The sequence below is a fragment of the uncultured Microbacterium sp. genome (assembly GCF_945952435.1).
GTDB lineage: Bacteria > Actinomycetota > Actinomycetes > Actinomycetales > Microbacteriaceae > Microbacterium.
Genome location: NZ_CAMFHZ010000017.1, coordinates 1 through 57671, shown reverse-complemented (window position 1 = coordinate 57671; position 57671 = coordinate 1). Strand labels below are relative to the sequence as shown.

At 71.1% G+C, this 57671-nt stretch carries 49 protein-coding genes and 1 tRNA gene (1 of these 50 running past the window's edge); 34 read left to right on the top strand and 16 right to left on the bottom strand.

Annotation, left to right across the window (positions count from 1 at the left end; genetic code table 11):
- A protein-coding gene (locus tag Q0P88_RS10335; RefSeq protein ID WP_295013800.1) for a glycine C-acetyltransferase crosses the window boundary here: on the top strand, positions 1–162 show its end. It extends 1017 nt beyond the left edge of the window; the window shows 162 of its 1179 coding nt (coding positions 1018–1179); its start codon lies off the left edge, out of view; its stop codon occupies positions 160–162.
- Between the two features lie 38 nt (positions 163–200).
- Here the strand turns inward: Q0P88_RS10335 and Q0P88_RS10330 are convergent, their stop codons facing one another.
- Together Q0P88_RS10330 and valS are read right to left on the bottom strand one after the other, a co-directional pair.
- Complete coding sequence (locus Q0P88_RS10330; RefSeq protein ID WP_295013798.1) at positions 201–461, bottom strand: hypothetical protein; 261 nt, start codon at positions 459–461, stop codon at positions 201–203.
- Positions 461–3094, bottom strand: a complete 2634-nt coding sequence (valS, locus tag Q0P88_RS10325; RefSeq protein ID WP_295013796.1) for a valine--tRNA ligase — start codon at positions 3092–3094, stop codon at positions 461–463. Before valS ends, Q0P88_RS10330 begins: the two co-directional genes overlap by 1 nt.
- A gap of 175 nt (positions 3095–3269) precedes the next feature.
- Here valS and Q0P88_RS10320 point away from each other — a divergent pair, with 175 nt between their 5' ends.
- Genes Q0P88_RS10320 through Q0P88_RS10300 form a run of 5 tightly spaced genes read left to right on the top strand, consistent with a single transcriptional unit; the run spans position 3270 to position 8778 of the window.
- Complete coding sequence (locus Q0P88_RS10320) at positions 3270–4892, top strand: ABC transporter substrate-binding protein (protein WP_295013794.1); 1623 nt, start codon at positions 3270–3272, stop codon at positions 4890–4892.
- Positions 4889–5836 (top strand): ABC transporter permease, encoded by a 948-nt coding sequence (locus tag Q0P88_RS10315; RefSeq protein ID WP_295013792.1) that lies wholly within the window; start codon positions 4889–4891, stop codon positions 5834–5836. The genes Q0P88_RS10320 and Q0P88_RS10315 overlap by 4 nt, the downstream gene beginning before the upstream one ends.
- Complete coding sequence (locus Q0P88_RS10310; RefSeq protein ID WP_295013790.1) at positions 5833–6642, top strand: ABC transporter permease; 810 nt, start codon at positions 5833–5835, stop codon at positions 6640–6642. Before Q0P88_RS10315 ends, Q0P88_RS10310 begins: the two co-directional genes overlap by 4 nt.
- Positions 6639–8147, top strand: a complete 1509-nt coding sequence (locus Q0P88_RS10305) for an ABC transporter ATP-binding protein (RefSeq protein WP_295013788.1) — start codon at positions 6639–6641, stop codon at positions 8145–8147. Before Q0P88_RS10310 ends, Q0P88_RS10305 begins: the two co-directional genes overlap by 4 nt.
- Positions 8148–8202: 55 nt before the next feature.
- On the top strand, positions 8203–8778 hold the full coding sequence (locus Q0P88_RS10300; protein ID WP_295013786.1) for an LppP/LprE family lipoprotein: 576 nt from the start codon (positions 8203–8205) through the stop codon (positions 8776–8778).
- Positions 8779–8806: 28 nt separating this feature from the next.
- On the opposite strand, the gene Q0P88_RS10295 is transcribed toward Q0P88_RS10300, so the two are convergent.
- Positions 8807–9451 carry a pentapeptide repeat-containing protein gene (locus Q0P88_RS10295; RefSeq protein ID WP_295013784.1) on the bottom strand — a complete coding sequence of 215 codons (645 nt, stop codon included), beginning with the start codon at positions 9449–9451 and terminating at the stop codon, positions 8807–8809.
- Between the two features lie 274 nt (positions 9452–9725).
- On the opposite strand from Q0P88_RS10295, the gene ileS reads away from it, so the two are divergent.
- From ileS to Q0P88_RS10265, 6 genes are all read left to right on the top strand, one after another.
- Positions 9726–13079, top strand: coding sequence for an isoleucine--tRNA ligase (gene ileS, locus Q0P88_RS10290; RefSeq protein WP_295013782.1), 3354 nt, complete (start codon positions 9726–9728; stop codon positions 13077–13079).
- Positions 13076–14431, top strand: a complete 1356-nt coding sequence (locus Q0P88_RS10285; RefSeq protein WP_295013780.1) for a folylpolyglutamate synthase/dihydrofolate synthase family protein — start codon at positions 13076–13078, stop codon at positions 14429–14431. The genes ileS and Q0P88_RS10285 overlap by 4 nt, the downstream gene beginning before the upstream one ends.
- A complete protein-coding gene (locus Q0P88_RS10280; RefSeq protein WP_295013778.1) occupies positions 14419–14865 on the top strand; it encodes a DUF4233 domain-containing protein in 447 nt (148 codons plus the stop codon). Before Q0P88_RS10285 ends, Q0P88_RS10280 begins: the two co-directional genes overlap by 13 nt.
- Before the next feature lies 1 nt (position 14866).
- A complete protein-coding gene (gene ndk / locus Q0P88_RS10275; protein WP_295013776.1) occupies positions 14867–15283 on the top strand; it encodes a nucleoside-diphosphate kinase in 417 nt (138 codons plus the stop codon).
- Between the two features lie 105 nt (positions 15284–15388).
- Positions 15389–16927: an APC family permease gene (locus Q0P88_RS10270; protein ID WP_295013774.1), complete on the top strand. Its 1539-nt coding sequence runs from the start codon at positions 15389–15391 to the stop codon at positions 16925–16927.
- An 85-nt stretch (positions 16928–17012) separates the two neighbouring features.
- Positions 17013–18338, top strand: coding sequence for an NAD(P)/FAD-dependent oxidoreductase (locus Q0P88_RS10265; RefSeq protein ID WP_295013772.1), 1326 nt, complete (start codon positions 17013–17015; stop codon positions 18336–18338).
- 10 nt (positions 18339–18348) lie between these two features.
- On the opposite strand, the gene Q0P88_RS10260 is transcribed toward Q0P88_RS10265, so the two are convergent.
- Complete coding sequence (locus Q0P88_RS10260; RefSeq protein WP_295013770.1) at positions 18349–18963, bottom strand: vitamin K epoxide reductase family protein; 615 nt, start codon at positions 18961–18963, stop codon at positions 18349–18351.
- 274 nt (positions 18964–19237) lie between these two features.
- On the opposite strand from Q0P88_RS10260, the gene Q0P88_RS10255 reads away from it, so the two are divergent.
- Positions 19238–21652 (top strand): Rne/Rng family ribonuclease, encoded by a 2415-nt coding sequence (locus tag Q0P88_RS10255; RefSeq protein ID WP_295013768.1) that lies wholly within the window; start codon positions 19238–19240, stop codon positions 21650–21652.
- 39 nt (positions 21653–21691) lie between these two features.
- Here the strand turns inward: Q0P88_RS10255 and Q0P88_RS10250 are convergent, their stop codons facing one another.
- Complete coding sequence (locus tag Q0P88_RS10250) at positions 21692–21955, bottom strand: DUF4031 domain-containing protein (RefSeq protein WP_295013766.1); 264 nt, start codon at positions 21953–21955, stop codon at positions 21692–21694.
- 247 nt (positions 21956–22202) lie between these two features.
- Between Q0P88_RS10250 and rplU the strand changes: the two genes are divergently transcribed.
- From rplU to Q0P88_RS10195, 11 genes are all read left to right on the top strand, one after another.
- A complete protein-coding gene (gene rplU, locus Q0P88_RS10245; RefSeq protein ID WP_295013764.1) occupies positions 22203–22511 on the top strand; it encodes a 50S ribosomal protein L21 in 309 nt (102 codons plus the stop codon).
- A 20-nt stretch (positions 22512–22531) separates the two neighbouring features.
- Positions 22532–22789: a 50S ribosomal protein L27 gene (gene rpmA / locus Q0P88_RS10240; RefSeq protein WP_295013762.1), complete on the top strand. Its 258-nt coding sequence runs from the start codon at positions 22532–22534 to the stop codon at positions 22787–22789.
- 118 nt (positions 22790–22907) lie between these two features.
- Positions 22908–24428: a GTPase ObgE gene (gene obgE / locus Q0P88_RS10235; RefSeq protein ID WP_295013760.1), complete on the top strand. Its 1521-nt coding sequence runs from the start codon at positions 22908–22910 to the stop codon at positions 24426–24428.
- On the top strand, positions 24425–25207 hold the full coding sequence (gene proB, locus Q0P88_RS10230) for a glutamate 5-kinase (RefSeq protein WP_295013758.1): 783 nt from the start codon (positions 24425–24427) through the stop codon (positions 25205–25207). The genes obgE and proB overlap by 4 nt, the downstream gene beginning before the upstream one ends.
- A gap of 68 nt (positions 25208–25275) precedes the next feature.
- On the top strand, positions 25276–26565 hold the full coding sequence (locus Q0P88_RS10225) for a glutamate-5-semialdehyde dehydrogenase (RefSeq protein WP_295013756.1): 1290 nt from the start codon (positions 25276–25278) through the stop codon (positions 26563–26565).
- Between the two features lie 55 nt (positions 26566–26620).
- Entirely contained in the window at positions 26621–26851 is a 231-nt protein-coding gene (locus Q0P88_RS10220) for a hypothetical protein (protein ID WP_295013754.1), read from the top strand.
- A gap of 9 nt (positions 26852–26860) precedes the next feature.
- Positions 26861–27457 (top strand): nicotinate-nucleotide adenylyltransferase, encoded by a 597-nt coding sequence (gene nadD / locus Q0P88_RS10215; protein WP_295013752.1) that lies wholly within the window; start codon positions 26861–26863, stop codon positions 27455–27457.
- Entirely contained in the window at positions 27454–28704 is a 1251-nt protein-coding gene (locus Q0P88_RS10210; protein WP_295013750.1) for a hypothetical protein, read from the top strand. Before nadD ends, Q0P88_RS10210 begins: the two co-directional genes overlap by 4 nt.
- Positions 28704–29090 (top strand): ribosome silencing factor, encoded by a 387-nt coding sequence (gene rsfS, locus Q0P88_RS10205; RefSeq protein ID WP_295013749.1) that lies wholly within the window; start codon positions 28704–28706, stop codon positions 29088–29090. Before Q0P88_RS10210 ends, rsfS begins: the two co-directional genes overlap by 1 nt.
- Positions 29091–29149: 59 nt before the next feature.
- Positions 29150–30037 (top strand): formate dehydrogenase accessory sulfurtransferase FdhD, encoded by an 888-nt coding sequence (fdhD, locus tag Q0P88_RS10200; RefSeq protein WP_295013747.1) that lies wholly within the window; start codon positions 29150–29152, stop codon positions 30035–30037.
- Complete coding sequence (locus tag Q0P88_RS10195; protein ID WP_295013745.1) at positions 30034–32376, top strand: FdhF/YdeP family oxidoreductase; 2343 nt, start codon at positions 30034–30036, stop codon at positions 32374–32376. The genes fdhD and Q0P88_RS10195 overlap by 4 nt, the downstream gene beginning before the upstream one ends.
- A 30-nt stretch (positions 32377–32406) precedes the next feature.
- Here Q0P88_RS10195 and Q0P88_RS10190 read toward each other — a convergent pair whose 3' ends face one another.
- The 5 genes from Q0P88_RS10190 to Q0P88_RS10170 form a co-directional block, all read right to left on the bottom strand.
- Positions 32407–32937, bottom strand: coding sequence for an NUDIX domain-containing protein (locus tag Q0P88_RS10190; protein ID WP_295013743.1), 531 nt, complete (start codon positions 32935–32937; stop codon positions 32407–32409).
- A 59-nt stretch (positions 32938–32996) separates the two neighbouring features.
- A complete protein-coding gene (gene lysA / locus Q0P88_RS10185; protein WP_295013741.1) occupies positions 32997–34256 on the bottom strand; it encodes a diaminopimelate decarboxylase in 1260 nt (419 codons plus the stop codon).
- Between the two features lie 70 nt (positions 34257–34326).
- The gene (locus tag Q0P88_RS10180; RefSeq protein ID WP_295013739.1) at positions 34327–35232 is read right to left on the bottom strand and encodes a universal stress protein; all 906 of its coding nucleotides are present in this window, start codon (positions 35230–35232) and stop codon (positions 34327–34329) included.
- Positions 35229–36737 carry an amino acid permease gene (locus tag Q0P88_RS10175; RefSeq protein ID WP_295013737.1) on the bottom strand — a complete coding sequence of 503 codons (1509 nt, stop codon included), beginning with the start codon at positions 36735–36737 and terminating at the stop codon, positions 35229–35231. Before Q0P88_RS10175 ends, Q0P88_RS10180 begins: the two co-directional genes overlap by 4 nt.
- 58 nt (positions 36738–36795) lie before the next feature.
- Entirely contained in the window at positions 36796–38349 is a 1554-nt protein-coding gene (locus Q0P88_RS10170) for an aminotransferase class I/II-fold pyridoxal phosphate-dependent enzyme (RefSeq protein WP_295013735.1), read from the bottom strand.
- A 119-nt stretch (positions 38350–38468) separates the two neighbouring features.
- On the opposite strand from Q0P88_RS10170, the gene Q0P88_RS10165 reads away from it, so the two are divergent.
- The 6 genes from Q0P88_RS10165 to Q0P88_RS10140 all read left to right on the top strand — a co-directional run bounded on the left by Q0P88_RS10165 (position 38469) and on the right by Q0P88_RS10140 (position 46395).
- Positions 38469–39407, top strand: coding sequence for a LysR family transcriptional regulator (locus tag Q0P88_RS10165; RefSeq protein ID WP_295013733.1), 939 nt, complete (start codon positions 38469–38471; stop codon positions 39405–39407).
- 114 nt (positions 39408–39521) lie between these two features.
- Positions 39522–39597, top strand: a tRNA-Ala gene (locus Q0P88_RS10160).
- A 98-nt stretch (positions 39598–39695) separates the two neighbouring features.
- A complete protein-coding gene (locus tag Q0P88_RS10155; protein WP_295013731.1) occupies positions 39696–41162 on the top strand; it encodes a DUF3375 domain-containing protein in 1467 nt (488 codons plus the stop codon).
- A complete protein-coding gene (locus tag Q0P88_RS10150; protein WP_295013729.1) occupies positions 41159–41875 on the top strand; it encodes a DUF4194 domain-containing protein in 717 nt (238 codons plus the stop codon). Before Q0P88_RS10155 ends, Q0P88_RS10150 begins: the two co-directional genes overlap by 4 nt.
- On the top strand, positions 41872–45228 hold the full coding sequence (locus Q0P88_RS10145) for an ATP-binding protein (protein ID WP_295013727.1): 3357 nt from the start codon (positions 41872–41874) through the stop codon (positions 45226–45228). The genes Q0P88_RS10150 and Q0P88_RS10145 overlap by 4 nt, the downstream gene beginning before the upstream one ends.
- Positions 45229–45321: 93 nt before the next feature.
- A complete protein-coding gene (locus Q0P88_RS10140) occupies positions 45322–46395 on the top strand; it encodes an NAD(P)/FAD-dependent oxidoreductase (RefSeq protein WP_295013725.1) in 1074 nt (357 codons plus the stop codon).
- Between the two features lie 22 nt (positions 46396–46417).
- On the opposite strand, the gene Q0P88_RS10135 is transcribed toward Q0P88_RS10140, so the two are convergent.
- From Q0P88_RS10135 to Q0P88_RS10110, 6 genes are all read right to left on the bottom strand, one after another.
- Positions 46418–46996, bottom strand: coding sequence for a hypothetical protein (locus tag Q0P88_RS10135; protein ID WP_295013724.1), 579 nt, complete (start codon positions 46994–46996; stop codon positions 46418–46420).
- Positions 46993–47361 (bottom strand): hypothetical protein, encoded by a 369-nt coding sequence (locus tag Q0P88_RS10130; protein WP_295013722.1) that lies wholly within the window; start codon positions 47359–47361, stop codon positions 46993–46995. Before Q0P88_RS10130 ends, Q0P88_RS10135 begins: the two co-directional genes overlap by 4 nt.
- On the bottom strand, positions 47358–49208 hold the full coding sequence (locus Q0P88_RS10125; protein ID WP_295013720.1) for a TIGR03767 family metallophosphoesterase: 1851 nt from the start codon (positions 49206–49208) through the stop codon (positions 47358–47360). The genes Q0P88_RS10130 and Q0P88_RS10125 overlap by 4 nt, the downstream gene beginning before the upstream one ends.
- 51 nt (positions 49209–49259) lie before the next feature.
- Entirely contained in the window at positions 49260–50543 is a 1284-nt protein-coding gene (locus Q0P88_RS10120) for a threonine/serine exporter family protein (protein ID WP_295013718.1), read from the bottom strand.
- Positions 50544–50589: 46 nt separating this feature from the next.
- A complete protein-coding gene (locus Q0P88_RS10115) occupies positions 50590–51417 on the bottom strand; it encodes a 3-methyladenine DNA glycosylase (RefSeq protein WP_295013846.1) in 828 nt (275 codons plus the stop codon).
- A 91-nt stretch (positions 51418–51508) separates the two neighbouring features.
- Complete coding sequence (locus Q0P88_RS10110; RefSeq protein ID WP_295013716.1) at positions 51509–52543, bottom strand: App1 family protein; 1035 nt, start codon at positions 52541–52543, stop codon at positions 51509–51511.
- Positions 52544–52671: 128 nt separating this feature from the next.
- Here Q0P88_RS10110 and leuS point away from each other — a divergent pair, with 128 nt between their 5' ends.
- The 4 genes from leuS to Q0P88_RS10090 all read left to right on the top strand — a co-directional run bounded on the left by leuS (position 52672) and on the right by Q0P88_RS10090 (position 57593).
- A complete protein-coding gene (gene leuS / locus Q0P88_RS10105) occupies positions 52672–55305 on the top strand; it encodes a leucine--tRNA ligase (protein WP_295013714.1) in 2634 nt (877 codons plus the stop codon).
- Positions 55306–55431: 126 nt separating this feature from the next.
- Entirely contained in the window at positions 55432–56112 is a 681-nt protein-coding gene (locus tag Q0P88_RS10100) for a ComEA family DNA-binding protein (RefSeq protein WP_363316505.1), read from the top strand.
- 65 nt (positions 56113–56177) lie between these two features.
- Positions 56178–56909 (top strand): hypothetical protein, encoded by a 732-nt coding sequence (locus Q0P88_RS10095; RefSeq protein ID WP_295013713.1) that lies wholly within the window; start codon positions 56178–56180, stop codon positions 56907–56909.
- 420 nt (positions 56910–57329) lie between these two features.
- A complete protein-coding gene (locus Q0P88_RS10090; RefSeq protein ID WP_295013711.1) occupies positions 57330–57593 on the top strand; it encodes a hypothetical protein in 264 nt (87 codons plus the stop codon).
- Positions 57594–57671: the final 78 nt, after the last annotated feature.

The window sequence follows — 57671 nt, the reverse complement described above, 5'->3', positions numbered from 1 at the left end:
GCGGAAATGCAGCGGCAGGGCGTCTACGTGACGGCGTTCAGCTTCCCCGTCGTCCCGCGGGGGCTCGCACGGATCCGGGTCCAGCTGTCGGCCGCGCACACGCCCGAGCAGGTCGAGCGCTGCGTGACGGCGTTCGTGGCGGCGCGGGCCGCGGCCTCCTGACGTCGGGTCGACCGTCGGACGCCGGGGCGCCGGGCGGCTCAGTCCTCGAACGGGCGGACGACCACCTCGCCGGACGCGGTGCGCGAGACCTCCCACCCGGTGTCGAGCTCCGCGATCGGGCGGCCCTCGAGCCAGGTGAGGGTCCAGGTGCCGCGGAGCACGTTCAGCGCGCCGGTCTGCAGACTCAGCGTCCCTCCGGCGACGCTGCGGGCCTCCGCCTCGGCGATCCCGGGTCGCAGGGCTGCGGGAACCGACGCCGGCGGCTCCGATCCCGCGGCCCAGCGCGTCCCGAGCTGCATCAGCGCGCCTCCTCGTCGGGGGCCAGCTCGATGCCGGTGACCTGCAGTTCATCGGCCTCGACGAAGGAGATCCGCGCGATCCGGCCGACGGCGCGCAGGTCGTCCGCAGCAGCCTGCAGCGCGGCGATCTCGGCGACCGGGGCGGCGACGGTGGCCGACGAGATCGGCGTCTTCTGGGAGACCTTCGCCTCGGTCTTCGCGCGACGGATCCCGATGAGCGCCTTGCTCGCGGTCGCGAGGACGGCCGGGTCCCCGACGCCCTCGTCGCCATCGCTGAGGGAGCGTGCCTCGGGCCAGGGCGCCGTGTGGACGGATCCGTCCTCGAACCAGCTCCACGCCTCCTCGGTGGCGAACGCGACGACCGGGGCGAGCAGACGGAGCAGGGTGGACAGCGCGGTGCGCAGCGCGAGCGCGGCTGAGGCCTGACCGACGTTCGTGCGATCGTAGGCGCGCTCCTTGACGAGTTCGAGGTAGTCGTCGCAGAACGTCCAGAAGAACGCCTCCGTGATCTCCAACGCGCGAGCCTGATCGTAGTTCTCGAACGCCGTCGTCGCGTCCCGCACGACCTGGTCGAGCGTCGCGAGCATCGAGGCGTCGATCGCGTGCGTGATCTGCGCCCCCTCCGTCACCGGGAACGACAGCACGAACTTCGCGGCGTTCAGGATCTTGATCGCCAGTCGGCGGCCGATCTTCACCTGCGTCGGGTTCTGCGGGTCGAACGCCGCGTCGGCACCGAGACGGCTGGAGGCCGACCAGTAGCGCACCGCGTCGGATCCGTGCGCGTCGAGGATGTCGGCGGGGGTGACGACATTGCCCTTGGACTTCGACATCTTCTTGCGGTCGGGGTCGACGATGAAGCCGCTGATCGCCGCGTTGCGCCACGGGGAACGGTGGTCCTCGAGGGTCGAACGCAGCATGGTCGAGAACAACCAGGTGCGGATGATGTCCTGGCCCTGGGGGCGCAGATCCATCGGCGAGACGAGGTCCCACAGCTCGGTGTCGCGCTCCCAGCCGCCCGCGAGCTGCGGGGTGAGCGAAGAGGTGGCCCAGGTGTCGAGGATGTCGGCCTCCGCCGCGAAGCCTCCCGCCGTGCCCCGCTGCGCCTCGGTGTACCCGGCCGGCACGTCGGTGGTCGGGTCGATCGGTAGCTGCGCCGCGTCCGGCACGAGCACACGGTCGTAGTCCCGCTCGCCGTTCTCGTCGAGCGCGTACCAGAGCGGGATCGGCACGCCGAAGAACCGCTGCCGGGACACGAGCCAGTCGCCGGTGAGACCGCCGACCCAGTTCTCGTAGCGCACGCGCATGAACTCGGGGTGCCAGTCCAGCTCCGCGCCGTTGCGCAGGAGCTGTTCGCGCAGCTCCGCGTCCCTGGCGCCGTTGCGGATGTACCACTGACGCGTCGACACGATCTCGAGGGGGCGGTCACCCTTCTCGAAGAACTTCACGGCGTGGTGGAACGGCTTGCCGACGGCGGTCATCGCGCCCGTCTCCTGCAGCTTCTCCACGAGCGCCTTGCGGGCCGAGAAGACCGTCTTGCCCGCCATGTTCTCGACGTACCAGGACGCGGCGCCCGCATCGCCGACCGATGCCGGAGCGTCCGGCAGGAACCGGCCGTCCAAGCCGATCGTGGTCATGTTCGGCAGATCGCGTCCGTCCGCCGTGCGCAGCTCGCGCCACCACACGATGTCTGTCACGTCGCCGAAGGTGCAGACCATCGCCGCTCCCGTGCCCTTGTCGGGCTGGGCGAGGTGGTGGCCGTGGATCTCGATGTCGGCGTCGAAGAACGGCGTGCGCACCTTCGTGCCGATGAGGTGCTTGTGCGGACCCTCCGGGTGGGTCACGATCGCCACGCACGCGGGCAGCAGCTCGGGGCGCGTGGTCTCGATCGTGATGTGGCCCGATCCGTCCGCGAACGGGAAGTCGATCGTGTGGTACGACGCCTGCTGGTCGCGGTCCTCGAGCTCGGCCTGGGCGATCGCGGAGCGGAAGTCGACGTCCCAGAGCGTCGGGGCGAGCGACTGGTAGGCCTCTCCGCGTTCGAGGTTGCGCAGGAACGCGAGCTGGCTCTGACGGATCGACTCGTTCGAGATCGTCCGGTAGGTCTGCGTCCAGTCGACGCTGAGCCCGAGCTGGCGGAACAGCGCCTCGAACTGCTTCTCGTCCTCCTCGGTGAGTCTCTCGCAGAGCTCGATGAAGTTGCGCCGGCTGATCGGGAGTTGATCCGCGGCGCGGGACGACTTGTTGTCGCCGCCCTCGAACGGCGGGGTGAAGTCGGGATCGTAGGGGAGCGACGGGTCGCAGCGCACGCCGTAGTAGTTCTGCACGCGGCGCTCGGTGGGCAGACCGTTGTCGTCCCAGCCCATCGGGTAGAACACGTTCTTGCCGCGCATCCGCTCGAAGCGCGCCTTGACGTCGGTGTGCGTGTAGCTGAACACGTGACCGATGTGCAGGCTCCCGCTCGCGGTCGGCGGGGGAGTGTCGATCGAGAAGACGCCGTCGCGCCCTGCCTGCGAGGCCCGCGCGCGGTCGAACAGATAGGTGCCGTCGGCCGCCCAGCGCTCACCCCACTTCGCTTCGAGGCCTTCCAGGGCGGGCTTGTCGGGAATCTCGTTGCGGGACGCTGACGACGACATGGATCTCCTCGTGCGATGTATGCGGCACCGTGTGAGCGTGCCTGAGTGTGTGGGGTGCGGCCAGTCTACCCGGGTGCCTCCTCGGCGCGGGCGTCCGATAGATCCACTCCGTCCACAAACCGATAGCCTGGAGCGTCCCCCCTCATCGCTCCGTTCTGCCCCCCGAGGATCCCGCATGCCTTCTCCGCTTCGGCGCCGACTCCTGCCCTTCGCCGCGCTCGCCGCGGCCGCCGCGCTCGCCCTCACCGCCTGCGCCCCTGGATCCTCCGGCACGTCCGCCGATCCGGACGGCGAACTGGTCTGGGGCGTGGACGGAAGCCTCCTCGCCTCGGGGAAGATGGACCCGCAGACGAGTCAGCTCGACGTCACCGCGATGGTCCAGCGGCAGGTCCTCGACTCCCTCGTCTTCCAGAAGGACGACGGCTCCTTCGTGCCGTGGTTGGCGAAGAGCTGGGACGTTTCGGCCGACGCGACCGCCTACACGTTCCATCTCCGCGACGACGTGACCTTCACGGACGGCGAGGCGTTCGACGCCGCGGCGGTCAAGGCCAACTTCGATCGGATCGCCGACCCCGCGACGAAGTCGGCGCAGGCCGCGAGCATGCTCGGCGGCGAGCTCTACCAGGCGACGGAGGTCGTCGATCCGCACACGGTCACCGTCCGTTTCTCGAAGCCGTACGCGCCGTTCCTGCAGGCGGCGAGCACGGCGCAGCTCGGCTTCTACGCACCCCAGGTGCTTGCGAAGCACTCCGCAGATCTCGCGGCCGGCGGCAAGGGGATCACGGTCGGCACCGGGCCGTTCGAGCTGACCTCGTACACGCCGAATCAGGAGATCGTCTACACGCGCAACGCCGACTACCGGTGGGCGCCGCAGGGCATGAAGGCGCCGGCGTTCCGGACGCTGCGCGTGCAGATCCTGCCGGAAGCGTCCACCCGCAGCGGATCCGTCGCCTCGGGCGAGATCGACCTGGCCTCCCAGCTGCCGCCGAACCTCGTGGCCGGTCTCGACGGCAAGGCCACCGTCAAGAGCGTCGAGGTGCCGGGGCTGCCGTACTCGCTCTTCCTGAACGAGAAGCACGGCGTGTTCGCCGACCAGAGGGTCCGGGAGGCGTTCACCCGCGCGGTCGACGTCGACGCGGCCGTGAAGAAGATCTTCTTCGGTCAGTTCCCGCGCGCCTGGAGCATCCTTGGACCGACCACGCCGGGCTACGACAAGAGCCTCGAGGGCGCCCGGCCGTTCGACAGGAAGGCCGCAGAGCAGCTGCTCGACGACGCGGGCTGGACCCAGCGCGGCGCGGACGGGATCCGGATGAAGGACGGCCGGCGGCTCACCGCCGACTGGATCTCGTGGACGCCGGTCTCCGACGACCACGCGGCGCTCGCGAACGCGATCCAGTCCGACCTGAAGGCGGTCGGCTTCGAGATCACCCGAGAGACGCTGGAACCGGCGGCGTACAACGAGAAGTACGGCCCGAAGGCCTTCGACCTCACGGACTGGGACTTCTCCGGCGTCGACCCCGACCTGCTGCGCCCGCACCTGCAGACCGACGGGTTCCAGAACGCATCCTCCGTGAGCGACCCGGCCGTCGACGCCCTGCTCACCGAGGGGATCGCCACGACGGATCAGGGTGCGCGTGCGGCCGTGTACGCGAAGCTGCAGCAGTGGAACGCCGAGACCGACGCGATCATGCCGCTCGCCGTCCCGTCGGCGATCACGGGGATCTCCTCGCGCGTCTCCGGTCTCGGCTTCGACCTCTCCGGGCGTCCGCTCTTCTTCGGCACGACCGTCGGGCAGTGATCCGTCTCGGCCCGTGGCTGCGGCGGATCAGCGGGCTCGTCCTGTCGATCGCGCTCGTGCTGTGGGCCGCGGCGACGCTCACCTTCTTCGCGTTCCGCGTGCTCCCCGGCGACCCGGTCGGGGCCATGCTCGGCCCGCAGGCGCAGGTGAGCGAGGCCGTCCGGGCGCAGATCCGCACGGAGCTCGGTCTGGGCAGGCCGCTCTGGCAGCAGTATCTGGGAACCCTGGGCGACCTTCTGCGGGGCGATCTCGGGACCTCCTACCAACTGCGACAGCCCGTGGCCGCGGTGATCGGAGCGCAGCTCGGCCCGACCCTGCAGCTGACCGGGCTCGCGCTGCTCCTCGCCGTGCTCATCGCGCTCGCGGGAGCGCTGCTGGCACGTCGGCCGTTCACGCGCGGCCTGCTCGCGGCCGGGGAGCTGGTCGTGCTGTCCTCGCCAGTGTTCTGGATCGGCCTGCTGCTGCTCGCGGTCTTCGGATTCGGGCTGGGCTGGTTCCCGATCGCAGGTTCGCGCACGGGGGCGAGCCTGGTCCTGCCCGCGGTGACGCTCGCCCTCCCCGTCGCCGCGCTGCTCGGACAGGTGCTCCGCGACGGCATCGAAGCGGCCGAACGGCAGCCCTGGGCCCTCACCGTCCGGGCACGCGGCGCCGACCACGCCCGTCTCACCCTGCGGCACACCCTTCGTCACGGAGCGCTCGGCGCGGTCACGCTCAGCGCGTACCTCGTCGGATCGCTCCTCGGAGGCGCGGTGCTCGTGGAGACCGTCTTCGCGCGGCCGGGGCTGGGACGTGTGGCGCTCGCGGCGATCCTCGCGCGGGACCTGCCCGTCGTGACGGGGGTCATCCTGTTCAGCGCGCTGGCCTTCGTGATCGTGAACACGGTCGTCGAGCTCGGGGCGCCGCTGCTCGACCCGAGACTGGCCGCGGCGAGGGTCCTGCGATGAGGCCGCTTCGTCGGATCGTGCTCGGGCTCGCCGCGCTCGCGCTCCTGCTCGTCGTGCTGGCGGCGCTCTTCCCCGCCCTGCTCACGCACGCCGACCCCGTGCAGACCGACGTGCGCGACGCGCTGCTGCCGCCGAGCGGCGCGCACCCCTTCGGCACCGACCAGAGCGGGCGGGACGTGTACGCCCGCGTCGTGCACGGCGCGGGTCGCTCGCTCGGGGTCGGCCTCCTGGCGACGGCGCTCGCGCTCGCCGTGGGCCTCGTCGTCGGCGCTCTCGCGGGGCTCGCACCACGCCCCGTCGATCTCGTCGTCCTGCGCACGAACGACGTGCTCTCCGCCTTCCCGGAATTCCTCCTCGCGCTCGTGGTCGTCGCGATCCTCGGGCCGGGGCCGGCGCACGTCGCCGTCGGGGTGACACTCGCCGCGATTCCCGTCTACGTGCGGCTCGCGCGCGTGCAGACGCAGGTGCTGCGGCGGGCGGAGCACGTCGAGGCGGCGCGGATCCTCGGCGTACCGGCGCCGCTCGCCGTGCTGCGGCACGTGATCCCGGGCGTGCTCGGGTCCCTCGGCGTGCTCGCCACGATCGGGCTCGGATCGAGCATCCTCGCCGCGGCGGGCCTCAGCTTCCTCGGTCTCGGGCCCACCGAGCCGGCTCCGGAGTGGGGTCTCATGCTGTCGAGCGGACGCAATCTCATCGGACGGGCGTGGTGGATCTCGGTGTTCCCCGGGCTCGCGATCACGGTGACGGTGCTGTCCGCCACCTTCCTCGGACGCACGCTGCGGGCACGGGCGGAGGGACGGCGATGACGGACGCGGACCTCGCGCTGCGCGTCTCCGGCCTGCGCATCGAGATCGCGGGCCGGACCCTGGTCGACGACGTGTCGGTCGACGCCGCCCCCGGCGAGTGCATCGCTCTCGTCGGCGAGTCGGGCGCGGGGAAGTCGCTCACGGCGCGTGCGCTCCTGGGTCTCCTTCCGCCCCGGGCGACGGCCTCCGCAGAGGAGCTGCGCATCGCGGGCATCGACGCGCGGCGGCTCTCCGCGCGCGGATGGCGCGGCCTGCGCGGCAGCCGGATCGCCCTCGTCGCGCAGGACGCGCTCGTCTCCCTGGATCCGCTGCGCCGGATCGGGACCGAGGTCGCCGAGCCCCTGGAGATCCACACGACGCTCTCGCGGGGGGAACGCCGCGCCCGGGTGCAGGAGCTGCTCTCCGACGTCGCGATCCCGGATCCGCTCCTCCGCGCACGTCAGCGCCCGCACGAGCTGTCGGGCGGACTGCGGCAGCGCGCGCTCATCGCGAGCGCCCTGGCCGGTCGTCCCTCGATCCTCGTCGCCGACGAGCCGACGACCGCCCTCGACGCGACGGTCCAGGCGCGCGTGCTCGCGCTCCTGCGCCGGATCGCGGACGACGGGACCACGGTGGTGTTCGTCAGCCACGACATGGCCGCCGTCAGGCGCGTCGCGGACCGGATCCTCGTGCTGCGTGACGGACGGGTCATCGAGCAGGGGTCCGCCGCCGACGTGCTGGGCTCGCCGCGGGAGGCGTACACGCGCGCGCTCGTGCAAGCGGCGGACGTGACGCCGCGTCCTGCGGAGAAGGACGTCGCCGCCCCGCTGCTCACCGTGCGCGACCTCGGCAAGCGCTTCGACCGGCCCGTGCTGCAGGACGTCTCCTTCGCCCTGCACGGAGGGCGCACGCTCGGGGTGGTCGGGGAATCGGGGTCCGGCAAGACGACCCTCGCGCGCGTGCTGCTCGGCGTCGAACGCCCCGACGCGGGAGAGATCCGGTGGCGCGGAGGCGTCCGGCCGAGGGTCCAGCTCGTGCACCAGAACCCGCTCGGGGCCTTCGACCCGCGATGGAGCATCGGCCGCTCGCTCGCCGAGGCGCTGGCCGCGGGAGGCGTGCCGCGGAGCGCTCGGGCGGCGCGCGCGGACGCGCTGCTGCGCGAGGTCGGGCTGGATCCGGTGCACGCCCGTCGCCGGCCGTCGGAGCTGTCCGGCGGTCAGCGGCAGCGGGCCGCGATCGCACGCGCACTGGCGGCGGATCCCGAGGTGCTCGTGCTCGACGAACCCGTCTCGGCGCTCGACGCGACCGTGCGCGAGCGCATCCTCGCGCTGCTCGACCGCGTGCAGCGCGAGCGCGGGCTGACGATGCTGCTGATCTCGCACGACCTGGGCGTGATCGCCGCGGTCGCCGACGACGTGCTGGTGATGCAGAACGGTCGGGTCGTCGAGCAGGGCCCCGCGCGTAGGGTCCTCGCGGATCCGCAGCAGCCGTTCACCCGGGAGCTCGTCGCGGCGTCCGCCCTGTAGCGGATCCCGGGTCGCCGGCGTATCCTCGGCGCCACGGGGGCGAGCGGAGGACGCGATGATGCGCACACGGACGAGTTCTGCCGCGGCGCTCCTCGCCGCGCTCCTGCTGATCTGCGGTTGCGCTCCGACAGCGGGCGAGCTCGCCCCGTCGACGCCGCCGGCGAGCACGCCGACCCATGCTCCGACGGGGACGACGACGCCGACACCCGCATGCGGCACGGAGGACGCGGGCGGTGCGCTCGCCGAGGCCGTGCGTCGGCTTCCCGCCCCGTTCGACGAACCGGATCTGGCGGACGTCCGCTGGGCGGTGCAGGACGGGGACGAGACCGGGTACGACTCCTGCGCGGCCCTCTCCTGGGTCGTGGTGACGATCGAGGAGGGCACCGTGTCCTCTCCGGCCCAGGTCGCCCTGTTCCACCACCACGACCTGATCGGACCCGCGACCGAACGGGCCTACGCCTATCGGCCTCAGGTCACGCGGATCTCTGACACCGAGATCGACGTCGCGTATCGGTTCGCCCTCGAGGGGGAGGACAACGCCAGCGCCAGCGGCAGAGCCGTGTCGCGATTCTCCTGGGACACGCAGACCGGCACCGTGCATCGCACGGGGGAGCTTCCGCCGACGCCCTGAGCGCGTCCCCGCCCTCGGGGACGGCCCGTCAGTCCTGGACGTCGATCCCCGCCGCCCGGGCGAGCACGTCCGCGAGCGCGGCCACCTGAGGTGTGGTGAGCGTCGCGCCCTTCAGCGAGGTCACGTCCAGGAAGGCGAGGGCATCCAGACCGCGCAGATCGAGGGAGTCCGCCCGCAGCCCTCGCGTGTCGACCTCGTCGACCCGGCAGCCCTCGAACGCGACGCGGGTGAGCGAGGCCATCGGCAGATCGAGCGTCGAGAGTGCGCACGCGACGATCCGGGCGTCCTGGACGGTCGCCGCCGCGAGCGAGAGATAGTCGATCCGCGCCTGCTCGACGATCAGCTCCGCGACGTGCGCGCCCGACAGATCGAGGGTTCCCACGCGACCTCCGGCGATCCGAAGGCGGCGGATCGTGGCGTTCTTGAGCGACAGCACGGGTGTCCTCGCGTCGACGATCTCGACGTCCAGGAGCGTGGATCCGGTGAGCTCGGCGCGTTCCGCCGCGCCCGAGAGGACGCACTGCTCGAGCCGCGCGTGCGCGAGGTCCTCGCCGAGCGGGATCCTCTGCCCGACATGGTCGCCGTGGCGGCGTCCGGGCGCCGGCGCCAGTTCCTCCGGCAGATCCGGGGGAGAGAGGCGGGGCGGCGCGGGGCGAGCGGTGGATCGGGCCATCCTCCGAGCCTAGGGGGCTGCGTCCCTGGGGAGACGCGGGCGGCGTAGACTGGAGACAGCAGCGTCGATCCGGCCATCACCGGGGAGCTCTCGGAAGAACGCCAGGCCCCGGTCGTGGTCAGTAGAACCGAGCGGGGCAGGCCCGTCACAGCCGCAGTGAGAGTGGTTCCCGTTCTCTGCGCTCCGCGGAGGGAACGAGGACAACGCGGGGTGGTACCGCGGTCCGCACGGATCGTCCCTGCAGCAGCATCCGCCACCGACACTGCGAGAGACGATGACCTACCCGCGCACCTCTGCCACCGGATCCTCCTTCGGCCCCGCCGCCGTCGCACCGAGCCCCCGCTTCCCGGAGATCGAGCGCGAGGTGCTGGCCTTCTGGGCGGCCGACGACACGTTCCGCGCCTCGATCGCCCAGCGCGACGGCGCACCGGAATGGGTCTTCTACGACGGCCCTCCGTTCGCCAACGGCCTGCCGCACTACGGCCACCTGCTGACCGGTTACGCCAAGGACGTCTTCCCGCGTTTCCAGACGATGCTCGGCAAGAAGGTGGACCGCGTGTTCGGATGGGACACGCACGGCCTTCCGGCCGAACTCGAGGCGATGAAGCAGCTCGGGATCACCGAGAAGGACGAGATCGAGCAGATGGGCATCGGGGTCTTCAACGCGAAGGCTCGGCAGTCGGTCCTCGCGTACACCCACGAATGGCAGGACTACGTCACGCGCCAAGCGCGCTGGGTCGATTTCGAGCGCGGATACAAGACGCTCGACCTGAGCTACATGGAGAGCGTGCTCTGGGCCTTCAAGACCCTCTTCGACAAGGGGCTCGCCTACGAGGGCTATCGCGTGCTGCCCTACTGCTGGCGCGACGAGACGCCGCTTTCCGCGCACGAGCTGCGCATGGACGACGACGTCTACAAGGAACGCCAGGACCCCTCCGTCACCGTGAGCTTCCCGCTGACCGGCGAGAAGGCCGCGGCTCTGGGACTCGAGGGCGTGCGGGCGCTCGCGTGGACCACGACCCCCTGGACGCTGCCGACCAACCTCGCGCTCGCCGTGGGACCCCAGATCGTCTATGCCGTCCTCCCGGTCGGCCCGAACGGCGCGACCGAAGGGGCGAGCGGGGAGCGCTTCCTCCTCGCGCAGGATCTCCTCGGCGGCTACGCGAAGGACCTCGGCTACGACGACGCGGAGGAGGCGAGGTCGGCGGTGACGTCGACCGTGACCGGTGCGGAGCTCGGCGGGATCACCTACGAGCGGCTCTTCGACTACTACGCCGACACCGAGATCTGGGGCACCGGGAACGCCTGGCGGATCCTCGTCGACGACTACGTCTCCACGAGCGACGGTACCGGCATCGTGCACCAGGCTCCTGCCTACGGTGAGGACGACCAGCGGGTCGCCGGCGCGGCCGGGATCCCGACGATCCTCTCCCTCGACGACGGCGGCCGATTCCTCCCCGCGGTCACGGACGTGGCCGGGGAGCTCTGGATGGACGCCAACACGCCGATCGTGCGGCTGCTGCGCGCGAACGGCCGTCTGCTGCGCCTGCAGAGCTACCTGCACTCCTATCCGCACTGCTGGCGCTGCCGGAACCCCCTCATCTACAAGGCCGTGTCGAGCTGGTTCGTCCGGGTCACCGACATCAAGCAGGACATGCTTGCCAACAACGAGCAGATCACCTGGGCGCCGGAGAACGTCAAGCACGGCCAGTTCGGCAAGTGGCTCGAAGGGGCCAGGGACTGGTCGATCAGCCGCAACCGGTACTGGGGATCGCCGATCCCGATCTGGAAGAGCGACGATCCGGAGCACCCGCGCGTGGACGTGTACGGGTCGCTCGCAGACCTGGAGCGGGACTTCGGCCGCCTGCCGCGCAACCCCGAGGGCGAGGTGGATCTGCACCGCCCCTACATCGACGAGCTGACCCGCCCGAACCCCGACGACCCGTCGGGCCGGAGCACGATGCGCCGCATCGAGGACGTCTTCGACGTGTGGTTCGACTCCGGATCCATGCCGTTCGCGCAGGTGCACTACCCGTTCGAGAACCGGGAGTGGTTCGACACGCATTCCCCGGCCGACTTCATCGTGGAGTACATCGGGCAGACCCGCGGCTGGTTCTACGTCATGCACGCCCTGTCGACCGCGCTCTTCGACCGTCCGGCGTTCACCGGGGTGAGCTGCCACGGGATCGTCCTCGGCTCCGACGGATACAAGATGTCCAAGTCGCTGCGCAACTACCCCGACGTGTCCGAGGTGTTCGATCGCGACGGATCCGATGCGATGCGCTGGTTCCTCATGTCCAGCTCGGTGCTGCGCGGCGGCAACCTCTCCGTCACGGAGGAGGGGATCCGCGCCGGCGTGCGCGAGTTCATCCTGCCGCTGTGGAACTCGTGGTACTTCTTCGCCACGTACGCGAACGCCGCGGGAGGTCCGGACGGATCCGGATACGAGGCGCGGTGGAGGACCGACTCGACCGACGTGCTCGACCGGTACATCCTCGCCCGCACCGGCGACCTCGTCCGAGGAGTGCGCGAGGACCTGGAGGACCTCGACTCGACGACGGCGGCCGCGCGCCTGCGCGACTTCGCGGAGGTGCTCACGAACTGGTACATCCGTCGCTCACGGGACCGGTTCTGGACCGGCGCGACCGACGACCCGCAGAGCACGGAGGCCTTCGACACGCTCTACACCGTGCTGGAGACGTTGACCAGGGTCGCGGCGCCGCTCGTGCCCCTGATCGGGGAGCGGGTGTGGCAGGGTCTCACCGGCGGCCGCAGCGTGCACCTGACCGACTGGCCGGACGCGGAGCTGTTCCCGCGCGCCGACGAGGTGCGCGATGCCATGGACGCGGTCCGCGAGCTGTCGAGCGTCGGCAACGCCCTGCGCAAGAAGGAGCGGCTGCGCGTGCGTCTTCCCCTGGCCCGACTGACCGTGGTCACGCCGCGCGCGGAGGAACTGGCGCCCTTCGAGGACATCCTGCGCGACGAGCTCAACGTCAAGTCGGTGGAGCTCGTGCCGCAGGGCGAGGGCACGGCGGGCGAGTACGGCATCAGCCACCGGCTCAGCGTGAACGCCCGCGCTGCGGGACCGCGCCTCGGCAAGAACGTGCAGAAGGTCATCCAGGCGGCCAAGGCCGGCCTGTGGACCGAGACCGACGGCGTGGTGTCCGCGGACGGCGTCGCGCTCGAGCCGCACGAGTACGAGCTGGCGCTCGAGACCACGGGACGGCCGGAGGGGGAGGCGCTCGCCGTCGTCCCGAGCGGCGGATTCGTCCTCCTCGACACGGCGACCACGCCCGAGCTGGAGGCCGAGGGCCTGGCGCGCGACGTGATCCGTGCCGTGCAGGAGACCCGCAAGAACGCCGGCTTCGACGTGAGCGACCGGATCTCGCTGGAGCTCGATTTCGCCGACGACGCGGAGGCGGACGCCGTCGTGTCGGCCTTCGACACGGCCGACGTCGCGGGGGAGACCCTCGCGCTCGCGTACGCCGTGCGCTCCGGTGCCACCGTGTACACGGAGTTCGGGATCCTGCCGGCGGAGCCCGAGTTCTCCGCGACGATCACGGCGGGGACCTATGCCAACGGGGCCGACGTCACGATCGCCGTCGGCCGGATCGGAGGAGCAGCATGACCGATGACCGCGAGAGGGCCGACGCCGTCTACACCGCGCTGCTGGAACGCGCGGGGGAGAGGTGGGTCCAGCCGCGCAAGGAGCGCACGGCGCGTCTGCTCGAACTGCTCGACGATCCGCAGAAGACGTACCGCGTCGTGCACCTGACCGGCACGAACGGCAAGACGTCGACGGCCCGGATGGTCGAGAGCCTGCTCCGCGCGCACGCGCTGCGCACCGGACTCTTCACGAGTCCGCACCTGGAGCGCTTCACCGAGCGGATCATGATCGACGGCGAGCCGATCGCCGACGCGGCCGTGGCCGACGCCTGGGAGGAGATCGAGCCGTTCGTCGGCATCGTGGACGCCGAGCTCGAGGCTGCGGGCGACGCTCCGCTGACCTTCTTCGAACTGCTCACCGTGCTCGCGTTCGTGGCCTGTGCCGACGCGCCGGTCGACGTGCTCGTGCTCGAGGTCGGGATGGGCGGTGCCTGGGACTCCACCAACACGGCCGATGGCGACGTGGCAGTGTTCACGCCGATCGACCTGGACCACGCCGATCGCCTCGGTGACACGATCGCGAAGATCGCCGAGGTCAAGGCGGGCATCATCAAGGACGGCGCCGCCGTGGTCTCCGCCCGCCAGGCGCCGGAGGCGGAGGCGGTGCTGCGTCGCGTCGCCGCCGACCGCGGCGCGACGATCGCGTTCGAGGGCGAGGAGTTCGCGCTCGTCGAGCAGCGCCTCGCCGTCGGCGGCCAGCAGATCACCGTGCGCGGACTCGCCGGCCAGTACGTCGAGGAGTACCTGCCGCTGTACGGCGCGCACCAGGGGTTCAACGCGGCGCTCGCGATCGCCGCGGTCGAGTCGCTCATCGGCGGCGGAGAGCGCGCGATCGTCGGCGACGTCCTGGCCGAAGGCCTCCAGGGCGCCACGTCGCCCGGGCGCCTGCAGCTGTTGGGGATCGCACCGACCGTCGTCGTCGACGCCGCGCACAACCCGCACGGTGCCAGGGCGCTCGCCGAGGCCCTGCGCGACAGCTTCGACTTCGATGAGTGGGGTCTCGTGCTCGGAGTGCTGGCGGATAAGGACGCCGCTGGGATCGTGGAGGCGCTGCTGCCCTCCGTACAGCACGTGTTCGCCACGGCTCCCGATTCCGATCGTGCGTCCGACGCGGATCTCATCGCGGACCTCGTCGAACGTGCCGGAGGTCGGGCGACGGTGTACCCGTCCCTCGCGGATGCGGCCGACGCCGCACGGGAATGGGCGGCCTCCGCGGATCGCCGCGCGGTCGTGATCGCCGGTTCGGTTGTTCTCGCGGGCGAGGCGATCGCGCTCGCCGAGGACGAGGACTGGAAGAGCGGATGGCGGTCGTGAGCGAGGCGCGGGACGCCTCGCCGACGCGCCGCGCGCCGCGACCCGCGCGCGGGCTCACGCAGAAGCTCGGCTCCGTGATCCTCGGCTTCGAGTCGATCGTCGTCGCCCTGGCCGGCCTGACGATCTACGGCCTGAAGGCCCTCGGACCCGATGTGGAGCCGTGGTGGGGGATCGTCGGCGGCGCGGTCGTGGCGGTCGCGATGCTCGTGACGGCCGGCCTGCTGGGCACGCGCGGGGGAATCGTGATGGGATGGATCCTGCAGGTCATCGTCCTGCTGTCCGCCCTCCTGGTGCCCGCGATCCTGCTGGTCTTCCTCGTGTTCGGCGGCATGTGGACCTACGCGATGATCGTCGGCGGACGCGTCGACCGGGCCGCCCGACGACGCGCGGCCGACACCCCGAGCACGCCCGAAACCACGACAGAGAGTGAGTGACATGCCTACCGAAGAGACCCTCGTCCTGATCAAACCCGACGGCGTCGCGCGCGGCCTCACCGGCGCGATCCTGGCGCGCATCGAGGCGAAGGGCTATGCGCTCGTCGACATCCGCCTCGTGGAGCCCGACCGCGATCTGCTCGCCGCGCACTACGCCGAGCACGAGGGCAAGCCCTTCTACGAGCCGCTGCTCGACTTCATGCTCTCCGGTCCGTCCGTCGCGATCCGACTCGCCGGGAACCGCGTGATCGAGGGGTTCCGGTCGCTCGCCGGAACGACCGACCCGACCACCGCCGCGCCGGGGACGATCCGTGGCGACTTCGGCCGCGACTGGGGCCTCGCCGTGCAGCAGAACCTCGTGCACGGCTCCGACTCGCCCGAGTCGGCCGCGCGCGAACTCGGCATCTGGTTCGGCTGACGCCTCGTCGAACGAAGAGCCCCGCGTTCCTGCATCGGAGCGCGGGGCTCTGTCATACCGGTCCTCACGTTGTGCGGCCGCGCCGTTCCCTCTACTCTCACAGGCATGTCGACGACGCCGATCTATCTGGGGAAGCCCGAGGGCAAGGGGCTTGCGGCAGGAACGCTGGGACTGTGGGGGTCCACCGTCATCGGGCTGGCCTCCACCGCGCCCGTGTACTCGCTCGTGGCCTCCCTCGGCTGGGTCGTGATCGCGGTCGGGGCGCAGGCTCCGATCGCGTTCATCCTCGCCTTCGTCCCCATGCTGCTCATCGCCTTCGCCTACCGGGAGCTCAACAACGCCGTGCCCGATTGCGGCACGACGTTCACCTGGGGCACCAAGGCCTTCGGCCCCGTCGTGGGGTGGATGGGAGGGTGGGGCGTCGCGGTCGCGGGGATGGTCGTGCTCGCGAACCTCGCGCAGATCGCCTCGGTCTACTTCTGGTCGCTCCTCGGCCAGGACGTCGAGAACAACGACCTCAGAGTCGTCATCGTCGCCGTCGTGTTCATCGCGGCGATGACCTGGGTCAGTTGGCGGGGCGTCGAGATCGGCGAGCGCATCCAGAACGTGCTGCTGGGGATCCAGTACTTGGCCCTCGCCGTCTTCATCGTCGCCGCGCTCTGGCAGTTCGCCACCGGCGCCGCTCCCGGCGCGACGTCCTTCTCCTGGGACTGGCTGAACCCCTTCGCCTTCACCTCCTGGTCGGGCTTCACGCAGGCGATCCTGCTCGCGCTCTTCATCTACTGGGGCTGGGACACCTGTCTGGCGCTGAACGAGGAGACGAAGGATCCGAAGCGGATCCCCGGGCGCGCGGCGCTGCTGACGACCGTGATCCTGCTCTTCACCTACGTCGCGGTCACGATCGCGGCGATGATGTACGCCGGGCTGGGGGACAAGGGGACGGGGCTCGGGAACGAGGCGAACGCGGACGACTTCTTCCTCGCGATCAAGGACGGCCTCCTGGGCCCGTTCGGCTGGCTCCTCGTGGTCGCGGTCATCATCTCGGCGATCTCGTCGACGCAGACCACGATCCTGCCGACGGCGCGGGGGACGCTCGCGATGGGGGTCTACCGTGCGCTCCCCGCCAAGTTCAAGGACGTGCACCCCACGTTCAAGACCCCGTCCTTCTCGACCATCGTGATGGGCGTCGTGGCGACGGCGTACTACGTGGGCATGACCCTGATCAGCGACAACATCCTGCAGGACTCGATCCTGTCGCTGGGTCTCGCGATCGCGTTCTACTACGCCATCACCGGCTTCGCGTGCGTCTGGTACTTCCGCAAGGACCTCACGCGCTCGCCGCGGGAGTTCTTCTTCAAGGGTCTCTTCCCGCTGCTGGGCGGCCTGATGCTGACCGCGGCGTTCCTGCAGTCCGCGGTGGACATGTGGCAGCCGGACTACGGCAACACCGTGATCTGGGGAGTCGGCGGCACGTTCGTCGTCGGGATCGGATCCCTCGCGATCGGACTCGTGCTCATGTTCGTCTGGTACCTGTTCCCGCGATCGAAGCGCTTCTTCCGGGGCGAGAGCCTCAACCGCGAGACCGAGGTCATGGTCCCTGAAGACCCTGCCGACTTCCCGCGGTCGATCGACGGCGGCATGTGACCCGTTCGGACGCGGCGGCGTGCAACGCCGGCGCAGCGGTCGCGCGACGTCCGGCGCGCGGAAAAGCCTCGGAGGAGGAGGAACAGTGGCGGAGCAGTGCGATGTGATCGTCGTCGGCGCAGGGGTCGCGGGGCTGAGCGCCGCGCGTCTCCTCGCCCGGAGCGGGCGGAGCGTGATCGTCCTGGAGGCGCGCGACCACGTCGGCGGTCGCGTGCACACCGACCGGACGGGCTCGCCCACGGACCTCGGCGCGTCCTGGATCCACGGGATCAACGGGAGCCCTGTCGCCGCCGCCGCGGCGGCGTTCGGCATGCGTACGCAGGAGTTCACGGTCGGCGGGTACCAGCCGGACAGCAGGCCGATCGCGTACTACGGACCGGACGGGCACCGGCTCTCCCCGGCGGAGACCGCCGCGTTCGTCGCGGACATCCACCGCGTCGATGCGGCGCTCCGCGAGATCATTGCGGGTTCGGCCCCCGACGCCTCGTATCGCGACGTCACCGATGAGGCGCTGGGCGCGCAGGGATGGGATCCGGCGCGCACCCAGCGGATCAGGGAGTACCTCGCGCATCGGTCGGAGGAGCAGTATGGGGCGCTCGTCGAGGAGCTCGCCGCGCATGGTCTGGATGACGACCAGATCGACGGCGACGAGGTCGTCTTCCCCGACGGCTACGACGTGCTGCCCGCGCGCCTGGCGGAGGGTCTTGACGTCCGCACGGATCACGAGGTCACCGGGATCGACTGGTCGGACCGGGTCACGGTGACGAGTGGCGAACGCGTCTTCGTCGCCGATGCGGCGGTGGTGACCCTGCCGGTCGGAGTGCTCCACAGCGGCGCCGTGACGATCACGCCACCGCTGCCGGAGGTCAACCGCGAGGCGCTGAGCCGGCTCCGGATGAACGCCTTCGAGAAGGTCTTCCTCCGGTTCCCGACGAAGTTCTGGGACGAGGACGTCTATGCGATCCGGCAGCAGGGGTCGGCCGGAGACTGGTGGCACTCCTGGTACGACCTCACCTCCCTCCACGGCGAGCCCACCCTGCTCACCTTCGCGGCTGGGCGCGCCGCGCAGGCGACCAGGGAGTGGGACGACGACCGGATCGCGCGCTCCGTCATGGAGCAGCTGCGGCGTCTCTACGGCGAGCGGGCGGTCGACCCGGTGCGCGTGACGCGCACCGCCTGGCAGGACGATCCCTTCGCGCGGGGTGCGTACGCCTACATGGTCCGTGGGTCGACGACGTCCGACCACGACGATCTCGCCACCCCGATCGGCGGAAGGCTGCACCTCGCGGGCGAGGCGACCTGGACCGACGATCCGGCCACGGTCACGGCGGCCATGCTGTCCGGTCACCGCGCCGCGGAGCGCGTGCTCGGGCGACCCGTCGGCATCGAGACGCTCTGGGCCGAGGGCTGACGCGGGCGGCTCAGCCGCGCACGAGCCGCAGGATCTCGCCGATCAGATCGACGCCCGCGAGCTGCGCGAGCAGGAAGACGACGACGAAGGCGAGGATCGAGGCGAGCGGCACCCAGGCCATGAGCCGGCCGGCCCGCTCCTGCGCCCTGCGGCTTACGGGGAAGGTGCCGGTGCGGAAGAGCTGCAGCACGGTCGCGAAGAACGTCGGGATCACGGTGACGTAGGTGAGCGCGCACCACGGGCACAGGGTGTGCAACGCGAAGAAGCTCTGTGCGATGAGCCAGCAGATGAAGACGAAGGCTCCGGTGATGCCGAGGCCGAAGAGGCCCCAGAACCATCGCGGGAAGCGGACGCCCGCGAGCAGGGCGACGCCGACGACGAGCGGCGCCATCCACCCGGTGAGCGCGATGAGAGGGTTGGGGAAGCCGAAGACCGATCCCTGCCACGACGCCAGATTCGTGCCGCACTGCACGAAGACGCTCACGTTGCAGTTGAGCGCCGCGTCGGGGTTCTCCAGGACCGAGAACTTGTCGAGGGTGAGCTGGAACGCCGCCCACCACCCGAGAACGCTGGCGACGATCAGCCAGAGGGCGTAGCCGGTGTGACGGGTGCGCGGTGCGGACATGCCGCGATTATGGCAGGACCGCATCTGTATCGGATGCATGCGCGCGCCGGTATAAAGAGCGGCGGATCGCGTCGAGGCGGTCATTCGAGGCCGATGGTGCGATAATGGTCGGGTCGCACCGCCCTCACGGCGGCCGACGGAACAGACTTCGGGGGCCCCGGCTCCCAGCGATCAGAGCATGTGCCGATCGCAGACCGATCGAATTCGCGGCGCCGAGAGCGTCGCACGAGAGAATTCACGGCGGCAGCGCCGCCGTGCGAGGAGTACGCCGGAGATGGCCGACGAGAACTTTGAGAACCAGCCGACCCTCGATCTGGACGCGCTGGCGGCCCCCGTGGCCGAGCCCGCGCCGGAGCAGGATCATCCCGACGCGGACGGGGCCGATCGCGAGTCCGCCGCAGCGCCGCAGGCCGACGGGGACGCGACGAGCGCGGTGACACCGTCGCCGGCGGTCGAGTCCGACGTTTCCGCGGAGGCGCCGGCGCAGACGGAGGCGCCCGCGCAGGCGGAGGCGTCCGTGCAGGCCGAGACGCCCGTGATCGTGGACGCCGACGCGCCCGCCGAGCCCAAGGCATCCGCCGAGCCGGAAGCGGCCGCAGAGCCCGACGTTCCTGCGGAGCCTGAGCAGCTCACCGCGGTGAGCCTGGGCCTGATTCCGGAGGTCTTCGTCTCCCGGGTGTCGACTCAGCTGCACTTCTACGCGCCCACGATCGTCCCGCTTCCGGCGGCGAAGCCGATCAGGGAGATGCGCGAGAACGAGGACGGCTCCGGACGCCGGGGCCGTGGTCGCGAGTCGGAGCCCCGCACGCGCCAGCGCGTCGTGGAGTACATCACCGAGCCCAAGGCGATCAAGGGCTCGACGCGCCTCGAGGCGAAGAAGCAGCGCCGCCGCGACGGCCGCGACGCCGGTCGCCGCCGTCCGGTCGTGACGGAGGCCGAGTTCCTCGCCCGCCGCGAGGCCGTCGACCGCGAGATGATCGTCCGCTCGAAGAACGGACGCACCCAGATCGCGGTGCTGGAGGACAACGTCCTCGTCGAGCACTACGTCGCGCGCAACCAGGACGCCTCGCTCATCGGCAACGTCTACCTCGGGCGCGTGCAGAACGTCCTCCCGAGCATGGAAGCCGCGTTCGTCGACATCGGCCGTGGACGCAACGCCGTCCTCTACTCCGGCGAGGTCGACTGGGACGGCGTCGAGACCGGCAACCAGCCGCGGCGCATCGAGCTCGCGCTCAAGGCGGGCGACCGCGTCCTCGTGCAGGTCACGAAGGACCCGGTCGGGCACAAGGGCGCCCGACTCACCAGCCAGATCTCGTTGCCCGGCCGCTACCTCGTGTACGTGCCGAACGGCTCCATGAACGGTATCTCCCGCAAGCTTCCCGACACGGAGCGCGCCCGTCTCAAGCGGATCCTCAAGGAGGTTCTGCCGGAGTCCAGCGGCGTGATCGTGCGCACTGCGGCGGAGGGCGCGACCGAGGAGCAGCTCACGCACGACGTGCAGCGCCTCACCGCGCAGTGGAGCCACATCCAGAAGCAGGTCGAGACGCAGCAGGCGCCCGCCCTCCTGCACGCCGAGCCGGATCTTCTCGTCAAGATCGTCCGGGACGTGTTCAACGAGGACTTCACCAAGATGCGGATCCAGGGCGCCGACGCCGGCCGCACGATCCGCTCGTACCTGGAGAGCGTCGCCCCCGACCTGCTCGAACGCGTCGAGGCGTACGAGGACGACGCGGATCCGTTCGACGTCTACCGCGTGACCGAGCAGATCGAGAAGGCGCTGGATCGGAAGGTCTGGCTCCCGTCGGGCGGTTCGCTCGTGATCGACCGCACCGAGGCGATGACGGTCGTCGACGTCAACACGGGGAAGTTCGTCGGCTCCGGCGGCAACCTCGAGGAGACCGTCACGAAGAACAACCTCGAGGCGGCGGAGGAGATCGTCCGCCAGCTGCGACTTCGCGACATCGGCGGCATCATCGTCGTCGACTTCATCGACATGGTGCTCGAGTCCAACCGCGACCTCGTGCTGCGTCGCCTCGTCGAGTGCCTGAGCCGCGATCGCACCAAGCACCAGGTGGCAGAGGTCACCTCGCTGGGCCTCGTGCAGATGACGCGCAAGAAGCTCGGCCTCGGACTGCTGGAGACGTTCAGCGAAGCCTGCGAGGTCTGCGCGGGCCGCGGCGTGATCGTCCACCACGACCCCGTCGTCAAGCACCGCTCCGCGGCGCCGGCACAGGGATCGGGCCGTCGCCAGCGCAACGGCAATGGCAACGGCGGGGGATCGTCGGCGGGAAACGGCTCCGGCAACGGTTCGCCGGCCACCGGCGCCGCCGCCTCGAACGGCGGCACGCACAGCATCCCCGAGGGGGCCAAGTCCGCTCTCGCGCAGATCGCGGCCTCGACACGCGTGCCGTCCGGCGACCTCCCCGCGGCGACCGAGATCGAGGCGGAACCCGCCGCCGAGGCACCGGCCGAACGGCCGAAGAAGCCGCGCAAGAAGCGCGGATCCGACCGGGGCAAGGCGCCGAAGACCGAGGCCGAGCAGCTGCTCGACTCGGTGCTGGACGCACTGCCAGAGCCGAAGGCACCGGGTCAGGGACGCAGCCGCCGTCGGGTCACGACGGCCGCTCTCTCCGCCGGGACGGCCGTCGTGCACACGACGGAAGCGGCCCCGCAGGCCGACCAGGCCTGACACGCGGCCCGTCTGCGCCGCGTCCTCTCGGACGTGCCGTCAGCGATCCCTGCCGCGCACGCGCAGACCGGAGGCGATGAGTCGGCGGGTCAGCTCCTTGCCTCCGACCGGGATCGCGCCCGCGGCGATCAGACGCGCCACGGCGTCGGCGGGCACGTCGTAGTGGTCGAGGTCGAAGGCGCGGTCGGGGAGATCCTGGCCCGCGGCGAACGCGCGCAGCTCGGCCACGCTCGTGTCGCTGACCAGATGCGCCCAGAGCCGTCCGTGCGCGGGCCAGATCGGATCGTCCACGAGGATCGCCATTCCGCGATCCTAGGGGCATGCGAACACCGAAGGGCGCGGTCGCGACACGGCGCGCGCCCGCTTTGCGGCATTCCCCGGCATCCGGTAAAGTAGCTCCTTGGTGCACCGCGCCGGACGGCCCACTCGGACGCTGCGGAATCATGCAACTCGCGCCCGCCACTGCAATCCCTCTGCTGTGGTGCGATGCAAGCACAGTCTTCCCGTGAGAATACGGAGCGCTCGCGCTCCCCAATGAAACAGGTACGAAGTGGTTTACGCAGTAGTGCGCGCCGGTGGACGCCAGGAGAAGGTCGAGGTCGGCACGATCGTTCAGCTCGACCGCCTGAAGGCGGCCCAGGGCGAGAAGGTCGAGCTCGCAGCGGTGCTCCTCGTCGACGGTGACAAGATCACCACCGACGCCGACAAGCTCGCGAAGGTCAAGGTCACGGCCGAGGTCATCGGCAACCTCCGTGGTCCGAAGATCGTCATCCAGAAGTTCAAGAACAAGACCGGCTACAAGAAGCGCCAGGGCCACCGTCAGGACCTCACGCGCGTCAAGATCACCGGCATCAAGTAAGCACCAAGAGGAGCTGAGAAATGGCACACAAAAAGGGTGCGAGCTCGACCCGCAACGGTCGTGACTCCAACGCACAGCGACTCGGCGTGAAGCGCTTCGGCGGCCAGACCGTCAACGCCGGCGAGATCCTCGTCCGCCAGCGCGGCACGCATTTCCACCCCGGCGTGAACGTCGGCCGTGGCGGCGACGACACGCTGTTCGCCCTCGCCGCCGGTGCGGTGGAGTTCGGTGCGAAGGGCGGCCGCAAGGTCGTCAACATCGTCGCCGTCGCCGAGTAATCTCGGCAGACCACATCGGAACGGGGCGGGCTTCGGCTCGCCCCGTTTCCTTTTCCCCGCAAGAATTCCCTCAGGCCCGCGACCGCGGGTCCGAGCCGTCCGTCCCAGGAGGATCCGCATGGTCACGTTCGTCGACAGGGTGACGCTGCATCTGCGTGCGGGCAAGGGCGGCAACGGCTGTGTGTCCGTGCACCGGGAGAAGTTCAAGCCCCTGGGCGGCCCCGACGGCGGCAACGGCGGCGACGGGGGCGACATCGTGCTCCTCGCCGACACGCAGACGGGCACCCTGCTCTCGTACCACCACTCGCCGCACCGCACGTCCGCGAACGGCGGATTCGGCATGGGCGACCACCGCTCCGGCTACGACGGCGAGGACCTGGTCCTGCCGGTGCCCGTCGGCACCGTCGTGAAGAACGCGGACGGCGAGGTGCTCGCCGACATGCTCACGCCCGGCGAGCGCTTCGTCGTCGCAGCCGGCGGACAGGGCGGGCTCGGCAACGCCGCTCTCGCGACGCCCAAGCGCAAGGCGCCGGGATTCGCGCTGCTCGGCACGCCGGGCTACGAGGGCGACGTCGTCCTCGAGCTCAAGACGGTCGCCGACGTGGCCCTGGTCGGCTATCCCTCCGCCGGCAAGTCCAGCCTCATCGCCGCGATCTCAGCCGCCAGGCCCAAGATCGCGGACTACCCGTTCACCACCCTGCACCCGAACCTCGGCGTCGTGCAGGCCGGAGACTCCCGGTACACGGTCGCCGACGTGCCCGGTCTCATCGAGGGCGCGAGCGAGGGGCGTGGCCTCGGGCTGCAGTTCCTCCGCCACGTCGAGCGCTGCTCCGCCCTCCTGCACGTGATCGACTGCGCGACCCTGGAGCCGGGGCGCGACCCGCTCAGCGACCTGGACGTGATCCTCGCCGAGCTCGCCGCATACGAGGTGCCCGAGGGGCAGATCCCGCTGCTGGACCGTCCCCAGGTCGTCGCGCTGAACAAGATCGACGTTCCCGAGGCCCGCGAGCTCGCGGACTTCGTCCGGCCGGATCTGGAGGCCCGCGGCTTCCGCGTCTTCGAGATCTCCACGGTCTCGCACGAGGGGCTGCGGCCGCTCACGTTCGCGCTGGGCGAGATCGTCGACGCGCATCGCGCGGAGCTCGCCGCCGCGGAGCCCGTGCCGGAGCGCATCGTCATCCGGCCGCGCGGCTCGAAGCGCGAGTTCGAGATCCGGGTCGAGGGCGGCAGCTACGGCAACATCTACCGCATCCTCGGCGACAAGCCCGTCCGCTGGGTCCAGCAGACCGACTTCCAGAACGAGGAGGCCGTGGGCTTCCTCGCGGATCGCCTGGAGAAGCTGGGCGTCGAGGACGAGCTGTTCCGCCTCGGAGCGGTCCGCGGCTCCACCGTGGTCATCGGCCCGGGCGAGAGCATCGTCTTCGACTGGGAGCCGCAGATGAGCTCGGCCGCCGAGCTCATCACGTCGCCGCGCGGCCTCGACTCCCGTTTCGACCCGAACACCCGGCGCACGACGAACGAGCGGCGCGAGCAGTACCACGAGCGCATGGACGCCAAGGCCGCGGCGCGGGCCGAGCTCGAGAACGAGCGCCTCTCCGCGCGTCCCGACGCCGGGGGAGTCGGCGAGGACGAGGAGTGACGGCCCTCCGCCGCGCCGATCTGCCCGGCGCGGATCGCATCGTCGTGAAGGTCGGTTCCTCGTCGATCTCCGGCGACGCCGCGTGGCGGATCCCGATGCTGGTCGAGGCGCTCGCTGCGGCGCACGCGCGTGGCACGGAGATCGTCCTGGTCTCCTCCGGCGCGATTGCGACGGGGATCCCGTTCCTGCAGCTCGACGCGCGCCCGACGGACCTCGCGACCCAGCAGGCCGCCGCCGCCGTGGGCCAGAACGTGCTGATCTACCGCTACCAGGAGGCGCTGCGTCCCCACGGTGTCGTCGCGGGACAGGTGCTGCTCACGACCGGGGACCTGGAGCACCCGACCTCGCGCAGCAATGCGCGTCGCGCGATGGAGCGACTGCTCGGGCTGCGCGTGCTGCCGATCGTGAACGAGAACGACACGGTCGCGACGCAGGAGATCCGGTTCGGCGACAACGACAGGCTCGGTGCGCTCGTCGCCCAGCTCATCGGGGCGGACGCGCTCGTGCTGCTCAGCGACGTCGAGTGCCTCTACACCCGACCGCCGTCCGATCCCGCGGCGGAGCCGCTCGACGTGATCGCCGCAGGGGCCGATCTGTCCGGGCTCGAGTTCGGGGCCAGCGTCGTGAACGGCGTGGGCACGGGCGGCGCGGCGACCAAGGCGTCGGCGGCCCGGCTCGCCGCGGCGTCCGGGATCGGCGTGCTCGTCACGAGCGCGGATCTGGTCGCGGACGCCCTCGCCGGCGCCGCGGTCGGCACCTGGTTCGAGCCGGTGGTCTGAGCGGAGGCGACCTCGCCGAGTCGCGTCATCTCGGTCCGAGGCGGAGCGCGGCTGGGTACACTGACCGCATGTCCACCGCCTTCGCCGACACCGCCGCGCCCTCCTCGATCGCGGACTCGCCCGAGACGCGCATGCGCGCCGCGAAGGAGGCGTCCCGCGAGATCGCACGCCTCACGAGCGACGCCAAGGCGCGCGCGCTGCAGTCGATCGCCGACCGGATGACCGCGTCCGCCGAGGAGGTCGTCGCGGCGAACGCGCTCGATCTCGCCCGGGGCGAGGCGGAGGGGATCGGTGCCGGGCTGCTCGACCGGCTGCGTCTGGACGAGACCCGGATCGCGGCGCTCGCGGCCGCGGTGCGCGATGTCGCCGCTCTGCCGGATCCCGTCGGTCGTGTGGTCGGCGGCCACCGGTTGCCGAACGGGGTCGCCCTCGAGCAGGTGCGCGTGCCGTTCGGCGTGGTCGGCGCGATCTACGAGGCCAGGCCCAACGTGACGGTCGACATCGCGGCGCTCGCCCTGCGGTCCGGCAACGCCGCGGTGCTGCGCGGAGGCAGCGCCGCCCGCGAGACCAACACGGTGCTCGTCCAGGTCATGCGCGCGGCGCTCGAGGACGCCGGAATCACCGGGGAGGCGATCCAGACCGTCGACGACTTCGGCCGCGAGGGCGCGAACGCCCTGATGCGTGGACGCGGGCTCATCGACGTCCTCGTGCCGCGCGGCAGCGCGGCGCTGATCGAGACCGTCGTGACGCAGTCGACGGTTCCCGTGATCGAGACCGGCGCGGGCGTCGTGCACATCGTCCTCGACGACTCGGCGCCGTCGGACTGGGCGCGGGACATCGTCGTGAACGCCAAGGTGCAGCGGCCCAGCGTCTGCAACGCGGTCGAGACCGTCCTCGTCCTTCGAGGCGCGGCCTCCCGCGTGGTCCCCGAGGTGGCGGCGGCGCTCCTGGCGCAGGGGGTCACCATCCACGGCGACGACGACATCCGTGCGCTCGTGCCCGAGGCCGTTCCGGCGACCGAGGAGGACTGGGGCACCGAGCACATGTCCCTCGACCTCTCCATGCGGGTCGTCGACGACCTCGACGCGGCGCTCGCCCATATCCGCCGGTACAGCACCGGGCACACCGAGTCGATCATCAGCACGGATGCGGTGCGGATCGACCGGTTCTTGGCCGAGGTCGACTCCGCGGTCGTGATGGCGAACGCGTCCACCCGCTTCACCGACGGGGGCGAGTTCGGCTTCGGCGCGGAGGTGGGGATCTCGACGCAGAAGCTGCACGCCCGGGGGCCGATGGGCCTGGCCGAACTCACGAGCACGAAGTGGTTGGCGCGTGGGGCCGGGCAGACCCGCGCCTGAGGGCTAGACTGAGGAGCTGAGATCCACCCTGATCGCACATCTTCTTGGAGAATCGATGAACCTCGCCGCACTGGTCGTGCAGACCGCCGCTGAGCACGCCGAGAGCGGCAACGTCGCTCTGGAGACGCTTCCGTTCTTCGTGATCGCCGCCGCGGTGTTCACGCTGCTCGGGCTGGTCGCCTTCTCCTACCGCAACGTCGCCAACCGTCACGCCGCCAAGGCGGAGGCCTGGGCGGCCGAGCACGGCCACGATCACGAGGGGCACGGGGCCGGCCACGGTCACTGAGCTGAACCGATGACGACCACTCCGGCGCCGCGGATCGGCGTGATGGGCGGGACGTTCGACCCGATCCATCATGGGCACCTCGTCGCCGCGAGCGAGGTCGCGCACTCCTTCGGACTCGACGAGGTCATCTTCGTGCCGACCGGCGAGCCGTGGCAGAAGAGCGACGTGTCGCCGAGCGAGCACCGCTACCTGATGACGGTGATCGCGACCGCCTCGAACCCGAGCTTCACGGTGAGCCGGGTGGACATCGACCGAGAGGGCCCCACCTACACCATCGACACCCTCCGGGATCTCAAGGCCCAGCGCCCCGATGCCGAATTCTTCTTCATCTCCGGCGCGGACGCCGTGGCGCAGATTCTCAGCTGGAGGGATCATGATGAACTGTGGGACCTGGCCCACTTCGTCGCGGTGTCCCGCCCCGGTCACGTGCTGAGCACGGACGGCCTGCCCAGCGACGACGTCAGCCAGCTCGAGGTTCCCGCCCTCGCGATCTCGTCGACGGACTGCCGTTCCCGGGTGCGCGAGGGGGACCCGGTCTGGTACCTCGTGCCGGACGGGGTGGTCCAGTACATCGCGAAGCATCATCTTTATCGGAGCACGTCATGAGCACATCGGATCAGCACCCGCATGCTGCCGATCGGTCAGAAGGTAACGGCCAACTGACCCGCAAGCAGCTGCGAGAGGCCCGCCTCACGGGATCGACTCCTGTCGTCACCCCGGCGGAGGCCGAGAGCGCGCGCCTCGCCGCTCAGGCCGGGGCCCCGGACGCGGGATCGCCGGGGGCCGTCGAGGCCGAGCCGCTCACCCGTCGTCAGATCCGTGAGCAGGAGCGCACGCGCACCGACGCGGTCACCGTGCCGGACGAGGTCGCCACCCCCGTGGAGGGGCCCCCGGCCGCGCCGTCGGATCCGGCGCCGGCGCGTTCCCCGCAGCCCTCGGGCATGATCACCGACGTGCCGCGCCCGAGCGCGTCCTCGCGACGCAGGGCCGCGGAGGCGACCGACGACGAGCTGGACGGGGTGGACGACGCCGACCAGAGCGTCGCCCCGGTCTCCGTCTCCGCCGTGATGCGCGCCGAGGAGGCCGAGCGCTCGCGCCGGGCCGGTGCCGCGGATGCGCCGACCCCGCCGCAGCCGGCCGCGTCGTCTCGTTCCTCGGCGGAGCCCGCCTCGACGACCTCGGCGGAGCAGGCGTCGACGACCGTGCCGCCGGTCCCGGCGACGCCCGCGGCAGAGGCGGCCGAGATCGCCACCGCCGCGCCGGAGCGACCACGCGCATCCGCCGTGCCGACCCAGGAGGCGCCGCGGACCGCGTCCGCAGCATCGGACTCCGACCGGTCGCGCACGGACGGAGCGGTCGAGCCGACCGTGAACCCGGGCTTCGGCCAGCGCGTGCTGTCGTCCCCGCCTCAGGCGCCCTCCCGGTCGTTCGACGCACTGATCGACGACTCCACGGGGTCGCATCACGCCGCGCCGAACGCGCTCATCTTCCAGCAGGCGCCCGGGGCGCTCTCGCTCTCCGGCCCGATCGCCTCGACGGGGGAGATCCTCGTCACCGGCAGCTACGACCTTCCCGCCGGGCTCGGATCCCGCGGGCACGCCGATGGCGCGGCCGACGGCAAGGACGTCGACCTCGTCCTCGTCGACGGGGAGCTCGCCCCCGCCTCCTCGCCCACTCCGATCGCGGCGAGCGCGGCGATCGGGACCATCAAACCGGCCGGGGAGGTCATCCGCCCGCCGGAGCCCGAGAAGGGCAACAGACTCATGCTCGCGCTGACCATCACCGCGGGTGCCCTCGCGGTCGCCCTGGTGGGCGCCCTCATCGTCGCCATCACCACGGGAGCCTTCTCTTGATGCAGTCGCCCGCAGCCACCGACATGCTGCAGATCGCCGCGGACGCGGCTCGTTCGAAGGGCGGGGAGGATCTGCTCGCGCTCAACGTCTCCGAGCCCCTGCCCCTCGTCGACGTCTTCCTGCTCGTCACGGGAAACAGCGAGCGCAACGTCGCCGCGATCGCCGACGAGGTCGAGGACCGGATGATCGAGGCGGGCTTCAAGCGCGTCCGTCGCGAGGGGCGCAGCGAGGCGCGCTGGGTGCTGCTCGACTTCGGCGACCTCATCGTCCACGTGTTCCACGAGGAGGAGCGCACCTACTACGGCCTCGAGCGGCTGTGGAAGGACTGCCCCGTCGTCCCGATCGCCGAGCCGGCGCCCCTCGGCGCGCCCACCGAAAAGGACTGATCCCCGACGCTCGCGATGTCGGTGCGGGATCGTCCTCGAACGCGAGTACGCTCGGGAGCGTGGGCAGGATCACGACGCGCAGGCCCGTCACCCGGATCGCACTCGGGGCCGGGGTGGGTCGGCGTGCCGACACGCTCGCCGTCGAGGAGCCGCTCGAGATCCGCATCGCGGGAGAGCCGCTCGCCGTCACGATGCGCACGCCGGGTCATGACGTCGAACTGGCGATCGGGTTCCTCGTCTCCGAGGGCGTGATCTCCCGATCCGACGAGTTCCTCTCCGCGATCCACTGCGGCGGACCGGGCACCGGGGGAGCGGAGAACACCTACAACGTGCTCGATGCCGCCCTCGCTCCCGGCGTGCGGCTGCCGTCGGCCGACGAGGCGCGACGGTTCTACACGACGAGCTCGTGCGGTGTCTGCGGCAAGGCCAGCATCGACGCCGTCGCGACGACCTCCCGCTTCGACGTCGCGGATCCCGAGCTCGTGGTCTCCGCCGCGTGGATCGCGTCCCTGCCCGATCGACTGAGAGCAGAGCAGGCCGCTTTCGACAAGACCGGAGGACTGCATGCGGCGGGCCTCTTCGATGCCGAGAGCGGGGAGCTCCTCGTCGTCCGCGAGGACGTCGGACGGCACAACGCGGTCGACAAGGTCGTCGGATGGGCCCTGCAGTCCGGCCTCCTGCCGCTGCGCTCGACCGTGCTGCAGGTGTCGGGCCGTGCGAGCTTCGAGCTCGTGCAGAAGGCGGTGATGGCGGGGATCCCGATCCTCTCCGCGGTGTCTGCGCCTTCCTCGCTCGCCGCCGAGCTGGCGGAGGATGCGGGGCTGACCCTGCTCGGCTTCGTCCGCGGCGGGTCCATGAACGTGTACGCCCATCCGCACAGGGTGGTCCTCGACGAAAGCGCTGCGACAGCGGGTGCGCCCGCGCAGGAGAGACAGGTGGAGCGATGATCGACGACGCGAGCAAGCGGAGCGGAACGGCCTTCGGACTCATGCCCGACGTGCCGCGGCAGGGCGGCTACGGACCCGTCGCGAAGGGGGACTGGTCGCGCAAGCCATACCACCACCCCGCCGCCGGATGGGGCGCCGCGAAGTCCGTGGGGATGGTGCTGCTGCGCGAGCGCGAGCCGATCGCCGGATCCGAGGCCATGCTCATCATGAACCACGGACGCTCCGGCTTCGACTGCCCCGGATGCGCGTGGCCGGACGACCTCGGCAACCTCCGACTCGACATCTGCGAGAATGGCGTCAAGCACGTGACGTGGGAGATGACGCACAAGCGCGTAGACCGCGGCTTCTTCGCCGCGCACACCGTGGCGGAGCTGAGCACCTGGACCGATTTCGACCTCGAGGACCAGGGCAGGCTCACCGAGCCGATGAGCTACGACCCCGCGAGCGATCGCTACGTGCCGATCTCGTGGGACGACGCCTTCCGGCTCATGGCCGAAGAGCTGCAGGGGCTCGCGAGCCCCGATGAGGCGGCGTTCTATACCTCGGGCCGGCTCAGCAACGAGGCGACGTTCCTGTACCAGCTCATGGTGCGCGAGTACGGCACCAACAACCTGCCGGACTGCTCCAACATGTGTCACGAGGCCTCGGGCCGCGCCCTGACGGCGTCGCTCGCGACGGGGAAGGGCACGGCCGACCTGCGCGACTGGGAGGAGTGCGACGCGCTTTTCATCCTGGGTGTGAACGCGGCGTCCAACGCCCCCCGCATGCTCACGGCGCTCTCGGACGCGGTGCGTCGTGGAGCGCAGGTCGTGCACGTGAACCCGCTGATCGAGGCCGGGGCCACGCGCACGATCGTGCCGCACGAGTTCGTCGACATGGCGCTGTTCAAGAGCACGCCCACGAGCACGATGAACCTGCAGGTGCGTCCCGGTGGTGACCTCGCGCTGCTGCGCGGCATCGCGAAGGTCGTGTTCGAGGAGTCCGTGGCGAATCCCGACGTCCTGGACACCGCGTTCCTGCGCGAGTACACCGACGGTCTCGCCGAGTACCGCGCCCTGGTCGAGGCGACGCCGTGGGCCGAGCTCGTGCGCCAGGCGGGGCTCACGGAGGAGGACATCCGTGCCGCGGCTGCGGTCTACCTCGGCTCGGAGAAGACCGTCATCAGCTGGTGCCTCGGCGTGAGCCAGCACGAGCACGGCGTCGACACCGTGCGCGAGATCGTGAACCTCCTCCTCCTGCGCGGGAACATCGGCCGCCCCGGCACGGGCCCGTCCCCGGTCCGCGGGCACAGCAATGTGCAGGGCAACCGCACCTGCGGGATCGACCACCGGCCCAGCGGCGCCTTCCTGGACAGGCTCGCCGAGGTCTGCCACATCGATCCGCCCCGCCACCACGGGTTGGACACGGTCAAGACCGTGCAGGGCATGCACGACGGCAGTGTCAAGGTGTTCGTCGGCATGGGCGGGAACTTCGTGCTCGCGGCCCCCGACACCCCCTTCACCGCGGAAGGGCTGCGGCAGTGCGCGCTCACCGTGCAGGTGAGCACCAAGCTCAACCGCAGCCACCTCGTGCACGGGACGAAGGCGCTGATCCTGCCGTGCCTGGGCCGCACCGAGCGGGACCAGCAGCAGGCCGGCCCGCAGGGCGTGACGGTCGAGGACGCGATGAGCATGGTGCACCTCTCCGTGGGCCGCAAGCGCCCCGCCTCCCCGTACCTGAAGTCGGAGCCGGCGATCATCGCGGGCATGGCGCAGGCGCTCCTTCCCGCGTCGCCGACGCCGTGGGAGGAGCTCGTCGGAGACTACGACCGGATCCGCGACGTCATGGCGAAGGTGCTCCCGGGCTTCGAGCACTTCAACGAGCGGATCCAGAGCCGGCACGGCTTCCGGATCCCGCAGCCTGCGCGCGAGCGCGAGTTCCGGACGCCGTCGGGGAAGGCGGAGTTCTCGCACGCCCCGCTGCCCGACGTGATCCCGGCGTCGAGCGAGACGCTCGTGCTGCAGACCATGCGGTCGCACGACCAGTGGAACACGACGATCTACTCGAACAACGACCGGTACCGCGGCGTGAAGAACCTGCGTGAGCTGATCTTCCTGCACACCGACGACATGCGCGAGCGGGGCATCGCGGAGGGCGACCTCGTCGACATCAGGGCGACGTCGAAGGACGGCTCGATCCGCACCGTGCACGCGTTCCGCGCGGTGGCCTACGACCTGCCGAAGGGCAGCGCCGCCGGCTACATGCCCGAGCTGAACCTGCTCATCGGACCGAAGGACTACAGCACGCAGAGCGACCAGCCGCTCATGAAGAGCATCCAGGTCACGGTCGCCCCCGTCTGATCGCGGGCCGTCGGTCCTCGGCGGGGTTCCTCAGCGGGCTGCGCGCAGTACGGCGGCGAGGCGCTGAGCGAAACCGGGGGCGATCGTGTCCGGCAACGCGTCGACGGGGAACCAGCGCACGTCCTCGCTCTCCTCGCTCACCGCGGTCGCGGTCGTCGCAGGATCCGCGAGCGCGACGTAGCCGATGTCCCAGTGGGCGGCGCAGGAGAAGCCCCCATGCAGCTCGTGACGGTCCAGATCGACGATGCGGTCGCCGAGCAACCGGAGCTCCGCGACGCCCGACTCCTCCCGGGCCTCGCGGACGGCGGCCGCCGCGAGGGAGGGGTCCTCGTCTTCGACGTGGCCGCCGAACTGCACCCAGAACCCGCCCTTGCCATGGAAGCAGAGCAGGATCCGATCCCGGGCGGGAGAGAGCACGAAGCACGACCCCGTGACGTGCTGGTCGCCGCCGTTCCGACGCAGCGCGTCCTCACCGCGAGAGCCGACGAAGCGGAGATAGGCGTCGCGGGTCGGGGTCGCAGGAGGGCCGCGCAGCTCGGCGAGGAGGTCGTCGTGACGCATCTGACCATTCTCCCGCACCGGTCGCCTCCGGCGGAGCGGGATCGAGCCCGCCGCAGGCTTCAGAGATCGCGGAGGAACAGGTCGTCCCAGGTCTCCCGACGGATCACCGCGCGGGCCTCCCCGCCGCGGACGAAGACGACCGGCGGACGCCGGGCGCCGTTGTAGTTGTTCGCCATCGTGTGCGTGTAGGCGCCGGTGGCCGGCACGACGAGCAGATCGCCCACACGCGCCGCAGGCAGGCGCAGGGGGTCGATGAGCACGTCCCCGGACTCGCAGTGACGGCCGACGACGACGACGTCCTCCGTGTCCTCCTCGCCCAGACGGGTCGCGAGCGCCGCTTCGTAGCGCTGCTGGAACAGCGCCACCTCGAGGTTGTCGCCCATGCCGCCGTCGACCGCGACGAACGCGCGCGCGTCCCGCTTCACGGTGGTGACGGTGTACAGCGTCAGGGCGGCGCCGTTGACCATGCTGCGGCCCGGTTCGATGATCAGTTCGGCGGTCGAGGGCAGATGGGCGCGTGCGGCGGCGAGCAGCGTGTCGAGGTAGTCCGCGACGCTCGCGGGGTGCTCGTCGTAGGTGTAGCGCGCGCCGAGGCCGCCACCCAGGTCGTACACGTCGAAGGTGCCGAGGGCGGCGAGCGGAGCCACGGCGGCCGCGAGCTCGGACGGATCCATGACCTGGGATCCCACGTGCGCGTGCACCCCGCGCATCCGCAGTCGCGGACTCCGGGAGATCCGCGCGATGAGCGCCTTCGCCGCGGGCGCGGTGAGCCCGAACTTCGACCCGACCTGGCCGGTCTGGACGTGCGGGTGCGTCGACGACGCGACCTCCGGCACGACGCGCACGAGCACGTCCTGTCGGCGTCCTGCGGGGACGATCTCCTCCAGGCGGTCGACGTCGTCGGAGTTGTCCACGACGACGAGGCCGACCCCGGCATCGACCGCGAGTCGCAGCTCCTCGGTGCTCTTCGCGTTGCCGTGCAGGACGATGAGCGCCGGATCGACCCCCGCGCGGAGAGCGCTCAGGATCTCGCCGCCGCCCGCGACGTCCAGGCCCAGGCCCTCCTCTGCCATCACGCGCTGCACCGCGGTCGCGGGGAAGGCCTTGGAGGCGAAGACGACCCGTGCGTGCGGCCAGCGGGCCTCGAGTTCGGTGCGGTACTCCCTGGCGCGGGCGCGCAGGGCGGTCTCGTCGACGATGATCGCGGGCGTCCCGAACTCCCGGGCGAGGTCGTCCACCCGGCAGCCGCCGATCCGCAGGGTGCCGTCGGGATCGACCGCGCTTCCGGCGGGGAGCAGATCGAGCAGCGGGTGCGTCATGCGGGATTCCTTCGTTCGGGAGAGGCGCTCGGGGAGCGTTCGGGAGAGGCGCTCGGAGAGGGCGAGCCGGTCACCGGGAGGTCGCGGGTGCGGCGCGGCGCGGAACGACGACGACGGGGACAGGGGAGTGACGGACGATCTTCGTGGCATGCGATCCGAGGAACACGCGGGCGAGCGGGCCGAGGCTGCTCGAACCGACCACGAGCACCTCGTCGTCGCGCCAGGGGAGGTCGCCGACCGCGGCCCCCCAGCTCTCGCCGACGCCGATCACCGTCCCGTCCCGCGGCGGGGGGTCCTGGAGGGTCGCGACCTCGGCGAGCAGCAGCGCGGCATCGCGCTCGACGTCCCTGGCCCACTGCGCGACGATCCGATCTTCCGCGCCGAGGCCGGCGCCGTCGGATCCGGACGTCCGCGGGACCACGACGAAGGTCGCGATCCGCAGGGCGGCCCCGACCACCCCCGCGACCTCGGCGGCGCCGCGCACCAGCTCGGACGAGGCCTCCGTGCCGCGGTAGGCGGCGGTGACCCGGCCGATCACACCATCGGAGGGCGTGCGGTAGCCGCGGGGAGCGATCGCGACCGGCACGGAGGACGCGTGCAGCAGCGCGTCGCTCTCGGAGCCGAACCCGACCCGTCCCGGAGCGCCGTCCGACGACGATCCGATCACGAGCAGCGCCGCGTCGTGCTCTTCGGCGAGCTCGACGAGTCCGCGGCGAGCGGACGACGCCTCGTGCACCACGTACACGGCTGGGACGGCGTCTCCGAGCACGGCCGCGGCGTGGTCGAGGGCGGCGTTCGCGGCGTCCCGCGTGTACGAGCGCCATTCGGCGTCGGCGGTGCCGGCGGAGAGCGGCCAGGTCCGCGGCACGATCGCCGCGACGACGAGATCGGTCCGCGCGGAGCGGGCGAGCGTCGCCGCCAGTTCCACGACGGAGGCGGAGCGGCGCCCCGGATCGATGCCGACGACGAGGGTCACGGCCTCGTCCCCTTGCGACGCGATGCCGCCGCCCGACGGATCGCCGCCGTGCTCGGCTGGGTGAGGTTGGTGGTGTACGGCACGTCGCCCGCCGCGACGCCTGCCTCGGTCTGTGCGCGTTCGAGCGCGGAGTGGCGCCGACCGTAGAACCAGTAGAAGACGAGGAACGCGGCGGTCCAGACCAGGAAGACGAGGATCGTGACGGGGCGCAGCTGCGTGATGATCGCGATGCAGCCCGCGATCGAGAGGATCGGGATTGTCCAGCCGAGCGGCAGGCGGAACCCGCGCTCCAGCTCCGGTTCCCGCACCCGCAGGATGATGACGCCGAGTGAGACGACGAGGAAGGCGACCAGGGTCCCGATGCTGGTCATCTCGGCGAGGAAGTCGATCGGGATGACCGCGGCGAGGACCCCCGTCACCGCCATCACGATGAGCGTGTTGGGGATCGGCGTCATGGTCCGCCGGTCGACCTTCGCGAAGACGGGAGGCATCATGCCGTCGCGGGACATCGCGAACAGGATGCGGGTCTGCCCGTAGAGCACCACGAGGGTGACGGAGAAGATCGAGATCACCGCGCCCGCGGCGACGATCGTGCCCGGCCAGGCGGAGCCGATCATGTTCTGCAGGATCGCGGAGAGCCCCGCGTCCTGATCGGCGAACTTCTCCGGCGCCTGCGCTCCGAGCGCGGCGAGGCAGGTCAGCACGTAGAGGGTGATGATGATGCCCAGCGCGAACATGATCGCGAGAGGGAGATTGCGCTTCGGGTTCTTCGCCTCGTCCCCCGCGGTGGAGACCGCGTCGAGCCCGACGAACGAGAAGAAGATGATCCCCGCGCCGCCGACGATCCCGGCGAAGCCCGCCGGAGCGAAGTCGTGGAAGTGGTCGGCGTTCCAGCCGGTGAAGGCGACGGCGCAGAAGAACACCACGACGCCGATCTTGACGACCACCATGACGCTGTTCACCAGGGTCGACTCGCGCGCCCCGCGCACGAGCAGCAGCGCGCACAGCACGATCACCACGACGGCGGGGACGTTGACGATGCCGCCCTGCTCGGGGGCCTGGGAGAGCTGCACGGGCAGCTGCCAGCCGAAGAGGTTCTGCAGCAGCTGGTTGATGTACTGCGACCAGCCCACCGCGACCGCGGCGGTGGAGACGCCGTACTCGAGCAGCAGGCACGCGCCGACCGCCATCGCGGTGCCCTCGCCCAGCGTCGCGTACGCGTAGGAGTAGGTGGATCCCGAGACCGGCACGGCGCCCGCCATCTCGGCGTAGCAGAGCGCGGTCAGGCCCGCGACGGCACCGCCGATCACGAAGGACCAGATGACCGCGGGGCCGGCGATCGGAACGGCCTGGGAGAGGATGAAGAAGATGCCGGTGCCGAGCGTGCCGCCGACGCCGATCATGGTCAGCGAGAACAGGCCGATGCTGCGTTTGAGCGCGGCCTCGTCCCCGCCCGGCGGGGTCGTCGGCTTGCGGCGCAGCAGCTGCTGGGCGATCGTGGGCATACCAGTCTCCTTCGAATGGTGGTCCGTTCCGCGGCGGTCGGCGCCGCGGGCGGCGATGTCAGTCTTCTCTCGTCACCCGGAAGAGCGCCACATCGGGACGCACCGCTCCGCGCACGTAGCCGGTCGGTGACGCCGCGACGGCCTGCAGGAAGGCCACCGTCTGCGCGGTGATCTCCTCGCCCGGGATGACGTTGGGGATCCCCGGCGGGTAGGCAGCCAGGGTATCGGCCGAGATGCGGCCGACCGCGCGTGTCGCGTCGACGAGTTCGGTCCCGGCGAAGAACGCATCCCGGGGGAGCAGGCGCAGCGTCCCCGCGGGCGGCAGCGGCGGGAACGCCTCGTCCGCGGCCAGCGCGCGCTCGAGCCGGGCGGGCTCCGAGCCGACGGCTGTGCGCAGCGCGTCGAGCACTCCGTCGAGATCCGGCGTCTTACCCGCACCGATCAGGGCGACGAGGGTCGTCGCGGTCGCCATCTCGACGTAGATCCCCTCCGTCTCGATGAGGTGCCGGCGCAGCCAGTGGCCGCTCACCCCGGTGGCCGACACGTCGATCGGGACGCGCAGCGGATCCACGCCGACGATGTCGTCGAACGCCCCGAACCCGTCGTCGATCACGGCGAACAGAGGATCCTCGCGCAGGGCGGCGCGGAACGACCGCGCGACCTCGAGGGAGCGGCCGATCTGCTCGGCGCCGGTCGCGAGCGCGGAGCGGGCGATGTCGAGCGACGCCTGCAGCAGCGCCGAGCACGAGGTCGACGCGGTCATCGCCACGGCGCGCTCGACGAGCGGTTCCAGCAGGTCTGCGAAGGGTCCGTCGCCGAGGTGCAGCATCGCCGACTGGGTCAGCGAGCCCGCGAGCTTGTGCGTGCTCGAGACCACCAGGTCGGCGCCGAGACGGGACGGGGAGTCAGGGAGGTCGGGGTGGAAGCCGAAATGCGGTCCCCAGGCGCCGTCCACGATGAGCGGAGCGCCGTGCGCGTGCGCGACACGGGCGAGCCCGGCGACATCGGACACGGATCCGAAGTAGCTCGGCGAGACGATGTAGACGGCGCTCGCCGGCTCCCCGCGCTCGGAGGCGGCGGAGAGCGCCTCCTCCAGCGCCGCAGGGGACACGCCGTGAGCGATGCCGTGCGTCCGGTCGACGGACGGGAACACGAAGGACGGGACGAGGCCCGCCGTGAGCACCCCGTCGCTGAAGCTGGAGTGCGCGCTGCGCTGCGAGAGCACTCGGCTGCCGAGACCGCGCACGGCGAGCGCCGCGATCCGATTGGCCTGCGAGGCGCCGCCCGTGACGAACCAGGTCCGCCGCGCGCCCCACGCCTGCGCCGCGAGGTCGAGCGACTGGTCCAGCGGCGACGGCGCGCCGAGGTCGATGTCCTCCAGGAGCATGGGCACATCCAACTGCAGGGTCCGCGCGCCGAAGTAGTCGGCGAGACGCGCACTGAGACCGTCAGCGTTTCCCCCGTGCCCGGGGACCATCAGCTGCACCGGCCCGCGTGCCGCATGACGCTCCAGCGCATCCGCATACGGCGTCTGCCACTGCCGCGGGTCCACGGGGCGCGGCGAGCCGGAGGGAGCGGACAGAGCGTCGGGAGCGGCATCGAGCGAGGGCATCCCCCCATGGTGCAAGCGTCGAGAGAGGGGAGGAATCCCTCGAATCTCGCACTCCTCACATATTCTGTATGTGACTCCCTCGGTTCTCAGCCCGGGGACCGACATAGGGGCAGGGGCAGATGGTCGATCTCCGGCAGTTCGAAGCGCTCAGGGCGGTGCAGGCCGAGGGATCCGTGACGGCCGCCGCCCGACGTCTGGGCTGGGGACAGCCCTCGGTCGACTACCACCTGAAGAACCTCGAACGTCTCGTCGGCGCACCCGTGCTCGTGCGCTCGCCGCGGGGGAGCAGGCTGACCCCCGTGGGGATGCTCCTCTGGGAGCGGGCGCAGGAGATCCTGACCCTCAGCGACCGGGCGGTGCGCGACGCCCGCGAGCTCGCGCAGCTCGGGCACGTGCGGGTCCGATTCGCGATGTTCCCGACCGCGGCGGCGCTGGTGCTGCCGACGGTCGTCGCGCGTATGAACGACGTCGGCATCGACGTCGACGCGGTGCTCGAGGAGGGACCCTCGCTCGTTGACCGGGTCAACCGCGGCGAGGCCGACGCCGTGCTCGTCTACACCGTCCCCGGATACGCCCTGCCCTTCCGTCCGCACGTGGCGACCCAGGAAGTGCATCGCGATCCCCTCCTGCTCGCGCTGCCCGCGGAGCACCCTCTGGCGATGCGCAGTTCGATCGACCTGGCGGCCCTGCTCACGCTGCACGGCGAGCGCTGGATCTTCGCCGCAGCTCCCGACGACCCGATGGACACGATCGTCATCGACGCGTTCGCCGAGGCGGGTCATGCGATCGAGGCCGCGATCCGCACGGACGACTTCCAGGTGATGCAGGGCATGATCGCCGCTCGCATGGCCGTCGGCCTCCTGCCCCGACTGGCGGCCACCGGCTCTCATCCCGGCGTGGTGCTGCGTCCGCTCGACGATCCGGCCTTCGTGCGATCGATCCTCGTGGCGACCGCGGGGGAGGGCGGCGCCCGTCGTCATCCGGCGGCGGTCCGCCGGCTCGTCTCCGCCGTGCGGGACGGCTTCGGCGCGCGGGCGCACGCCGTCGCGACGGACTGATCCCTGCCCTCGCTCGGACACGCCCGGCGACCCGGTTCCCGCGGCGGATTCGCGTGCATCTCGATCGCTGTTGTAAGCTGAACGGGTTGCTGCGGGAAGCCGCGGAGACGAGATGGGCCTGTGGCGCAGCTGGTAGCGCACCTGCATGGCATGCAGGGGGTCAGGGGTTCGAGTCCCCTCAGGTCCACCAATGAAAGCCCTCGGTTCGCCGGGGGCTTTCCGCGTCTGGCGCGTCAGCAGGAACGAGAGGGTGCGGAGCGTGTCGATGGCAGTGCGGACGGTGCGATCGTGACAGCGGCCGGAGCCGAGGGTGCGTATCTGCGTGCGCTCGCGGCGTTCAAGACGCCGACCCTCGATCTGCTGCACGGCAGGTTCGCTCCGTTCGTCATCGCTGCGCTGAGCGTCATGTTCTCGGCCGACCGTGCGACCGTCGCCGTCGCCGACGCCCACATCGAGGTCGGAGAGATGCTGGATCGGCTGCGCAATGCCGGGTACGAGACGGACGACCGGCGGCTCCCCTCCACCTCGGGCCGGGAGGTCTGCCGGTACTGGGTCAAGGTCGGTTGGCTCGGCCAGCAGATCGACGGCGACAGCGAGGTCTACCGGCTAACGGCCCATGCCGTGCGCGCGCTCGAGATCGCCGATCTCACCGGCGGCGGCTCTCGGGTCTCGAACTCCCGGGTGCGCACTCTTCTGGAGGCCGTGGAGCGCCTTGCCGGGAACGCGGACGGCGACCCCGCGCGACGTCTGGCCCGACTGCGGGCGGAGCGGGCGGCACTGGATGCCCAGATCACGGCGCTCGAGGACGGCTCGGCGGATCCGATCCCGGACGACGAGCTCCTGGAAGAGGCCGAGAACGTGCTGCACCTCTCCCGGGGGCTGCCGGCGGACTTCACGCGCGTCGCCGAGTCGATCAAGGCGATGCAGCGCGACGTCATCCGCGACCTGCGTCGCGACGAGCGCCCGACGGGCGAGGTGTTGCGCGAATACCTGCTGCGCGGCCAGCAGGTCATGCAGTCGACGCGGGAGGGGCAGGCCTTCGCGGGCGCTCTGCGGCTCATCGGCGATCCCGAGCGGATCGATGCGCTCACCGAGCAGCTGCACGGACTTCTCGCGCGCCCTTTCGCGCAGCTGCTGGACAGCACTCAGCGCGCGGAGATCGACATGATCGGGCGCCGCATGGAACGGGGCGTGCAGGAGGTGCTGACGGCCCAGCGCCGCGCCTCGCATGTCATCGCGGGCCAGGTGCGTACGCACGATCCCGCTCGTGATCGTCAGGTCGACGAACTGCTGCGCGACGTCATCGCGGGGATGCAGGCCTGGACGCAGACGCGGACGCCGGAGACCCCCGTAGATCCGCTTCGGCGCCTGCCCGTGGCGAGCATCGGCCATCTGCGCCAGTCGCTCGGCGACGTCCGCCCTCCCGGCGCGCCGGCCGCGCTGGTCACACAGGGTCAGGACGTCGAGTTCGTCGATGCCGACACCCGCGCCTGGGGTGGCCCGCACTACGCCGAGCTCGAGGCGCACGTCGCCGCGCTCGGCGACACGTTCGATCTCGCCGAGGCGTTCGAGGCGATCGGGGACGGTGCGCGCCGCCCGGTCGACCTGCTCGGGCTGCTCGAGATCGCGCATCGCAACGGGATCGCGGACGCAGGCGGGGTCTCGATCGTGGAGGCCGTGCGCCCGGACGGCACGGCGCGACGGTTCGCGTTCGGATCCGTGACCGTGCAGGCGAGGAAGGAAGAGCGATCATGACCGACGACGTGACCGAGGCGTCCGGGTTCATCGAGCCCGTCCCGATGGAGGACGACCTCGCCGAACTGTTCCCCGGGGACCGCGGCGTGCTCGATCCCGAGGTGCGCCGCACTCTCGCACTGCTCCTGCACCGGCGTTTCCTCCTCGCCGATCGCAACCGCGTCGAGTGGCGCACCCTGCTCGATCATCAGACGGTGATCGAGTCGCGCCTCAACGACCTCTACATCCGGCTCATCGTCGATCACGAGCACGGGCTGGCGTACAAGCAGCAGATCCGCATCGACGAGCTCGACATCCCGATCCTGCTCCGGGATACGCCGTACACGCGCTCCGAGACGCTCGTGCTGGTCCATCTGCGCACGGTCTACGAGCGCGAGAACGTGGCCGGCGAGGCCGCGCCCCGCATCGACATCGAGGACGTCGAAGCGACGGTGCTCAGCTACTTCACGGACGCCGACGGCGACATCTCCCGTCGCCAGAAGGCCGTGCGCGATGCGATGCGCAAACTCGCGAACGACGGGATCATCAGCGAGGAGACCACGGGGCGGTATCGGATCGGACCTCTCGTCGAGGTCGTCCTGAGCGCCGAGAAGCTCACCGAGCTGCGCGACTGGCTGCGCGAGACCGCCGCCGCACGCCTCTCCGGCGCCGACGGCGCGGCGTCGGGCACCGTCGCGGACGACGAGGAAGCACGGGAGGACGTCCTGTCATGACCATGATCGACACGCTCTTCGGACTCATCCCCGAGGCGTCCCGCGGGCAGCAATGGATCGCAGAGGACCTGCAGCTCGTCAACTGGGGCGGCTACGACGGCGGACCGCACCGCGTGAGATTCTCACCCGCGGCGACGCTCCTCTGCGGCGGATCCGGATCCGGCAAGTCGACGCTCATGGACGCGTACATCGCCTTGATGATGCCGCATACGACGCCGTTCAACGGCGCATCGAACGGCGGCGTCACGGGCCGTCCGCGCGGCGACGAGCAGCGCAACGTGCTCTCCTACGGTCGCGGCAAGCTCGACGAGACCCGCACGGAGGAGGGCACGAAGGTGCAGGTGCTGCGCGGCGACGGGGAGGACACCTGGACCGCGATCGCGATGACCTGGCGCGACCACGACGACTCGCACTTCACCGCGGTGCGCGCCTGGTACATCCCGGCCGGGGCGCGGGTGCTGGAGGATACGGTCCGCGTGCGCGCCACGACGAACGCCGCGTTCGACCTGGCCGCCCTGGAGCGTGCCGCCGCGCAGCGTCTCACCGACGCCTCCGTGCGTGCCGCGGGACTGGAGCCGGTGGGCACGGACCGCGAGTTCTCGGCGCGGCTGCACTCGGTGCTGGGGATCGGCGCCGCCGGGGCGGGCGCGAACGCGATGAGCCTGCTCGCCCGGATCCAGGCGGGACAGCAGATCACCACGGTCGACGACCTCTACAAACGTCTGGTGCTCGAGGAGCCAGAGACCCTGCGCACCGCGGACGCGGTGGTCGTGCACTTCGACGAGCTCGAGAGCACGAAGCAGCGTATGCTGGTCGCGCGCCAGCAGGTGGCCGCCCTCGAGCCCCTCCGCGACTTGCGTCACCGCATCGAGGCGGCGGCCGGGCGGATGACGCTCATCGACGCCGTCGGCGTGTTCGAGGATCCCGGCTCGATCGCCTCCCTGTGGCGCGCCGAGCGTCGCAGGGATCTGCTGCGCGACGTGGAGGACGAGCTGCGCGATCGCACGCGCACCCTCGACGCGCTCGTGCGAGAGAAGCGCGTGCAGGCCGAGGCGGCGGAGGCCGAGCACGACGGCCTGCGCGACCTGCTCCGCGAACGGGGCGGCGACCGCCTGGAGACCGCCCGCCGCGAGCTGCGCGCCGTGCAGGCGCGCCTCGACGAAGCGCAGGCGCTGCGCGCGAAGCTCGACGACGACGCGCGGATGCTGGGCGCCGACGTGCAGAGCCGCGCGCAGTTCGAGAAGCTCGTCGCGCGCGCCCGCACGGTGCTTTCCGACGCAGACGCGAAGGGGAGCGTCCGTACCGCGTGGGCGGATGCCCGCCGCGCGCGGGACGCGGTCAAGGCCGAGTTCGCCGCCCGCGAGAGGGCGCTCGACGAGGCGGCGGCGTTCGCGGGCAACATCCCCGCCGACCTGTACCGGTCGCGGGAGCTGCTCGCCGAGGCGGCGGGAATCGAGCCGCACCAGCTCCCGTTCGTGGGAGAGCTCATCGAGGTCCGCACCGAGTACGAGCCCTGGCGCGAGGCGTTCAACCTCGCCCTCGGCGGCTTCGCCACGACGGTGCTCCTCGACGTCGCCGACCTCGACCGGTTCCGCACGGCGATCGACGGGGTGCGCACGCCGCGCCGGCTCACGTACCACGGCGTGCACACCGGGCTCCGTGCGAGCGGCGGGGGAGCGGACGACCGACTGCCCGGCCGGTTGGAGTACGCCGACACTCCGTTCACCGGGTGGCTGCAGGTGCGCCTCGGCGAACGGTTCGACTTCGTGTGCGTGAACACGGCGGCCGATCTCGCCCGGCACGAGCAGGCGCTCACGATCACCGGCCAGGTCTCCCGCGGCGATCAGGGATCGCACGGCGGCCACGGACGCACGAACGTGCTGGGATTCTCCAACCGCGCCCGGATGCGCGAACTCCAGGCCGCGGTCGACGAGCTGCGACCCGCGCTCGATCGTGCCGAGAGGGGGGCCGCCGCGACCGAGGCCGCCTTGGACGGGTTCGATGCCGAACGAGCGGCCTTCGCCCGCGTCGCGGACGTCGTCTGGGATCGGGTCGACGTGGACGCGCTGGTCGCCGAACAGGAGCGCTGGCGCGGCGTGGAGGCCGACGTCGGCGAGAAGAACCCCGACATCGCCGCGATCGGTGCGCAGATCGAGAAGGCCAAAGGGGTCGCCGCGCGGCTGCGTGAGGAGATCGGCGCTGCCGTGGCGGAACGCCAGCAGGTCGAGGAGCGCTGGGGTCGGATCACCGACGACGTGGACGCCGGTCAGGCCCTCCTCGGGGAGGCGGCCGAATCGGGTCGCGCCGTCGACAGCGAGCAGGCGGAGTATCTGGACGTCCGCTTCGCCACGCCGGTCTCGGTGCACGCGGCACCCTCGGTGCTGCTGGAGCGCTTCGACGGCGCGCTGCAGACGGCGGGCGCCCGGCTGACCGAGGATCGCACCGCGGCGTTCGAGGCGCACCACGAGCAGCGCGAGGCCATGCGCCGGCTGATGAGCGGCTTCCTGGAGCGCTGGGAGAATCCGAACCTGCTCGCGGATCCTGATCTGTACGTCGACGATTTCGAGAGCATCCTCACGGCTCTCGAGACGAGCGGGCTGCACCGGCTCGAGAGCGAGTGGCGGGACAGCCTGGTGCATCTGTCGGGGAACGATCTCACGAACCTGGACTCGACGCTCGGCAGGGCGCTGCGGGACATCCGGCAGCGGATCGAGCCGATCAATCGGATCATGCAGGATCTGCCGTTCTACGACGATCACCACCGCCTGCAGATCACGACCCGGGAGAGCCAGTCAGAGGCGCGCAAGCGGTTCCGCCGTGACCTGCGCGAGGTGCGAGGGCTCATCGAGGCGGCATCCACCGATCAGGAGCGTGAGCACGCCTACCGTCGGATGTCCCGTCTCATCGGCCATCTGCGGCGCTCCGCGCCCGACTTCGCCGACCTCATCGACGTGCGCAACCACGTGCGCGTGAGCGCGGAGCGGGTCACGGCGGACACCAAGGCCCATGTGGCGCTGTACGACCACATCGGCGAGAAGTCCGGCGGCGAGTCGCAGGAGCTCATCGCCTTCATCGTCGGCGCGGCCCTCCGATACCAGCTCGGCGACGCCGGAGCGGAGCGTCCGCGCTACGCCCCGGTGTTCATGGACGAGGCCCTCATCAAGGCCGACGCCCACTTCACCAAGCGGGCGATCGGCGCGTGGCGCGGCCTCGGGTTCCAGTTGGTCATCGGCGCGCCGAACGACAAGTACAGCGCGATCGAGCCGCACGTCGACGTGGAGTACGACATCCTCAAGGACACGCAGGGCCGCTCCTGGGCGAGGCTGAAGGTCGGACTGCCCGCGTCCGTCTGACGCCGCTCCTGAGGCGGACGACGCGGTGCGCGACGTCGCCGGGCTCCGGCGGCTGCGGGGAACAGCGCCCCGGCCGGCGGCGTTGCACCCGGCGTGGACATCCTCGACAGCATCGTGATCGGCGCCGGCCAGGCCGGACTCTCGAGTTCGTACCATCTGCGCCGCCTGGGCATTCCGCATCTGGTGCTCGACGCCGACGACGCCCCGGGCGGGGCCTGGCAGCACCGCTGGGATGCCCTCACGATGCAGGACGTGCACGGCGTCGCCGAACTGCCGGGATCCGTGCCGCCCCCGCGCACCGCCGCACGGGCGAACACCGTGGTTCCCGCCACGTTCGCCGCCTACGAGCGCGAGCACGAGCTTCCTGTACGGCGTCCCGTGCGCGTGGACCGCGTGACGGACGAGGACGGGATCCTCGTCGTGCACGCGGCCGAGGGCACGTGGCGGGCGCGCACGCTGGTGAACGCGACCGGCACCTGGACGCAGCCGTTCCTCCCGCACTACCCGGGGATGGAGACCTTCCTCGGTGAGCAGTTCCACACCGTCGACTACCCCGGACCCGAGCACTTCCGCGGCAAGCGCGTGCTGGTCGTCGGGGGTGGAGCCTCGGCCGTGCAGTTCCTCGGAGCACTCGCCCCGATCGCCGACGTGCTGTGGGCGACCCGTCGGCTGCCGGTCTGGCGCACCGGCGACTTCACCCCGGAGGCGGGCGCGGCCGCGGTCGCCCTGGTCGAGCAGCGCGTGGCGCGGGGGCTCGCACCGCAGAGCGTGGTGAGCGTCACCGGGCTCATGCTGCGTCCGCAGGAGCAGGAGGCGGCCCGGCTGGGCGTGTACGACGCGCGACGACCGATGTTCCAGCGCATCGAGCCCGACGGCGTGCGCTGGGCCGACGGTTCGTTCGAGCGGGTCGACGCGATCCTGTGGGCGACCGGCTTCCGGCCGGCGATCGGCCACCTCGCGCCGCTGCACCTGCGCAGTGCGCTGGGCGGGATCCAGCTCGATCACGACGGACGCGGCACGACCGCGGTGAAGGATCCGCGGATCCAACTCGTCGGTTACGGTCCGTCCGCCAGCACGATTGGAGCCAACCGGGCCGGGCGCACGGCTGCGCGCGGCGTGCAGCGGTACCTGAGGACGCTGGCCCCGGCGCTCGACGCGACGGCGTAGGGCGGGGCGAGGAAGCGGAGGTTCAGGTCGCGGGCCGCACGGAGCGCGGATGCGCCGATGCCGCCCACCACAGCACGAGAGCGGCCGCCGTGGTCCCGAACCACAGCCACGATAGGGCGCTCGCCGGCCAGCCGGTGACGAAGAGCCCGAGGAGCAGCGACACCGTGGCGGCGAGCCCGATCGCGAGGAGGGTGGTCAGCACGCGCAGCGCTCCGCGGACCGGTCGTCGTCGCCAGGCCAGCGCCGTGGCGCGGGCTCCCGAGGTCAGCAGCGGCACGAGGCCGAGGGCGAGGACGACGACCGCCGCGCCGGCGAAGGCCGAGACGATCGCGGCCGCGCTGACGGCGGCCGTCGCGAGCAGCGAGAACAGCACGGCGCGGCCGAGCCCGACCGCCGGCACAGCAGCGCCGGATCCCGCCTCGCGCACGGCGACGGCCAGGCCCAGCACGCAGGCCGCGAAGGACGCGATGGCTCCTGCGATCAGGGGCGCCGGGGCGGCCGGAGAGGGGATCAGGGCGACCAGGACCGCCTGGATCGCCGCGACGACGACCACGGCGAGGGCCGTCCGCAGCAGCCGGCCCCGGGAGCGGGACGCGATCATCCGGATTCTCCCGCCGCGCGATCGAGGAGGTCCGTCAGGGATCCGGAGTACACCGTCTTCCCGCCGACGACGACCTCGATGTCGGGCGAGGTACCGCGCGAGATCGCGCTGATCTCGCGCCCGTCGCTCGCGGTGCCCGTGCAGGAGACGGTGTCGTCCGACTTCTGCACGCAGGTCGGCGCCGAGAGCACCTCCACCTCCGCCTCCACGAGTGCGTCGAGCGTACCGAAGCGCACCGCCGCGAGTCGGTCGCCGCCGACCGGCGCGAGCGCCTGCGCCTGCGAGCAGCCGGTCAGGCACAGACCCGCCAGCACCAACACCACGGCGGCGCGGGCGCGGAACGGGCGCGGTGTCCCGCGCCTCATGAGCGGAGCCTCTGCTCGTAGGCGAGCATGCGGGTCTGCTCCGTCATGCGCTGTGCCTCGAGCGCCGCGTCCGAGATCGTGGACAGATCGAAGGGGGCGGGAAGCAGCAGCTCGACGTTGCGGTCCAGCGGGGAGCCGCGGCGCATCGTCGGCGACTCGGCCCAGTCGTTGAACGAGAACTCGCGGGCGCGGGACGCCAGGTCGGCGGAGGAGCCGCCGGATCCGGGCCTCGCGTCCGACGCGTGGTCGAGCACCGTCGCGAACAGGGAGAGCGTGCCGTCGCGGTTGTCGACGATCTCGATCACCTGCTGCTGCTGCGGGAAGTCGATGCAGGAGGCGGTGGTGATCTCCCAGAACCCGCCCGTGGCCGAAGTGTGCGCAAGGACCTGATTGAGATGGGTGTGGCCGTTGAGCCAGCCGACGGCGACCGGATGGCGCAACATCACGTCGATGAGCGCATCCGCGCCATGCAGCACGCTCGTGTCGCCGGGGCGCTGGGCGCGGTTCTCCAAAGTCAGGCTGTTGTGGTGGCTCATCACCAGGACGAGGACGTTCTCGCGCTCGGCGCGTGCGAGCTCCTCCTCCAGCCAGCGCAACTGCACGTCGGGCACGGCGCCGTCGGGTCCGGCGACCGCGTTGCACGTGTCGAGGCCCAGGGCGCGCACGCGCGGGCTGAGATCGGCCTTCCACCAGGTCTCCCCGGTGTCGAGGTTGTGCTGGGTGAAACCGTGGCCGACCGGCCCCGGGTTCTTCTCCGTACGGAAGTGCTCGGCCATGAACGCGCGCTGCTCGAAGAGGAACCGCTCCGGATTGGGCGGCACCGTGCGGAACCCCGGCTTGCCGAGCGCGAGGCCGAGGCCGTCGATCATCTGCTGCAACAGTCCGGTCGACGAGGCGTATCCGCCGAGCGCGGTGCCCGCCGTCGCCTCGAGCGTGTACGCCTTCTGCCCTCCGGTGGCGAGCGCCCGCAACTGGGGCGTCAGCCCGAAAGTGCCCAGGAGCAGGGTGTCGTGGTTGCCGTACACCGCGTACCAGGGCGCGGGAAGCCCGGGAGACGGCACCTTCGAGGCGATCGCATCGGCGAGGAGCGTCGGGAGGCGAGGGAACCCGTAGTCGCCGAACGCGCCTCCGCGGGGGTCGCCGGGCCGGTACGCCCAGGTCGCCTCCGGCCACGCCTGCACGCCGCGGTAGGTCGAACCGGCCGTCGCGGGATCGACGGCCAGCCCGTCCATGAGATCGATGTACCAGCGCAGCTCGAGGTGGGAGTGCATGTCGGCGCTGTCGCCCGTGACGACGGCCGCGCCCATCGGAGCCCCGGTCACCGCGCTGTAGCGGGCGTCGGAGAACGCGCGCACCATGGCGGCCACGGTGTGCGGGCTGAGTGGATCCTGCGGATGGAACGCGGATCCCCAGGCGGCGTGGTCCTGCGCGATCATCGGCTCGATGCGGCCCGGGGACTGCGCGTCGATCACGTGCAGGTCGGAGAGGTGTCCGAGATAGAGCAGCGAGCGCCGAGACGTCTTCCGTGCGTCGTCCGCGACTCGGCGCAGCACGTCGAAGCGGGGGATGTGCGGCTCTCCGGGCCCCGCCGAGAGCCGCCGATAGCTGCCCTGGACGACGGGGCCCCGCAGGATCGTCTGCAGCAGCGTGCTCGGCGCCTCCTGAGGGGCACTCGCCGTCCCCGCCGCGGAGGAGATGCCGGACGGGCCGGGCGCCGCGAGCCGCGGCCCGAGTGCGTCCAGCGGCAATCGGGAGGCGGCGGCCAGCGCCGCCGCATGCGCGAGGAAGAGCCGTCGGCTGAGACCGGGCATACGGGCGACCTTCGGGGGAGGGAACGGATGACTCATCCTGGCGGGGGAAGCGTTCCCCGCGCAAGCATCGAGCGTCGAAGCGGATGGTCAGCGGATGACGCGGATCGATCCGGTCACGGCCGGGATCGGGCGGGTGATGCGCAGCGCGTCCGCGACCAATGCGCCCACCTTCGTGCCGATGCAGAGGCTGAGGAAGACCATGGGGGCGGCGGCGAGCGCCTGAGCGTCGAACGAGGCGAGCGCCACGAGACCGACCGTTCCGGGGACGAGCAGCAGGAAGGCCGGCTGGAACGAGACCGTCGCGGGCACCGCGAGCGTCACGCGCTCCAGCACCCTGGCGGCGAGGAACAGCAGCCCTGCCGTGACCCCGGTCGCGACCGTGCTCCCCAGGAACGGGCTCAGGACCATCAGCGCACCATAGGTGCACAGCATCACCACGATCGTGCCGACGGTCAGCCGGAACCCGGAGCCGAAGCTCAGGCCGATCCCGATCGCGAGGACGACGACCCCGAACGGGCTCAGCCAGAGCGGGGGCACCGCCTCCCAGCCGCCGTGCCCGGTGACCAGCGACGTCTCACCGACCAGGGCCGCCGAGCGCGGATCGACCCGCAGCCCCGTGACCGCGGCGCCGGTGAAGATCCCGGCCGCCATGAAGCCGAGCATGATGAGCCCGTACATGAGACGGGAGGCGCCCGTGACGATGTCGGCCGCCGTGAGCTCGAGCAGCGCGTTCGTGATGAGTGCGCCCGGCACGAGCAGGGCGACCGGGGCGCAGACCGCGAACAACGGCACCGCGCCGAGGTCCAGGCGGTCGGCGACCACCCCGACGGTCAGCGTGGAGACGAGCGCGGCGAGGAACGGGACGACGGCCGCGGCGGCACGCACCCGATCCGTCGCGATCACGATCGCCGAGACGAGCGCGCCCACGACGAGCGCGAGCAGCACCGCCCACCAGGGGCAGCGGAACAGCACGGCCAGGCCCGAGGCGAGCAGCGCGCCACCGAGCGTGCGCTGCAGGACGGGTCGGCGACGGGGGATGCCGCGGATGTGCGCGACGTGCGAGGGCACGAGGTCCAGCTCGACCTGTCCCGCTTCCAGACGGCGCGCCAAACGTGAGGCGTGCGCGCTCTGACGGAAGGTGAGGTCGGATCCGTCGCCGGAGGCGACCGTGGTGGCGCCGGGAACGCCGGGACGGCTCACGAGGACGTGCTCGGGCAGCACGGCGAACGCCAGATCCTGCCGCGGCGCCGCCGCATCGCGGACCCGTTCGAGGGTGCCTCTGACGTCGGTGACGGATACGCCGGAGTCGAGCAGCAGGGCTCCGAGCTCTCCGAGCGCCACGTCGGGGCTCACCGGTTCGGAAGGGGACATCACTGAAATCGTAGAGCGTGCGCGCGGGTGGCCCGCACCGGGGAGGTCAGGGGACGGGCGCCCCGAGCCAGGCGTCGAGGATCCGGCCGCGCAGGGCGTTGGCGCGGTCCGCGAAGGCGCGCTGCCGACGCACGTACTCGGCCTTGCCCTCCGCGGTCTCGATGCGGACGGGTTCGACCTCCCAGGCGGACAGGTCGTAGGGGGCCGCCTGCATGTCGAGCACGCGGATCTCGCCGGCGAGCTCGAAGGCGTCCAGCAGCAGTTCGCCGGGCACGAGAGGCCCCAGCTTCACGGCCCACTTGTACACGTCCATGCCGGCGTGCAGGCACCCGGGCTGTTCGAGCTGCGGCTGCGTCTCCCGGGTGGGGGCGAGGCGGTTGCGCGGGACCGACTCCGGCGTGAAGAAGCGGAACGCGTCGATGTGCGTGCAGCGCAGCTCACCCGCGTCGACGACCGCATCCGTCCCCGCCTGACCGAGCCGCAGCGGCACGTCATGACGGTGTTCGGGGGTACGGTAGACCATCGCCCACTCGTGCAGTCCGAAGCAGCCGAACTGCCCCGGCCGGGAGGCCGTGCGGGACAGCATCGTGCGGATCAGTTGCGCGAGCTGCGGTTTCTCGGTTGCGAACACCTGCGCGTCGGGCATCGCGGACCCCGCCGCGACGCCGGGGGAGTACCAGCGCCAGGCCGCGCGCTCCCCGGCGTCCGCGAGGAGCACCCCGGCGCCCGGATGCCAGCGTCGCAGCTGCGCGGGCGCGTACCCGTAGTAGGTGAAGAGGAAGTCGTGGACGGGGTGCTTCTCGCCCCGGGACCGCCGTGCGCGATGCGCGGAGGTCAACGCGTCCGCCCGGTCGGCGTGGGCATCGGCACGCATCGACCAGGTCGCTCGATCCAGTCGCTGTCTGGCCTCCGCCGCCACGGCCTCCGGGAGCGGACGGGCCGGAATCGTCGAGGCGTCCATCGCCTCAGTGCACGACGCCGGCGGCGATGAGCGTGTCGAGGATGCCCGCGCCGTCCTCGGCGCTCACCCACGGCACCGTCACGTCCGTCTCGGTGTCGTTCTCGGAACGGTTGCCCGCGCGACGTCCGGCGAGGACGGCCTCGGCGGGCAGCAGACGGCGGATGGCGACAGCGGCGACCGCGTCGGGGTGCTCGCCGAGGAACTGGGTGTAGATCGCCTCGTCGTGCTGGCCGTCGTCGCCGATGAGCAGCCACCTCACCTGCGGGAACTCGACCGCCAGACGACGCAGGTTCGTGAGCTTGTGCTCCCGCCCGCTGCGGAACCAGCGGTCGTGCGTCGGGCCCCAGTCCGTCAGCAGCATCGACCCCTGGGGGAAGAGGTGACGGGAGAGGAAGCGGTTCAGAGTGGGGGCGACGTTCCACGCGCCGGTGGAGAGGTAGATCATCGGCGCGCCGGGGTTCGCGCGCACGAGGCGCTCCAACAGCACGGCCATGCCGGGGACCGGCGTCCGCGCGTGCTCGTCGACGACGAAGGAGTTCCACGCGGCGACCAGGGGACGGGGCAGCGCCGTCACCATCACGGTGTCGTCGACATCGGACACGATCCCGAACCGGACGTCGTCCGCGACGACGAAGACCTTCGCGGCAACGGGCTCCTGGCTTTCCACGGAGATCGCGATCTCCTGCCAGCCCGCGGGAAGCCCCACCTCGATCCGGCAGTCGATCACGCCGCCGCGATCCGCTGTCACCTCGTGCGTCTTCTCGCCGATGCGGATGGTGACGGTGGAGAAGCTCACGGGGATGCCGAGGAAGCTGCGCCACCCGCGGGCGCTCGCGTCGCGCCCCTTGCGGCCGGCCTTCGGCAGGATGAGCACGCGGCCCACGACCCGGATCCAGCCCGGGCCGCCGTACCCGGGGAACGGCAGCACCGTGGCCGTCCGTCCCCGCCGGCGGGCGCGCTTCTCCCGCCACGCATGGAAACGGTGCTCCAGGCGGGCGAACCAGTGGATCCGTTCCGGGCGGCGGCGGGATGAGGGCATAGCCGTTCTAGTCTCCCACGCCGGCACCGGATCGGTGCGCCCTCCCGGCGTCGGATCGGTCCCTGCCGGACCTGTGCCCTCCTCCGGCTGGGATAATCTGGAAGTTCCCCTGCTCGGGGGACATTCCTATGCTGCAGGAGAGTGGTCTTCCGTTGTCCGAGAACCCGTCCCACCCCGGTCCCGCGTCGCACGACGACGAGTCGCTGACGGTGCACGAGCTCCAGCGAAACCAGATTCACCGGCTCGAGGAGAAGTGGCAGCGCTACTGGGCCGAGCACGAGACCTTCCGTGCGGGCGGCGACGAGGACGTGCGTCCCCGCAAGTACGTCCTCGCGATGTTCCCCTACCCCTCGGGCGACCTGCACATGGGCCATGCGGAGAACTACCTCTACAGCGACATCGTCGCCCGTTTCTGGCGGCATCGCGGGCACAACGTCCTGAACCCGATCGGGTGGGACAGCTTCGGCCTGCCCGCCGAGAACGCGGCGATCCGCCGCGGCGCGGATCCGCGCGAGTGGACCTATCAGAACATCGCACAGCAGAAGGCCGGGTTCGAGGCGTACGGCGTCTCCTTCGACTGGAGCCGCGTGCTGCACACCTCGGATCCGGAGTACTACCACTGGAACCAGTGGCTGTTCCTCAAGCTGTACGAGCGCGGTCTGGCCTATCGCAAGAAGAGCCCGGTCAACTGGTGCCCCAACGACCAGACGGTGCTCGCGAACGAGCAGGTCGTCGACGGCCGTTGCGAGCGCTGCGGCGCGGAGGTCGTCAAGAAGAACCTCACGCAGTGGTACTTCAAGATCACGGACTACGCCGATCGCCTCCTGGACGACCTCAACCAGCTCGAGGGCCGCTGGCCGCACAAGGTGCTGCAGATGCAGCGGAACTGGATCGGTCGTTCGATCGGCGCCGATGTCGACTTCGAGATCGAAGGACGAGACGACGTCGTCACGGTGTTCTCGACGCGCCCCGACACCCTGCACGGAGCGACGTTCATGGTCGTCGCGCCCGATTCGGATCTGGCTTCGGAGCTGGCCGCGGGCGCGTCGGAGGATGTGCGCCGGCGTTTCCAGGACTACCTGACCCAGGTGCAGAAGACGAGCGAGATCGACCGCCAGTCCGCCGACCGTCCCAAGACGGGGGTGTTCCTCGATCGCTTCGCGATCAACCCGGTGAACGGGGAGCGCCTGCCGATCTGGGCCGCGGACTACGTGCTCGCCGACTACGGACACGGTGCGGTCATGGCCGTGCCGGCTCATGATCAGCGCGACCTGGACTTCGCGCGCGCCTTCGACCTGCCGGTGCGGGTCGTGGTGGACACGACGGCGCCGATCACCGGTGCCATGCCCGTGATCGAGCTCGACGAGGACGGTGTCCCGACCGAGCCCGCGGGGTCGCTCGACGACCAGCACCCTGCGCGCACCGGGATCGCCCTCACGGGCGACGGACGGATGATCAACTCGGGGGAGTTCAACGGGCTCTCCAAGCGCAATGCGATCACCCGCGCGATCGAGCAGCTCGAGGCCGCGGGTCGCGGGCGCGCGGCCAAGAACTACCGTCTGCGCGACTGGCTGATCTCGCGTCAGCGCTTCTGGGGCACCCCGATCCCGATGCTGCACACGCAGGACGGGGAGATCGTGCCCGTCGCCGAGACGCAGCTTCCTGTGCGGCTGCCGAGCGTCGAGGGTCTGGACCTGTCGCCGAGGGGATCCAGCCCCCTCGGCGCCGCGGAGTCCTGGGTGCGCACGGTCGACCCGACCACGGGGGAGCCCGCGCTGCGCGACCCCGACACCATGGACACCTTCGTGGACAGCTCCTGGTACTACCTGCGCTTCCTGTCGCCGCACAGCGACACCGTCGCCTTCGATCCGGCGCAGGCGCGACGCTGGGCCCCGATCGACTCCTACGTCGGCGGCGTCGAGCACGCGATCCTGCACCTGCTCTATGCGCGTTTCATCACCAAGGTCCTCTTCGACATGGGTCTGATCGACTTCACCGAGCCGTTCTCCTCCCTGATCAACCAGGGGATGGTGATCCTGGACGGCGCGAAGATGTCCAAGAGCAAGGGCAACCTCGTGCTGTTCCAGGAGGAGCTGGACGCCTACGGCGCCGACGCCCTGCGTGTCGCCCTGGCCTTCGCCGGTCCTGTGGAGGACGACAAGGACTGGAAGGACGTCTCGACGACGGGGGCGCAGAAGTTCCTGGCCCGCGCGCTGCGGGTCGCGCACGACGTGGACAGCCCGGTCGATGTCGTCTTCGACGGGGGAGACGCGACGCTGCGGCGCGCCACGCACAAGCTGCTGGCCGAGGCGCCGTCGCTCGTCGAGCAGACGAAGTTCAACGTGCTGGTCGCGCGGCTCATGGAGCTCGTCAATGCGATCCGCAAGACGATCGACTCCGGTTCCGGGGCGACGGATCCTGCCGTCCGCGAGGCGACGGAGACCCTGGCCGTGATGCTCGACCTCGTCGCGCCGCATACCGCGGAGGAGATGTGGGAGGTCCTCGGGCACGAGCCCTCCGTGGGTCTCGTGTCGTGGCGGCAGGCGGACCCGACGCTGCTCGTGGAGGACTCCGCGACGTGCGCCGTGCAGGTGAACGGCAAGGTGCGCGCGACGCTCGAGGTTCCCGCGAAGATCGGCGACGCGGAGCTCGAGGCCCTCGCCCGTGCCGATGAGAAGGTGCAGCGCGCTCTCGAGGGCAAGGAGATCGTGCGCGTGATCGTGCGCGCACCGAAGATCGTCAACTTCGCCGTCAAGGGCTGAGGGGCCCGGCCACCCGGGGGGAGTGGCGGGCGCGGCTCATCCTCCCCAGGACACGGCCGCCCGAGGCTTCCCACCGGGTGCGTCTCCTCGCTCCTCGCGCTGCCTTCGCGCGCTTAGCGTCGGCGTGTGAGCGCGGACACAGACACGTCGAACCCGGTGCCGACGGGTACGCGGGACCCGGCCCCGGTGCCGACCGGCGTCGCGCGCGGGCCGCGCCGCATCCGCCTCGGTCTCGGCGCCGCGGTCGTCCTCGCGCTCGTCGCGGTCTCGGTCACGGTGGGCGTCGGCTTGCTCACCCAGGCGTCCTCCGATCCCGAGATCATTCCGACCAGCCCCCGTCCGTCCGCGAGCTCGACGGGATTCGCCGAGGGTTCGGTATACGTGCACGTCCTCGGCGAGGTCGCGCGCCCGGGGCTGTACGTGCTCGCCCCGGGCGCCAGGGTCGCGGATGCGCTCGCCGATGCCGGAGGGACGACGGAGGCCGCGGACATGGGCGGCGTGAATCTCGCGCGCCCCATCGTCGACGGCGAGCAGATCGTCGTCCCGGCCGAGGGCGCCGCGCCACCGGGCGCCGCGAGCGGGGCGTCCGGCGCCGGCGGCAGTGCAGCGGGCGAAGGCCCGATCGATCTCAACACCGCGGATGTCGCTGCGCTCGACGAACTCCCCCGCATCGGCCCCGCGCTGGCGCAGAGGATCGTCGACTGGCGCACGACGAACGGTCGCTTCACGAGCGTCGACGACCTGCTCGGCGTCCCGGGTATCGGCGACAAGTTGCTCGCCTCCCTCCGAGACAGGGTGCGGGTCTGACCGTGCCGACGCGCGGAGGAGCATCGGAGGGCGCAGCCGTGCGTCCGCGGCTGCGGGATCTGCGGATGCTGCCGGTCGCAGCGACCGCGTGGGGTGTCGCGTTGCTGACCACGTTCGCGCCGCAGCTGAGCACCCCGCTCGGTGCGGCCTGCGCTCTGGTGGCTCTGCTGCTTCCCGTCGTCCGGCACGGGCGCCGACATCGCAGCGGCAGGACGATCGTCGCCGTGGTTCCGCTGCTGCTCCTCTGCGCCGGGGTCGCGACCGGCATCTGCGTGTCGGCGGCGATCGCGCAGCCGGCGCGCGACCAGGCGGCACGCCTCGCGGGGCATGTCGTCACGGCGGTCGTCTCCGTGCGGTCGCTGCCGACGACGGGCGCGGACGGGCGCCTCTGGGCCGACGCCGACGCCCGGCGCCTCGGTCCCGGCGCCGTTCCCTCCGCGCTGCCGGTGCCGGTGCGCATCGGGATCCCGGTCGATCGGCGGGCGACGAAGCTCGGCCCTGGCACGGTGCTGCGGTTCACCGCGCGCAGCGCGCCGGCCGGGCCCGGTGAGCGGTCTGCTCTCGTCCTGTTCGCCTCGGGCGAGGTTCAGCACCTGTCCCGCGGCGGGCCGGTGGAGACGATCGCCGGAGATGTGCGCGCGGCGTTCCTGGCGCGCGCACGACGACTTCCCGAACCCGGCTCCGAACTGCTCCCCGGGCTCGCGGTCGGGGAGGTGCGTGCGGTGAGCGACGAGCTCGACGCCGCGATGAAGGCCAGTGGACTCAGCCACCTCACGGCGGTCAGCGGACGTAGTTAGGGAACTGCGCCCTTGTCCAGATCCCGAGACGTTCGGCTGAAATATCCCAGATAAGGGGGTATTTCAGACCCACCTTCTAAATACTCACAACCCACCTTCTAAATATTTGATTCACCCACCTTCTAATACTGCGCCTGGACGCTACCGCCACACAAGCTCGATTCGGTGCTCGTTGACCCCTTGACGGCCGCGTTCGGCCGGTTCAACCGGATTTACCCGGGGAACGACCAGGCTCTCGACGACGTGACGTCGTTGAACGATCGTTAGCCACCTCCAGGTGAGGTTGGCGAATTGGCCAGCCAGGCGGAGCTGCGCGATTAGTGGGTCGCGCATCTGAAGATCATCGATGCGACGTCGGATCGCTCGCACTTCGGGGGTGTCTCGGCTATTCGGACCGTGCTCGGGTAGAGCGTCAGAGGCGTGCTCCCCGTCTTCGCGGGCGGCGCTGAGTGCGATGCGAAGCGCCTTGACTTCGAGTCTGAGGGCATCTCGCTCGTCTCGGTGTGCCTCGTCTCTGAGTATCACTGGCGTGGTGAAGTGGGGCTGGCTGATACGGGCGAGCAGCGCGTCCGTGACAACCTGATCCAGATGTTCCTGGTTCATGGAAACGTGGAATCCACTGCTGCTGACTCCGCCGCGGCACTCGTAGACGCGATATCGAGAAGAATCCGCATGAACTCGTGATCCACGTTTTGAACTCGCATTCTGAGGGGACTGCTGCACGGATAGGTGACATCTGATCTGGCTTGCCCGGGAGGGTGG

Coding starts and splice junctions, on each gene's coding strand:
- Q0P88_RS10300 (WP_295013786.1), top strand. CDS start 8,203: ATGATGCGCACACGGACGAGTTCTGCCGCGGCGCTCCTCGCCGCGCTC.
- Q0P88_RS10135 (WP_295013724.1), bottom strand. CDS start 46,996: ATGATCGCGTCCCGCTCCCGGGGCCGGCTGCTGCGGACGGCCCTCGCC.
- Q0P88_RS10305 (WP_295013788.1), top strand. CDS start 6,639: ATGACGGACGCGGACCTCGCGCTGCGCGTCTCCGGCCTGCGCATCGAG.
- Q0P88_RS10280 (WP_295013778.1), top strand. CDS start 14,419: ATGGCGGTCGTGAGCGAGGCGCGGGACGCCTCGCCGACGCGCCGCGCG.
- Q0P88_RS10330 (WP_295013798.1), bottom strand. CDS start 461: ATGCAGCTCGGGACGCGCTGGGCCGCGGGATCGGAGCCGCCGGCGTCG.
- obgE (WP_295013760.1), top strand. CDS start 22,908: ATGGTCACGTTCGTCGACAGGGTGACGCTGCATCTGCGTGCGGGCAAG.
- Q0P88_RS10170 (WP_295013735.1), bottom strand. CDS start 38,349: ATGCCCTCGCTCGATGCCGCTCCCGACGCTCTGTCCGCTCCCTCCGGC.
- ndk (WP_295013776.1), top strand. CDS start 14,867: ATGCCTACCGAAGAGACCCTCGTCCTGATCAAACCCGACGGCGTCGCG.
- ileS (WP_295013782.1), top strand. CDS start 9,726: ATGACCTACCCGCGCACCTCTGCCACCGGATCCTCCTTCGGCCCCGCC.
- Q0P88_RS10165 (WP_295013733.1), top strand. CDS start 38,469: ATGGTCGATCTCCGGCAGTTCGAAGCGCTCAGGGCGGTGCAGGCCGAG.
- Q0P88_RS10195 (WP_295013745.1), top strand. CDS start 30,034: ATGATCGACGACGCGAGCAAGCGGAGCGGAACGGCCTTCGGACTCATG.
- Q0P88_RS10110 (WP_295013716.1), bottom strand. CDS start 52,543: ATGCCCTCATCCCGCCGCCGCCCGGAACGGATCCACTGGTTCGCCCGC.
- rsfS (WP_295013749.1), top strand. CDS start 28,704: ATGCAGTCGCCCGCAGCCACCGACATGCTGCAGATCGCCGCGGACGCG.
- Q0P88_RS10255 (WP_295013768.1), top strand. CDS start 19,238: ATGGCCGACGAGAACTTTGAGAACCAGCCGACCCTCGATCTGGACGCG.
- Q0P88_RS10115 (WP_295013846.1), bottom strand. CDS start 51,417: ATGCGTGCCGATGCCCACGCCGACCGGGCGGACGCGTTGACCTCCGCG.
- Q0P88_RS10095 (WP_295013713.1), top strand. CDS start 56,178: ATGCTGCCGGTCGCAGCGACCGCGTGGGGTGTCGCGTTGCTGACCACG.
- Q0P88_RS10260 (WP_295013770.1), bottom strand. CDS start 18,963: ATGTCCGCACCGCGCACCCGTCACACCGGCTACGCCCTCTGGCTGATC.
- Q0P88_RS10295 (WP_295013784.1), bottom strand. CDS start 9,451: ATGGCCCGATCCACCGCTCGCCCCGCGCCGCCCCGCCTCTCTCCCCCG.
- leuS (WP_295013714.1), top strand. CDS start 52,672: ATGCTGCAGGAGAGTGGTCTTCCGTTGTCCGAGAACCCGTCCCACCCC.
- Q0P88_RS10320 (WP_295013794.1), top strand. CDS start 3,270: ATGCCTTCTCCGCTTCGGCGCCGACTCCTGCCCTTCGCCGCGCTCGCC.
- Q0P88_RS10175 (WP_295013737.1), bottom strand. CDS start 36,737: ATGCCCACGATCGCCCAGCAGCTGCTGCGCCGCAAGCCGACGACCCCG.
- valS (WP_295013796.1), bottom strand. CDS start 3,094: ATGTCGTCGTCAGCGTCCCGCAACGAGATTCCCGACAAGCCCGCCCTG.
- Q0P88_RS10190 (WP_295013743.1), bottom strand. CDS start 32,937: ATGCGTCACGACGACCTCCTCGCCGAGCTGCGCGGCCCTCCTGCGACC.
- Q0P88_RS10250 (WP_295013766.1), bottom strand. CDS start 21,955: ATGGCGATCCTCGTGGACGATCCGATCTGGCCCGCGCACGGACGGCTC.
- rpmA (WP_295013762.1), top strand. CDS start 22,532: ATGGCACACAAAAAGGGTGCGAGCTCGACCCGCAACGGTCGTGACTCC.
- lysA (WP_295013741.1), bottom strand. CDS start 34,256: ATGACGCACCCGCTGCTCGATCTGCTCCCCGCCGGAAGCGCGGTCGAT.
- Q0P88_RS10310 (WP_295013790.1), top strand. CDS start 5,833: ATGAGGCCGCTTCGTCGGATCGTGCTCGGGCTCGCCGCGCTCGCGCTC.
- Q0P88_RS10145 (WP_295013727.1), top strand. CDS start 41,872: ATGACCATGATCGACACGCTCTTCGGACTCATCCCCGAGGCGTCCCGC.
- Q0P88_RS10225 (WP_295013756.1), top strand. CDS start 25,276: ATGTCCACCGCCTTCGCCGACACCGCCGCGCCCTCCTCGATCGCGGAC.
- Q0P88_RS10270 (WP_295013774.1), top strand. CDS start 15,389: ATGTCGACGACGCCGATCTATCTGGGGAAGCCCGAGGGCAAGGGGCTT.
- Q0P88_RS10285 (WP_295013780.1), top strand. CDS start 13,076: ATGACCGATGACCGCGAGAGGGCCGACGCCGTCTACACCGCGCTGCTG.
- Q0P88_RS10130 (WP_295013722.1), bottom strand. CDS start 47,361: ATGAGGCGCGGGACACCGCGCCCGTTCCGCGCCCGCGCCGCCGTGGTG.
- Q0P88_RS10150 (WP_295013729.1), top strand. CDS start 41,159: ATGACCGACGACGTGACCGAGGCGTCCGGGTTCATCGAGCCCGTCCCG.
- nadD (WP_295013752.1), top strand. CDS start 26,861: ATGACGACCACTCCGGCGCCGCGGATCGGCGTGATGGGCGGGACGTTC.
- Q0P88_RS10120 (WP_295013718.1), bottom strand. CDS start 50,543: ATGTCCCCTTCCGAACCGGTGAGCCCCGACGTGGCGCTCGGAGAGCTC.
- Q0P88_RS10125 (WP_295013720.1), bottom strand. CDS start 49,208: ATGAGTCATCCGTTCCCTCCCCCGAAGGTCGCCCGTATGCCCGGTCTC.
- Q0P88_RS10210 (WP_295013750.1), top strand. CDS start 27,454: ATGAGCACATCGGATCAGCACCCGCATGCTGCCGATCGGTCAGAAGGT.
- Q0P88_RS10220 (WP_295013754.1), top strand. CDS start 26,621: ATGAACCTCGCCGCACTGGTCGTGCAGACCGCCGCTGAGCACGCCGAG.